This window comes from Blastococcus sp. SYSU D00695, from assembly GCF_054050555.1.
Map to the genome: position 1 here is coordinate 1 of NZ_JBJGZP010000012.1, position 55914 is coordinate 55914.

General features: G+C 76.6%; 55 protein-coding genes (1 of these 55 only partly in view). 37 read left to right on the forward strand and 18 right to left on the reverse strand.

The window, feature by feature from the left end; all coding sequences use genetic code 11:
* The first annotated feature begins 410 nt into the window (after nt 1–410).
* The 7 genes from ACI781_RS09850 (at nt 411) to ACI781_RS09880 (ending at nt 8583) form a co-directional block, all read left to right on the forward strand.
* Nucleotides 411–3086 carry a LuxR C-terminal-related transcriptional regulator gene (locus ACI781_RS09850; RefSeq protein WP_456565912.1) on the forward strand — a complete coding sequence of 892 codons (2676 nt, stop codon included), beginning with the start codon at nt 411–413 and terminating at the stop codon, nt 3084–3086.
* 127 nt (nt 3087–3213) lie between these two features.
* Nucleotides 3214–3591 (forward strand): hypothetical protein, encoded by a 378-nt coding sequence (locus ACI781_RS09855; protein ID WP_456565913.1) that lies wholly within the window; start codon nt 3214–3216, stop codon nt 3589–3591.
* Between the two features lie 96 nt (nt 3592–3687).
* Entirely contained in the window at nt 3688–4125 is a 438-nt protein-coding gene (locus ACI781_RS09860; protein ID WP_456565914.1) for a DUF7144 family membrane protein, read from the forward strand.
* A gap of 336 nt (nt 4126–4461) precedes the next feature.
* Nucleotides 4462–4680, forward strand: a complete 219-nt coding sequence (locus tag ACI781_RS09865) for a hypothetical protein (RefSeq protein WP_456565915.1) — start codon at nt 4462–4464, stop codon at nt 4678–4680.
* Between the two features lie 170 nt (nt 4681–4850).
* Nucleotides 4851–5363, forward strand: a complete 513-nt coding sequence (locus tag ACI781_RS09870; protein ID WP_456565916.1) for a DUF1269 domain-containing protein — start codon at nt 4851–4853, stop codon at nt 5361–5363.
* Between the two features lie 90 nt (nt 5364–5453).
* Nucleotides 5454–6668: a cation:proton antiporter domain-containing protein gene (locus ACI781_RS09875; protein ID WP_456565917.1), complete on the forward strand. Its 1215-nt coding sequence runs from the start codon at nt 5454–5456 to the stop codon at nt 6666–6668.
* 109 nt (nt 6669–6777) lie between these two features.
* Nucleotides 6778–8583 (forward strand): SulP family inorganic anion transporter, encoded by a 1806-nt coding sequence (locus ACI781_RS09880; RefSeq protein ID WP_456565918.1) that lies wholly within the window; start codon nt 6778–6780, stop codon nt 8581–8583.
* Nucleotides 8584–8700: 117 nt separating this feature from the next.
* Here ACI781_RS09880 and ACI781_RS09885 read toward each other — a convergent pair whose 3' ends face one another.
* On the reverse strand, nt 8701–9234 hold the full coding sequence (locus ACI781_RS09885) for a hypothetical protein (protein ID WP_456565919.1): 534 nt from the start codon (nt 9232–9234) through the stop codon (nt 8701–8703).
* Between the two features lie 273 nt (nt 9235–9507).
* On the opposite strand from ACI781_RS09885, the gene ACI781_RS09890 reads away from it, so the two are divergent.
* From ACI781_RS09890 to ACI781_RS09900, 3 genes are all read left to right on the forward strand, one after another.
* Entirely contained in the window at nt 9508–10134 is a 627-nt protein-coding gene (locus ACI781_RS09890) for a hypothetical protein (RefSeq protein WP_456565920.1), read from the forward strand.
* Between the two features lie 147 nt (nt 10135–10281).
* Nucleotides 10282–11397: a hypothetical protein gene (locus tag ACI781_RS09895; protein ID WP_456565921.1), complete on the forward strand. Its 1116-nt coding sequence runs from the start codon at nt 10282–10284 to the stop codon at nt 11395–11397.
* A gap of 18 nt (nt 11398–11415) precedes the next feature.
* Nucleotides 11416–14358 carry an FtsW/RodA/SpoVE family cell cycle protein gene (locus ACI781_RS09900; RefSeq protein WP_456565922.1) on the forward strand — a complete coding sequence of 981 codons (2943 nt, stop codon included), beginning with the start codon at nt 11416–11418 and terminating at the stop codon, nt 14356–14358.
* A 12-nt stretch (nt 14359–14370) separates the two neighbouring features.
* Here ACI781_RS09900 and ACI781_RS09905 read toward each other — a convergent pair whose 3' ends face one another.
* Nucleotides 14371–15357 (reverse strand): rod shape-determining protein, encoded by a 987-nt coding sequence (locus tag ACI781_RS09905; RefSeq protein WP_456565923.1) that lies wholly within the window; start codon nt 15355–15357, stop codon nt 14371–14373.
* Between the two features lie 247 nt (nt 15358–15604).
* Between ACI781_RS09905 and ACI781_RS09910 the strand changes: the two genes are divergently transcribed.
* Nucleotides 15605–16495 carry a DMT family transporter gene (locus ACI781_RS09910; protein WP_456565924.1) on the forward strand — a complete coding sequence of 297 codons (891 nt, stop codon included), beginning with the start codon at nt 15605–15607 and terminating at the stop codon, nt 16493–16495.
* A 29-nt stretch (nt 16496–16524) separates the two neighbouring features.
* On the opposite strand, the gene ACI781_RS09915 is transcribed toward ACI781_RS09910, so the two are convergent.
* Nucleotides 16525–16797 carry an LPXTG cell wall anchor domain-containing protein gene (locus ACI781_RS09915; protein ID WP_456565925.1) on the reverse strand — a complete coding sequence of 91 codons (273 nt, stop codon included), beginning with the start codon at nt 16795–16797 and terminating at the stop codon, nt 16525–16527.
* A gap of 209 nt (nt 16798–17006) precedes the next feature.
* On the opposite strand from ACI781_RS09915, the gene ACI781_RS09920 reads away from it, so the two are divergent.
* Nucleotides 17007–17603 (forward strand): DUF6328 family protein, encoded by a 597-nt coding sequence (locus ACI781_RS09920; protein ID WP_456565926.1) that lies wholly within the window; start codon nt 17007–17009, stop codon nt 17601–17603.
* 98 nt (nt 17604–17701) lie between these two features.
* Here ACI781_RS09920 and ACI781_RS09925 read toward each other — a convergent pair whose 3' ends face one another.
* The gene (locus tag ACI781_RS09925; protein WP_456565927.1) at nt 17702–18475 is read right to left on the reverse strand and encodes a hypothetical protein; all 774 of its coding nucleotides are present in this window, start codon (nt 18473–18475) and stop codon (nt 17702–17704) included.
* A gap of 230 nt (nt 18476–18705) precedes the next feature.
* Between ACI781_RS09925 and ACI781_RS09930 the strand changes: the two genes are divergently transcribed.
* The 12 genes from ACI781_RS09930 to gcvP all read left to right on the forward strand — a co-directional run bounded on the left by ACI781_RS09930 (nt 18706) and on the right by gcvP (nt 31601).
* Nucleotides 18706–19854: an acyl-CoA dehydrogenase family protein gene (locus ACI781_RS09930; protein ID WP_456565928.1), complete on the forward strand. Its 1149-nt coding sequence runs from the start codon at nt 18706–18708 to the stop codon at nt 19852–19854.
* A 139-nt stretch (nt 19855–19993) separates the two neighbouring features.
* Nucleotides 19994–22093, forward strand: a complete 2100-nt coding sequence (locus tag ACI781_RS09935) for an elongation factor G-like protein EF-G2 (RefSeq protein WP_456565929.1) — start codon at nt 19994–19996, stop codon at nt 22091–22093.
* Between the two features lie 168 nt (nt 22094–22261).
* On the forward strand, nt 22262–22900 hold the full coding sequence (locus ACI781_RS09940) for a CDP-alcohol phosphatidyltransferase family protein (RefSeq protein ID WP_456565930.1): 639 nt from the start codon (nt 22262–22264) through the stop codon (nt 22898–22900).
* Nucleotides 22897–23892 carry a DUF881 domain-containing protein gene (locus ACI781_RS09945; RefSeq protein ID WP_456565931.1) on the forward strand — a complete coding sequence of 332 codons (996 nt, stop codon included), beginning with the start codon at nt 22897–22899 and terminating at the stop codon, nt 23890–23892. The genes ACI781_RS09940 and ACI781_RS09945 overlap by 4 nt, the downstream gene beginning before the upstream one ends.
* A gap of 3 nt (nt 23893–23895) precedes the next feature.
* Complete coding sequence (locus ACI781_RS09950; protein ID WP_456565932.1) at nt 23896–24228, forward strand: small basic family protein; 333 nt, start codon at nt 23896–23898, stop codon at nt 24226–24228.
* Nucleotides 24225–25028 carry a DUF881 domain-containing protein gene (locus ACI781_RS09955; RefSeq protein WP_456565933.1) on the forward strand — a complete coding sequence of 268 codons (804 nt, stop codon included), beginning with the start codon at nt 24225–24227 and terminating at the stop codon, nt 25026–25028. The genes ACI781_RS09950 and ACI781_RS09955 overlap by 4 nt, the downstream gene beginning before the upstream one ends.
* A gap of 82 nt (nt 25029–25110) precedes the next feature.
* Entirely contained in the window at nt 25111–25509 is a 399-nt protein-coding gene (gene gcvH, locus ACI781_RS09960; RefSeq protein ID WP_456565934.1) for a glycine cleavage system protein GcvH, read from the forward strand.
* Between the two features lie 287 nt (nt 25510–25796).
* Entirely contained in the window at nt 25797–26318 is a 522-nt protein-coding gene (odhI, locus tag ACI781_RS09965; RefSeq protein WP_456565935.1) for an oxoglutarate dehydrogenase inhibitor Odhl, read from the forward strand.
* Nucleotides 26319–26394: 76 nt separating this feature from the next.
* Nucleotides 26395–27063, forward strand: coding sequence for a transcriptional regulator FtsR (gene ftsR, locus ACI781_RS09970; protein ID WP_456565936.1), 669 nt, complete (start codon nt 26395–26397; stop codon nt 27061–27063).
* 114 nt (nt 27064–27177) lie between these two features.
* Nucleotides 27178–27660 carry a bifunctional nuclease family protein gene (locus tag ACI781_RS09975; protein ID WP_091942755.1) on the forward strand — a complete coding sequence of 161 codons (483 nt, stop codon included), beginning with the start codon at nt 27178–27180 and terminating at the stop codon, nt 27658–27660.
* A 262-nt stretch (nt 27661–27922) separates the two neighbouring features.
* On the forward strand, nt 27923–28495 hold the full coding sequence (locus tag ACI781_RS09980; protein WP_456565937.1) for a MerR family transcriptional regulator: 573 nt from the start codon (nt 27923–27925) through the stop codon (nt 28493–28495).
* Nucleotides 28496–28592: 97 nt separating this feature from the next.
* Nucleotides 28593–31601, forward strand: coding sequence for an aminomethyl-transferring glycine dehydrogenase (gene gcvP / locus ACI781_RS09985; protein WP_456565938.1), 3009 nt, complete (start codon nt 28593–28595; stop codon nt 31599–31601).
* Between the two features lie 171 nt (nt 31602–31772).
* Here the strand turns inward: gcvP and ACI781_RS09990 are convergent, their stop codons facing one another.
* Nucleotides 31773–31973: a DUF5999 family protein gene (locus ACI781_RS09990; RefSeq protein WP_456565939.1), complete on the reverse strand. Its 201-nt coding sequence runs from the start codon at nt 31971–31973 to the stop codon at nt 31773–31775.
* 275 nt (nt 31974–32248) lie between these two features.
* The gene (gene coaA, locus ACI781_RS09995; protein ID WP_456566030.1) at nt 32249–33208 is read right to left on the reverse strand and encodes a type I pantothenate kinase; all 960 of its coding nucleotides are present in this window, start codon (nt 33206–33208) and stop codon (nt 32249–32251) included.
* A 114-nt stretch (nt 33209–33322) separates the two neighbouring features.
* On the opposite strand from coaA, the gene ACI781_RS10000 reads away from it, so the two are divergent.
* Entirely contained in the window at nt 33323–34117 is a 795-nt protein-coding gene (locus ACI781_RS10000; protein WP_456565940.1) for a GNAT family N-acetyltransferase, read from the forward strand.
* A gap of 3 nt (nt 34118–34120) precedes the next feature.
* On the opposite strand, the gene ACI781_RS10005 is transcribed toward ACI781_RS10000, so the two are convergent.
* Nucleotides 34121–34666 carry a YbhB/YbcL family Raf kinase inhibitor-like protein gene (locus ACI781_RS10005; RefSeq protein ID WP_456565941.1) on the reverse strand — a complete coding sequence of 182 codons (546 nt, stop codon included), beginning with the start codon at nt 34664–34666 and terminating at the stop codon, nt 34121–34123.
* A 147-nt stretch (nt 34667–34813) separates the two neighbouring features.
* On the opposite strand from ACI781_RS10005, the gene ACI781_RS10010 reads away from it, so the two are divergent.
* Both ACI781_RS10010 and ACI781_RS10015 read left to right on the forward strand, forming a co-directional pair.
* Nucleotides 34814–35560 (forward strand): beta-phosphoglucomutase family hydrolase, encoded by a 747-nt coding sequence (locus ACI781_RS10010; protein WP_456565942.1) that lies wholly within the window; start codon nt 34814–34816, stop codon nt 35558–35560.
* Nucleotides 35557–37917, forward strand: coding sequence for a glycoside hydrolase family 65 protein (locus ACI781_RS10015; RefSeq protein ID WP_456565943.1), 2361 nt, complete (start codon nt 35557–35559; stop codon nt 37915–37917). The genes ACI781_RS10010 and ACI781_RS10015 overlap by 4 nt, the downstream gene beginning before the upstream one ends.
* Nucleotides 37918–37935: 18 nt before the next feature.
* On the opposite strand, the gene ACI781_RS10020 is transcribed toward ACI781_RS10015, so the two are convergent.
* From ACI781_RS10020 to ACI781_RS10030, 3 genes are all read right to left on the reverse strand, one after another.
* Nucleotides 37936–38637: a M50 family metallopeptidase gene (locus ACI781_RS10020; protein ID WP_456565944.1), complete on the reverse strand. Its 702-nt coding sequence runs from the start codon at nt 38635–38637 to the stop codon at nt 37936–37938.
* A gap of 135 nt (nt 38638–38772) precedes the next feature.
* Nucleotides 38773–39567, reverse strand: coding sequence for an ABC transporter permease (locus ACI781_RS10025; RefSeq protein ID WP_456565945.1), 795 nt, complete (start codon nt 39565–39567; stop codon nt 38773–38775).
* A gap of 10 nt (nt 39568–39577) precedes the next feature.
* The gene (locus ACI781_RS10030) at nt 39578–40531 is read right to left on the reverse strand and encodes an ATP-binding cassette domain-containing protein (RefSeq protein ID WP_456566031.1); all 954 of its coding nucleotides are present in this window, start codon (nt 40529–40531) and stop codon (nt 39578–39580) included.
* A 121-nt stretch (nt 40532–40652) separates the two neighbouring features.
* Between ACI781_RS10030 and ACI781_RS10035 the strand changes: the two genes are divergently transcribed.
* Nucleotides 40653–41408, forward strand: a complete 756-nt coding sequence (locus ACI781_RS10035; RefSeq protein WP_456565946.1) for a TetR/AcrR family transcriptional regulator — start codon at nt 40653–40655, stop codon at nt 41406–41408.
* 39 nt (nt 41409–41447) lie between these two features.
* Nucleotides 41448–42092 carry a LysE family translocator gene (locus tag ACI781_RS10040; protein ID WP_456565947.1) on the forward strand — a complete coding sequence of 215 codons (645 nt, stop codon included), beginning with the start codon at nt 41448–41450 and terminating at the stop codon, nt 42090–42092.
* 4 nt (nt 42093–42096) lie between these two features.
* On the opposite strand, the gene ACI781_RS10045 is transcribed toward ACI781_RS10040, so the two are convergent.
* Genes ACI781_RS10045 through ACI781_RS10055 form a run of 3 tightly spaced genes read right to left on the reverse strand, consistent with a single transcriptional unit; the run spans nt 42097 to nt 43935 of the window.
* Nucleotides 42097–42705, reverse strand: a complete 609-nt coding sequence (locus tag ACI781_RS10045) for a TIGR03086 family metal-binding protein (protein ID WP_456565948.1) — start codon at nt 42703–42705, stop codon at nt 42097–42099.
* 52 nt (nt 42706–42757) lie between these two features.
* Nucleotides 42758–43558: a DUF6597 domain-containing transcriptional factor gene (locus tag ACI781_RS10050; RefSeq protein WP_456565949.1), complete on the reverse strand. Its 801-nt coding sequence runs from the start codon at nt 43556–43558 to the stop codon at nt 42758–42760.
* Between the two features lie 17 nt (nt 43559–43575).
* Nucleotides 43576–43935, reverse strand: coding sequence for a VOC family protein (locus ACI781_RS10055; RefSeq protein ID WP_456565950.1), 360 nt, complete (start codon nt 43933–43935; stop codon nt 43576–43578).
* Between the two features lie 169 nt (nt 43936–44104).
* Between ACI781_RS10055 and ACI781_RS10060 the strand changes: the two genes are divergently transcribed.
* Nucleotides 44105–44566, forward strand: a complete 462-nt coding sequence (locus ACI781_RS10060; protein ID WP_456565951.1) for a tRNA (cytidine(34)-2'-O)-methyltransferase — start codon at nt 44105–44107, stop codon at nt 44564–44566.
* 29 nt (nt 44567–44595) lie between these two features.
* On the opposite strand, the gene ACI781_RS10065 is transcribed toward ACI781_RS10060, so the two are convergent.
* Nucleotides 44596–45309, reverse strand: coding sequence for a dienelactone hydrolase family protein (locus tag ACI781_RS10065; protein ID WP_456565952.1), 714 nt, complete (start codon nt 45307–45309; stop codon nt 44596–44598).
* 108 nt (nt 45310–45417) lie between these two features.
* On the opposite strand from ACI781_RS10065, the gene ACI781_RS10070 reads away from it, so the two are divergent.
* Nucleotides 45418–46212 carry an ArsR/SmtB family transcription factor gene (locus ACI781_RS10070; RefSeq protein ID WP_456565953.1) on the forward strand — a complete coding sequence of 265 codons (795 nt, stop codon included), beginning with the start codon at nt 45418–45420 and terminating at the stop codon, nt 46210–46212.
* 522 nt (nt 46213–46734) lie between these two features.
* Entirely contained in the window at nt 46735–46944 is a 210-nt protein-coding gene (locus tag ACI781_RS10075) for a hypothetical protein (protein ID WP_456565954.1), read from the forward strand.
* 39 nt (nt 46945–46983) lie between these two features.
* On the opposite strand, the gene ACI781_RS10080 is transcribed toward ACI781_RS10075, so the two are convergent.
* A complete protein-coding gene (locus ACI781_RS10080) occupies nt 46984–47406 on the reverse strand; it encodes a hypothetical protein (RefSeq protein WP_456565955.1) in 423 nt (140 codons plus the stop codon).
* Between the two features lie 136 nt (nt 47407–47542).
* Here ACI781_RS10080 and ACI781_RS10085 point away from each other — a divergent pair, with 136 nt between their 5' ends.
* From ACI781_RS10085 to ACI781_RS10105, 5 genes are all read left to right on the forward strand, one after another.
* A complete protein-coding gene (locus tag ACI781_RS10085; RefSeq protein ID WP_456565956.1) occupies nt 47543–48319 on the forward strand; it encodes a glycerophosphodiester phosphodiesterase in 777 nt (258 codons plus the stop codon).
* On the forward strand, nt 48316–49194 hold the full coding sequence (locus ACI781_RS10090; protein ID WP_456565957.1) for a lysophospholipid acyltransferase family protein: 879 nt from the start codon (nt 48316–48318) through the stop codon (nt 49192–49194). The genes ACI781_RS10085 and ACI781_RS10090 overlap by 4 nt, the downstream gene beginning before the upstream one ends.
* Entirely contained in the window at nt 49191–50531 is a 1341-nt protein-coding gene (locus tag ACI781_RS10095) for an MFS transporter (protein WP_456565958.1), read from the forward strand. Before ACI781_RS10090 ends, ACI781_RS10095 begins: the two co-directional genes overlap by 4 nt.
* The gene (locus ACI781_RS10100; RefSeq protein ID WP_456565959.1) at nt 50528–51301 is read left to right on the forward strand and encodes a thymidine kinase; all 774 of its coding nucleotides are present in this window, start codon (nt 50528–50530) and stop codon (nt 51299–51301) included. Before ACI781_RS10095 ends, ACI781_RS10100 begins: the two co-directional genes overlap by 4 nt.
* A 194-nt stretch (nt 51302–51495) precedes the next feature.
* Entirely contained in the window at nt 51496–51840 is a 345-nt protein-coding gene (locus tag ACI781_RS10105) for an RNA polymerase-binding protein RbpA (protein ID WP_456565960.1), read from the forward strand.
* Nucleotides 51841–51934: 94 nt separating this feature from the next.
* Here the strand turns inward: ACI781_RS10105 and ACI781_RS10110 are convergent, their stop codons facing one another.
* The 3 genes from ACI781_RS10110 to ACI781_RS10120 form a co-directional block, all read right to left on the reverse strand.
* Nucleotides 51935–52423, reverse strand: a complete 489-nt coding sequence (locus ACI781_RS10110; RefSeq protein ID WP_456565961.1) for an FxsA family protein — start codon at nt 52421–52423, stop codon at nt 51935–51937.
* A gap of 141 nt (nt 52424–52564) precedes the next feature.
* The gene (gene lnt, locus ACI781_RS10115) at nt 52565–54208 is read right to left on the reverse strand and encodes an apolipoprotein N-acyltransferase (protein ID WP_456565962.1); all 1644 of its coding nucleotides are present in this window, start codon (nt 54206–54208) and stop codon (nt 52565–52567) included.
* 493 nt (nt 54209–54701) lie between these two features.
* On the reverse strand, nt 54702–55914 hold the 3' portion of the coding sequence (locus ACI781_RS10120; protein WP_456565963.1) for an amidohydrolase. The gene runs 308 nt beyond the window's last position; the window shows 1213 of its 1521 coding nt (coding positions 309–1521); the start codon falls outside the window, past its right edge; its stop codon occupies nt 54702–54704.

Consider the following 55914-nt stretch of genomic DNA (forward strand, 5'->3'; position numbering starts at 1 on the left):
TATGTGGCAACGGGGTGTGGGGGGTTGTGGTTGATGAGTTGTGGCGTCGGGGTGAGGGGGTGCTGGGCGGCGGGGTGGCCGGCGTGCCGGGCGGCGCCCCCCCCCCCCGCCGCCGCGACCCTGGCCCGGGCCCGCGCCCGCCGCATCCCCCCCGAGGGACGAGTCACGCCGGCCCGGCCGGCGGCGCGCTCATCCGGCCGGGGTGAGAACGGCGCGACGGTGCGTCCGCCAGACTCCGGCGGCCGGTGCCGGTCGCGGCCGCCGGAGGGCGCAGGTCTCCCGGGACCTAGGACCCTGATCGTCGGGGCGGTCCGGGAGGAGTGTGGGAGCGGACCAGGGGTGGTGACACCGGCTGATCGGGGACGGGGGAGCGGTACCGATCCGCGTCTTCTTCCAGCAGGAGGTCGTCGATGACCAGGCTGTCGACCGCAGCCGTCCCGCCGCCGGCACGGCCGGCCGGTGCCCGGCACGGCGGTGCCGCCCTGCTGGCGAGCAAGCTCGCGCCGCCCGAGCCGGCCCACGCCACCGTGCCCCGCCCCCGGCTGCTCGACCGGCTGACCGCCGAGGTCCGGCGTTCCCCGCTCACGCTGGTCAGCGGCCCGGCCGGCTCCGGGAAGACGGTGCTGGCCTCCTCGTGGCGGGACAGCCAGCGGTCGACCCGTCCGATCGCCTGGCTGACCGTCGAGGAGTACGACGACGAGCCGGCCACCTTCTGGGCCTACGTCGTCGAGGCCCTGGTGCGGGCGGGCGTGCGGCTGTCCGCCGTCCCCGCCCTCGTCCCGGGAGAGCCCCCGGGGACCTCGGTCCTCCCGCGCCTGGTCGCCGACGTCGCGGCCTGCCCCCGGCCCGTGGTGCTCGTCCTCGACGACGCCGACCACCTCACCGACCGCACCATCACCGCCGGGCTGGACCTCCTCCTGCGGCACGCCGGCGGCCGGCTCCGGCTGGTCCTCTGCGGCCGCACCGACCCGCAGCTGCCGCTGCACCGGTACCGGCTGGACGGGACGCTGGCCGAGATCCGCGGCGACGAGCTGGACTTCACGCCGGAGGAGACCGGGCACCTGCTCGCCGCCATGGGCGTCCCCGTCGCGCCCGAGGTCGCGGGGGCCCTGTGCGCCGAGGCGGAGGGCTGGGCGGTCGGGCTGCGGCTGGCCGCCGCCCCGCTCAAGAGGGGGGTGCCGCCGGAGCGCCTGGTCACCTCCCTCGCCCGCGACGACGGCAGCGTGGCCCAGTACCTGTTCGCGGAGGTCCTGGCCGGGCAGCCGGCCTCCGTCCGCCGCGTCCTGGCCCGCTCGAGCGTCACCGCGCAGCTGTGGCCGGACCTGGTGGACCGCCTGTGCGGGCGGCGCAACACCCGCCGGGTGCTGGCGGGGCTGGCGCGGGCCAACGCGTTCGTGGAGGAGTCCCCGGGGGCGCCGGGCGGCTTCCGGATCCACCCGCTGTTCCGGGAGATGCTGCAGGGCCAGCTGGCCTACGAGCACCCCGGAGAACTGGCCGGCCTGCACCGGACGTGCGCGGCGTACTACGCCGACACCGGCCCGATCAACACCGCGGTGGGGCACGCCGTGGCCGCCGAGGACTGGGGGCTGGTCGGCCGCCTGCTCGTCGACGACCTGCTCGTGCCGCGCCTGCTCGCCCACGGGACCGACCCGGTGCTGCGCGACGCCCAGTCGATCCCGGCCTCGGCGCGCGGCACCGAGTCGGCCGTGCTCCGGGCCGCGGTGGCCCTGACGCGCGGCGACCGGCCCGACCCGGGGGACCTGGCGGCGACGGCGCGGGTCCCGGAGGGGGAGCGGCCGGCGCTGCGGATCTCGGGGGCCCTGGTCCGTGCGGCGGCGGTGGCGTCCACCGGCGCGCCGCCGGCCGGCGTGCTGGCCGCCCTCGACGACGCAGCGCAGCTCGTCGCGCAGCTCCCCGAGGAGTCCCACCGGGCCCGTGCGGAGAGCGCGGCGGTCCTCGGCCACCTGCGGGCCGTCACCGCGCTGCGGACCCACGCCCCCGTCCGGGAGCTGAGCTCCGTGCTGCGCTCGGCTGCGGCCGCCGCGCACACCGCCGGCGCCCGCGGGCTGCGGTGCCGGGCCGTCGGCGACCTCGCGCTGCTGGAGGCGCTCCAGGGGCACCTGACCCGGGCCGTGCAGCTGGCGCAGGAGGCCGAGACGCTCGCCGCCGAGCACGGGCTGGACGACGCCGCGCGCACGCCGGCCGCCGCCACCGCCCTGGCCTGGGTCCACCTCCGGCGGTACGCGCTCGTCGACTCGCGCGAGTGGCTGGGCCGGGCCCGCGCGCGCGAGCGCGGCGCCGTCCCCGGTGACGGGTCCGCCGCCCTGCAGGCGGTGCTGCAGGCGCAGCACTTCCGGTTGCGGCAGGAGTACGGACTGGCCGACCAGACCCTGCGCGCCTGCCTCGCGGGGCCGCCGCTGCCCCGGTGGACGTCGGAGCAGGTGGTGGCCGAGGTCGTCCGGCTCGCCGTCGCCCGGGGCCACGTGGACGAGGGGCTGGCCATCCTCCGCGACCGCGGGCGCGACGAGCCGTGGAGCCGCCGGCTGGAGGCGTCGGTGCGCCTGGTCCAGGGGACCGACGGCGACGACCTCCCGACCGGGGACGACGCGGGGCAGGCGCTGGCCGACCTCGTCGAGTCGACGGTGATCCGGGCCTGCCAGCTCCTGCAGCACGGGGACGTCACGACCGCCGCCGAGGAGCTGGCGACGGCGCTGGACCGGGCGCGCCCGGAGCTCCTCCGGTGGCCGTTCGTGGACACCCCGCCCCAGGCGCGCCGGCTGCTGCGCAGCCATCCCCGGCTGCAGGCCGCCGGTGCGTGGCTGAACCCCTCGAGCGGCGCCCGGCCGTCCGGGACCGGGAACGCCCCGGCCGCCCGCCCGGCCGAGGACGTCGTCCAGGAGCTCAGCGACCGGGAGACCGAGGTGCTCCGCCACCTGGCGGAGATGCTCTCCACGGCGGAGATCGCGGCGACCATGTTCATCTCGGTGAACACCGTCCGCACCCACATCCGGAGCATCCTGCGCAAGCTCGGCGTGAGCAGACGCAACCAGGCGGTGCGCCGGGCCCGCGAACGCGGGCTGCTCTGAGGGCACCGTCCACGTCCCGAGGGGAACGGGGACGGCGGACACGGGGACGGGGGACACGGGGACGGGGACTGCGCGGACCGGAACAGCGGACACGGGGACGGCGGGGAGCGGACGAGGGGTGGTACGCATGGGCACGGCACGTACCCGGTACGAGGTCCGGGTGGCGACGCACATGGGCAGCGCGGCGATGGCCGCCCTGCAGGTCCCGGTGCGGCTGACCGCCGTGCCGCGCCGCACCCTGTACCGGTTCCGGGTCCCGGCTGACCAGGACCTCGCGCACGCCCTCGCCCGGCTCCTCACCAGCGACGTCGAGGTGCTGGAGATCCGCCAGTGCACCGACCCGTCCGACCGGCCACGCGCCCCCCGCCCGGCGACACCGGCCGGGCCCCCCGAGGACGCCGACGGCCCGTCGTCCTCCGGCGTCGTCCTCGCCTTCCGACGCCGGCGACCGGCCCCCGCCCGGCCCGGCGACGGGTCACTCGCGGCGGACGATGCCGGGGCGTGACCGGCGGCACACGATTCCTCCGCACCCATCGGGACCGCGACGCCCGCCCTCTCCCCGAGGGCGGCGTGGCCCGCGCTGACCTCGGAGGACAGGCACATGACGGACACCTCGCACCGGCGCTCTCCGCAGACGACCCACTACACCGAACCGGTCACCGCCTGGGTCGGGTGGGTGGTGTTCGCCGGCGTCATGCTCATCACCCTGGGCGCGTTCCAGATCATCCAGGGCCTGGTCGCCCTCTTCGACGACGGCTTCTACGCGGTCACCTCCGATGGCCTCGTGGTCGACGTCGACTACAACACCTGGGGCTGGATCCACCTCGTCATCGGCATCGTCGGCGTCCTCACCGGCGTCGGTCTCCTCGCCGGCAACATGGTCGCCCGCGTCGTGGGCGTGGGGATCGCCATGCTGAGCGCGCTGGTGAACCTGCTGTTCATCTCGGCGTACCCGGTGTGGTCGGCGATCATGATCGTGCTCGACGTGATCGTGATCTTCGCGATCATCGTCCACGGACGCGAGGTCAGGGACCGCTGACGCGGCCGACCGTCTGACCTCCAGCCCCCGCCGCCGCACCGGGCCTCCCGGTGCGGCGGCGGTGGTGCGCGCCGGGGCCGCGCGGTCGACGTGCCGGGACGGCGGTGGTGCGCTCCGGCCCGGGACGCCGCGGAGGGGCCGGGGCCGCCGCGGGCTCATCTCGTCCGGGGGACGCCACCGGCGCCGCCGGGGGGTTGGCTCCCCCCATCGGAACGGACCCGCTGGGTCCTCCCGCACGGGACCCGGCGGCGGATCCGCCGCCGGCCGGTCCCCGAGGGGGACCCGCCCACCGGTGTCCGCCCGGGACAGTAGGGAGCGCGCGGAATGGGACGTCAGGTGTACGAGCTGAGAGTGCGCGGGCCGGTGCCGGCGGAGGTCCTCGAGGAGATCGGCGCGGAGGACCTCGGCGAGGAACCGGCCGTCACCGTCCTGCGGACCGAACCCACGGACCAGCCGGGTCTCCACGGCGTGCTGCAGCGGTTGCGCAGCCTCGGGCTGGACCTCATGGAGGTCCGCACGGCCGCGACCGACCCCGGTGATCCCGAGCTCCGGTGACCCGGGCCGCGGTGACCCCGGCCGCCGGGCGGGCGTCACCCCCGCCGGATGAGGCCGGGGGCCCGCGGCCGATGCAGCCTCGGCCCGACGCCGCCGCGCGCCGCGCGGCAGCGCCCAGCCCGTGGACGCCGGACCGCCCGGTGCCGGACGTGACACCCGAGGAGATGCTCATGGCCACCTTGACCGTCTGGGAGTTCCCCACCCCCGAGGGCGCGCAGAACGCGGTCGCGACCCTGAAGGACCTCCAGCGTCAGGAGCTCATCCAGATCCACGACGCGGCCACCGTCTCGTGGCCCGCCGGGAAGAAGAAGCCCAAGACGGAGCAGCTGCACAACATGGCCGGGGCGGGAGCGCTCGGCGGGGCGTTCTGGGGGATGCTGTTCGGCCTGATCTTCTTCGTCCCGCTGCTGGGCATGGCCATCGGCGCCGGCATGGGCGCGCTGACCGGCAGCATGACCGACGTCGGCATCGACGACTCGTTCATCCGGCGGATGCGCGAGGAGATCAAGCCGGGGACCTCCGCGCTGTTCCTGCTGACGTCCGGAGCGGTCGTGGACAAGGTCAAGGCCGCCTTCGAGGGCCAGGACCTCGTCCTGGTGGAGAGCAACCTCAGCGGCGAGCAGGAGGACCGCCTCCGGGAGGTCTTCGCCGAGGAGGAGCGCGCGCCGCAGCACGCCGGCTGAGCGCACACCGTCCCGGGGCCCGGCTGCCGCGTCAGCCGGGCCCCGGGTCGCGCCCGGGCCGGGCGGGGGACCCCAGCGAGGAGGTGCCGGGTGGACGAGGGGGCACTGCTGGCCGTCGCCGGCGCCGTGGTCGTCTGGGGACTGGTCGGTGCCCGGCTCCGGCGCACCGACGTGACCGGGCCGATGGTCTTCGTGGCGGTCGGCGCCCTGCTGGTCGCGACCGGGACGGTCAGCGGCTCGGCCGCGCCGGAGGCGGTCCGGCCGCTGGTGGAGCTCGCGCTCGTGTGGGTGCTGTTCTCCGACGCGGCGCGTGTGTCGCCGAAGGACCTGCGCGGGGACGCCGGCCGCTGCGTCCGGCTGCTCGCCGTCGGGCTCCCGCTCAGCGTCCTGGCCGGGTGGGGGCTCGCGGCCTGGCTGCTGCCCGGCCTGGACGTCTGGCTGGCCCTGCTGGTGGGCGCCGCCCTGGCGCCCACCGACGCCGCCCTCGGCGTCCAGGTGGTGACCGAGCCCTCCGTCCCCGCCCGCATCCGACGGCTGATCACGGTGGAGAGCGGTCTCAACGACGGCATCGTCACGCCGGTCGTCTTCGTCGCGCTGGCCGGCGCGGCGTCGGTCGAGGGGCTCGCCGCGGCTCCTGGGGTCGGGGAGGCGCTGCTGGAGCTCGCCGTCGGCGCGGTCGTCGGGGCCGCCGTGGGCGCGCTGGGCGGCCGGCTGCTGCGCGAGGCGCGCCTGCGGCAGTGGGCGGCGGAGGAGTTCGCCGGCACCGCCGTCCTGGCGCTGGCCGCGGGGGCGTACTGCGCGGCGCTGGCCACGCACGGCAACGGCTTCGTCGGCGCCTTCTGCGCCGGCCTGGCGTTCGGCGCGACCGCCGGACCGCGCGGCCCGGCCGAGCTCGCGTTCACCGAGCAGGCCGGCGGCCTGGTGGGGCTGCTGGTGTGGCTGGCCTTCGGGGCCCTCGCCGTGCCGGTGCTGCTCGACCTCGCCGACGGGGCGCTCCTGCTGTACGCGGTGCTGAGCCTGACGGTCGTCCGCCTGATCCCGGTGGCGCTGGCCTGCATCGGGACGGGCATGGCCGTCGCGACCGTGCTGTTCGTCGGGTGGTCCGGCCCCCGGGGACTGGCCTCCCTGGTGTTCGCCCTGATCACGCTCGAGGACCTGGGGGCCGCCGCCGAGCCGGCGGTCGCCGTCATCACCGGGACGGTCCTGCTCAGCGTGGTGGTGCACGGGCTGAGCGCCGGGCCGCTGGCCGCCCGCTACGGTCGCTCGGCCGCGGCGGCCGGTGAGGCCGTCATCCGACGGGGGTGAGCAGCCGGCCGCCGGCCCCCGCCAGGATGGTCCGGTCCGGACCCCTGCCCCTCGGCCGCCGCCGTCCCTGACGGAGCGGCCGGTGGCCTGCCACGCCCGGGAGGCGCGCGTGTCCCTCGTTCCGCCGGGCGTCCGGGTGCTGAGGAGCTACCGACGGGCCTGGCTGCTCAAGGACCTCACGGCCGGGGTCGTGCTGACCACGCTGCTCGTGCCGCAGGGGATGGCCTACGCCGAGCTGGCCGGGCTGCCGCCGATCACGGGCCTCTACACGTCGATCATGTGCCTGCTCGGGTACGCGCTGGTCGGCCCCTCGCGCATCCTCGTGCTCGGGCCGGACTCCTCGCTGGGGCCCATGATCGCCGCGACCGTGCTGCCGCTGGTCGCCGCGGGCGGGGACCCGGAGCGCGCCGTCGCGCTGGCGTCCCTGCTCGCCGTCATGGTCGCCGCGATCATGCTCGTGGCCGGCTGGGCGAAGCTCGGGTTCATCGCCGAGCTGATCTCCAAGCCGACGATGATCGGCTACGTCAACGGGCTGGCGGTCACCATCCTGATCGGCCAGCTGCCCAAGCTGTTCGGCTTCTCGGTGGACGGCGACGGCGCGGTGGAGGAGGTCGTGGCGTTCGGGCGGGCGCTGGCCGACGAGGCGACCGTGCCGGCGGCTGCCGCCGTCGGCATCGGCGGCATCGTCCTCGTCCTGGCGCTGCAGCGCTGGCTGCCGAAGGTGCCGGCGGTCCTGGTGATGGTCGTGCTGGCCATCGCGGTCAGCATCGCCGCCGACCTGGGGGACCGCGGGGTGAGCCTCATCGGCACGCTGCCGCAGGGGTTCCCCCCGCTGACCATCCCCACCGTCGCGTGGTCGGACGTCCTCCCGCTGGCCGCCGGGGCGCTGGCCATCGCGGTCGTGTCGCTGGCCGACACCATCTCCACCTCGTCGGCCTTCGCCGAGCGCACCGGCCAGGAGGTGCGGGGCAACCAGGAGATGCTCGGCATCGGCACGGCCAACCTCGCCGCCGGGCTCTTCCAGGGGTTCGCGGTCAGCACCAGCGCCTCGCGCACGGCCGTCGCCGAGCGGGCGGGGGCCCGGACCCAGCTGACCGGCGTCACCGGTGCGGTGCTGATCGTCGTCCTGATCGTCGCGCTGCCGGGCCTGTTCAAGGACCTGCCGCAGCCGGCGCTGGCCGCCGTCGTCATCACCGCCTCGCTCTCGCTGGCCGACCTGCCGGGCATGACCCGGCTGTGGAAGCAGCGCCGGGTGGAGTTCTCGCTGGCGCTCGTCGCGTTCGCCGGCGTCGCGCTGCTCGGCGTGCTGCCGGGCATCGCCATCGCCGTGGGGCTGTCGATCCTCAACGTGTTCCGCCGGGCCTGGCGGCCGTACCAGACCACCCTCGGGCTGGTCGAGGACCTGCGCGGCTACCACGACGTGCGCTCCTACCCGGCGGCGCGGACGCTCCCCGGCCTGGTCATCTACCGCTTCGACGCGCCGCTGTTCTTCGCGAACGCCAAGAGCTTCCGGGACGAGGTCGTGGCCCTCGCGCGCCGCGACCCGGCACCCGAGTGGATCGTGGTGGCCGCCGAGCCGATCACCGACGTCGACACCACCGCCGCCGACGTCCTGTTCGAGCTGGACCACCTGCTGGACCAGCGCGGCCAGGCGCTGGTGTTCGCGGGGTTGAAGGACCCGGTGCGCCGCAAGATCGACGGCTACGGGCTCACCGAGAAGATCGAGCCCCGGCACCTGTTCCCGACCGTCGGCTCCGCCGTCGCCGAGTTCCGGGCCCGCACGCACGCCGAGTGGACGCCGCCCGCCGACGTCCAGCCGCCGGCGCACCTCCCCGACGGCGACGGGAGCCGCGACGGCGCCGGGGGCCGCGACGCGAGCGCCGAGATCGGCGATGTCGGCGGCATCAGCCGCTGATGCCGCCGAGTCCGCCGATCTCGGCGGGCGGGGGCGGGCGCGCAGGGGCTGGGCGGGCAGGGGCTGGGCGGGCAGGGGCGGGGCGGGCAGGGGAGGGCCGAGCAGGGGAGGGCCGGCTCAGGCCGGGGCCAGGACCCGGGCCGCGGCGGCGTTCTCCAGGTCCCGGCCCAGGGCGTCCTCGAGGTCGGCCCAGCAGGTCGCGGCCGCGTGGGTGTCCCGGGCGTGCGACAGCAGCGGCAGCACGTCACCGGGCCCGCGGTTGAGCACCACGACCACGAGGGCGATGGCGTGGTCGTCGAGCAGCAGCGCCGCCGCGACCAGGTCCTCCACGGCGATCGTGCGGCGGAAGTGCCCGACGAAGGCGTCCTGCCCGGTGTGGTCCCCGACGACCGGCGGGAAGCACCCCAGGCGTGGCAGGAGCACGGTCAGGGCGGCGGCCAGCACGCCGTCGCCCCACACCAGCTGACCGGCGGTGTTGTCCGAGCGCTCGACGCGGGACGACCCCAGCCGGTCGTGCAGGACCAGGGCCAGGCAGCTGTGGTGGAACGGGCCCTCGGCGCGGGCGCGCCACACGGCGTCGTAGTCCGAGACCGCGCGGGCGAGGCTGCCGTAGCCGGCTGCCGCGAGGGTCATGGGGGAGCTGGGGTCCACGGTGCCGGCCTCCTGTCGACGGGCGGGCGCCCACGAGGGAGCGAGGACGCCGATCCTGGCCGGGGCGCCGGGGACCGGCCTCACCCCGATCGCATGGTCGGCCGGCCCCGCCGGCGCGCGGCCGCCGGCCCCGCTCAGAACAGCTCGGGCACGGTCTCCCGCCGTTCCACGAGGGTCGTCCGCCGCGGTGGTTCACAGGACCGCGCCGCGGTGGGACGCTCGCGTCCCGGCGGGGCTCCCCGCCGGCGCGCGGCTCGAACGAGGTGGTCGCCGATGTCCCTCCTGCCCTGGGGGTCCCCACCGGCGGCGTCGCGCCGCCACGCGCTGGGCGCGTTGCTCGCCGGGACGGCGGTCCTGGCGGCGGCCTGCGGGAGCGCCGACGGAGTGGCTGCCCCGCCCTCACCGGCCGCGGCCACGATCGACTGGTCGGAGACGGACTACACGCTGACCTGCGACGGCATCGTCCCCACGGGCCTGCACGTCCCGGTCGACGGCGGGCAGGCCCGCGTGCCCGCCGACGACAGCCGGCCGCCGTACTACGCCTGGTACGACGTCCGCGTCCTCGACACGGCCGACGGCGACCTGGACGGGGACGGGGCACCGGACACCGTGGTGCTGCTCAGCTGCTCGCCGCAGCCCTCCAACGGCGTCCTGCAGGAGGTCCAGGTGTTCGCCGCCACCGGCGCGCTGCTGGGCGCGCTGCCCAGCCCGCGCACGCTGCGCGAGCGCGGGATGCTGCCGCCGGAGTACGACCCGGGCGGGCTGCTCGTCGAGGACGGCGACATCGTGGCGGCGATGCACGCCTACGGGCCCGGCGACGTCCACGCGACCGGCCCGTCGGTGCCGCTGACGGTGCGCTGGCGATACGCCGGCGGGCACTTCGAGCGCGTGACGTCCTGACCGGCGTCCGTGCGTCGGGCGGCGCGCTCGTCCGCGGCGGATGAACCGTGACGATGTCCCGTGACAATCCGTTCACGGAGGGCCAGCATCGGCGTCCTCGTGACGGGATCGGTCCACCCAGCAGCGGTCGGACGGGGGTGTCTGTCGGTGACGGACCTGACGATCGGCCGGCTGCGCCGGAGCCCCTCCCGCCCGCGACCGGCTGCCCGCCCGCTGCCGCCCGAGCCGGTGGCCGCTGCCGAGGAGGGTGTCGAGCTGAGCCGGCTGCTCGCCCTCGCCCGGCTCACCGCCGCCCAGGCGCTGGAGATCGGCGCGGGCGTGCTGGCGGTCGCCGAGGCGAGCGGGGGGCCGGTCGACCCGCGGGTCACCGCCCGCGGCGAGGTCGTCGCCGGGGCGGGGGCGGGCGGGCGGCCCGTCGCGACGGTCCTGACCGACGTCGCCGCCGCCGCCCGGCTGCCCCGCCCGGCCGGCGGGGGAGCCGGGCGGGGCTCGGCCGAGCTGGACCGCGCGGTCGGGGACCTGCCGGCCGACGGGCTGCCGGTGGTGGCCCGCCGGCTGCAGGAGGCGGCCGCGACGGCCGACCGGGCGGCGGTGCAGGCGGAGCTGGCCGCGCTCGTCCGCGCGGCCGGCACCGTGCCCGGCGGGAGGGCGGCGGGGACCACCGCGGCGGGGGCCGCCGCGGGCGCGCCGCCGACCCCCGCGACCCCGCGTCCCGCCGGCCGCCGGGCCGGCCGGCGGGCCGGCGCCTGGGTGCTGTCGGTCCTGCTGCTGGCGGCGGTCGTCACGGCCGAGGTCGTCGTGCTGCGCGACGACATCGCCGCCGACATCGACCTGCTGCTGGACGCCGGCCGGGACGGTGCCGACCCGTCGTCGGGCGCACCGCAGGTGGTGGAACCGGAGCTCCCCGCGCCGGCCCCCGCCGCCGCCGGCGCCGTGGCCGCGGTCGACCTGCGCCCCCTCGCCGCGTGCTCCCCGGGCGCCCCGTGCACGCTGCGGCTGCTCGTCCGGCTGGTCCCGGACGCCGAGCCGCAGACCGTGACCTGGTCCTACCGGGTGGTCGACCGGTGCACCGGGGCCGCCTCGACCGCGCCCGGCGGGAGCGTGACCGTGCCGTCGCAGGCCGGGCGGGCCGTCGCCGTCGGCACGGTGGACCTGCCCCCGGCCGCCGCCGTCGCGGTGTTCGCGGTCACCGAGGCCCCCGCCGCCGCGGCCTCCGCCCCGGTCGTCGCCGGCTCGTGCACGCCGCCCGGACCCGGTGGGTGACCCCGAGAGGAGGAGGCCATGCCGATCGCCGGACCGACCGGGCCGGCCGCGGGCGCGGGCCCGCGGCGGACCCGGCAGCAGCGCCGCGACCGGCGCAGCGCCGCCTTCGACCTGCTCGCCGTCGTCGCCGCGGGCGCGCTCGTCGGCCTGGGCATGGCGAACCTGTACCTCATCGGGGAGCCCGCGCTCGCCGCTCGGCAGGGCCTCATCGCCGCCGGCGGCGTGCTCGTGCTCGCCCTGTCGTGGCGGGTCCGGGTCCGGTTCCTGGGCGTGCTCGCCTGGCTGGCCTACGGCCTGGCCGTCCTGTTCCTCGTCGGCGTCCTGGTCATGGGCCTGTCGGCCAACGGCGCCACCCGCTGGTTCGCGATCGGGACGCTCACCTTCCAGCCCTCGGAGCTGGCCAAGCTGGGTCTCCTGCTCGTCCTGGCCGCCGTGCTCGGCTCGTCCCGGCCCCCGGGGCGGCGGTTCGTGCTGGCCCTGCTCCTGGCCGCCGTGCCCATCGGGCTGACCCTCCTGCAGCCGGACCTGAGCACGGCGATGCTGCTCACCGTCCTCGCCGGCACCATGCTGGTCCTCGGCCGGGTCCCGGCCCGCTTCCTGCTGCCGCTGGCCGCCGCCGCCGCGGTCGTCGCGCCCCTGCTGATCAGCCTGCTGCAGCCCTACCAGGTGTCGCGGCTGGGCAGCTTCCTCGTCGGCGCCCACGAGTCCCCGACCGGCTCGGGCTGGGCCGTGCGGCAGGCCAACATCGCGGTGGGCTCCGGCGGGCTGTTCGGCCGGACCGACGACCCGCTGCGGCTGCTGCGCGCCCAGTACCTGCCCGAGCGGGACACCGACCTGGCCCCGGCCAGCCTGGTCGGCCAGTGGGGGCTGGTCGCCGGTGCCGGGCTGGTGCTCGCCGCGATCGTCCTGGTCTGGCGGCTGGCGATGGCCAGCCGGGCGGCCCGCACGCCGCACGGGGCGCTGGTGGGCGGCGGGCTGGCGGTCCTGCTGGGTGTGGAGATCGTCGTCTCGGTGGGGGCCAACCTCGGCCTGCTCCCGCTGGCCGGCGTGCCGTTCCCGCTGGTCAGCTACGGCGGCACCGCCCTGGTCGTGCACCTGGCCGCGATCGGCGTCGTCCTCGCCGTCCGCCGCGACGGCGCCCGGCGGCGCCTGTGGGCCGCACCGGGCCGGCGCAACCCCCGCCCGCGGCTGGTCCGGCTGGCGGCCGTCGCGCTGTCGGCGCTGCTGCTCGCCTTCGGCCTGCACGGCTGGGACCTGCAGCGCGAGCGCGGGGCGGAGCTGCAGGTGGTGGGCGACGAGCAGATGACCCGCTGCACCCGACTGCCCGCCCCCCGGGGCGTCATCGTCGACCGGCACGACACCCCGCTGGCCGTGGACGCCGCCGACCTCGGGACCGGCGTGGACCGGGTGCTCGTCGTCCCCGCGCTGGTGCGCGCCCGGCCGGCCGACGTCGACCGGCTCGCCGGCCTGACCGGCCGGCCGCCGGACGACCTGCGCGCCGAGCTCCTCGCGGCGGAGGACACCACGCTCACGCTGCCGGTCGCCGAGGTGCCGCGCCCGGTCGGCGACACGGTCACCGCGGCGGCGGTCCCCGGCGTGCTCGTGGTGCCCGAGCCGCGCCGCGCCTACCCGCACGGGGCGCTGCTCGGGCCGATGCTCGGGTTCGTGGGCGTGGCCACGCCCGAGGACGAGGCCCGCTGGCCGGACCTGCCGCCGGGCGCGGTCGTCGGCCGCGCCGGCCTGGAGGGGCAGTACGACCCGGTGCTGCGCGGCGTCGACGGGCGGCTGTGCCTGTACGTCGACCCGCGCGGCGTGCCCGTCGCGCTGGGCGAGTACCGCGCGCCGGTGCGGGGGGCCGACCTGCGGCTGTCGCTGGACCTCGGCCTGCAGCGCCGCCTGGACGCCGCCCTGGCCGCCGCCCTGGCCGCGCAGCCGCGGCCGGTGGGCAAGGTCGGTGCCGCCGTGGCCATGGACCCGCGCACCGGCCAGGTCCTCGCCATGGCCAGCCGCCCCTCCGCCGACGACAACGTCTACGGCCCGCCGGTGGACGTCGCCGCGCTGGAGGCGGCGGCCGCCGCGCCGGGGTCGCCGATGCTCGAGCACGCGACGCAGGCGGTGGCGCCACCGGGGTCGACGTTCAAGCTCGTGGTCGCCGCGGCCAACCAGGCCCACGGCGTGTGGGACCCGGACCTGGTCGTCCCGGGCGGCGCGGAGTTCACCTACGGCGGGCACGTGTTCCACAACTGGCGGCCGATGGGGCCGATGTCGCTGCGGCAGGCGATCGCCGTCTCCAACGACGTGTACTTCTACCGGCTCGCCCTGGCACTCGGCCCGGAGGCGATCGCCGAGACGGCCACGCAGCTCGGCGTCGGTCAGCCCACCGGCATCGACCTGCCGGGGGAGGCCGCCGGCCACCTGGGCACCCCGGAGTCCGTCGAGGCCGCCGGCGGCACCTGGTACGGCGGTTCGACGGTCATCCTCGGCATCGGGCAGGGCGAGATCCAGGTGTCGCCGCTGCAGAACGCCCGGTGGACCGCGGCCCTGGCCACCGGCGCGCTGGTGACGCCTCGGCTGGGCAGCGAGCTCGGCGCGGACGGCACGTACGCGCCGCTGCCGGCGCCCGCCGCCACGCCGCTGCCCTTCCCCGCGGACCTCGGGCCCGTGCGGGACGGGATGACCCAGGTGGTGTCCGCCGGGACGGGCGGCCGCGTCCGCGTCCCGGGCCTGACGGTCGGGGCCAAGACCGGCACCGCGCAGGACGGCGGCCTGCGCGCCGACGAGTACGACAACTGGATGTCCCTCGTCGCGCCGATGGAGGCCCCCGAGATCGTGATCACCGCCTGGACGCAGGGGCCGGGGCAGGGCGCCAACAGTGCGTCCGGCGTCGCCGCCGACGGGCTGCACTACTACCTGGACCACCGGGCCGAGGTGCTGGCGACCGGTCCGGCGCCCGCCTCCTGAGCGCCGGGTGGCTCAGCCGCGCCCGTAGGCGGCCAGCAGCGGCCGGTTCCGCACCGCCCGGGCGGCGCCCTCGGCCACGCAGGTGAGCGGCTCCTCGGCGGCCTTCACGGGCAGGCCGAGCTCCCGCTCGAGGAACGGCACGAACCCGGCGACCAGCGACCCCCCGCCGAAGGCGAGCACCCCCTCGGCGAGCACGTCGGCCAGGGCCTGCGGCGGGAGGTCGTCGAGGCACGCGGTGAGCGTGCGCACGATCTCGCCGACGACGGGGCGCACCGCGTCGGTCACCTCGGCCGCCTGCAGGGTGGCCAGCCGCGGCCGGCCCGTGGCTCCGTCGCGGCCCTGCACGACGAGCGGGCCGTCCGCCTCCGCGGCGGAGGAGACCTTCACGCGCTCGGCCTCGAGCTCCCCGACGTGCAGCTGGTGCTGCTCGCGCAGGTACCGGGAGACGGCGGCGGTCATGGCGTCCCCACCGGTCTTGCCGGTCCGCTGGGCCAGCACACCGCCGTAGCAGAAGGCCACCGCCTCCGCGGTGCCGCCGCCCACGTCGACGACCATGTGCACGCGCCGCTCCAGCGGGTCGACGCCGCAGCCGATCGCGCCGGCGACCGAGTCGTCCAGGGCCGTCGCCGGCCGGATGCCGGCCTCCTCCGCGGCCTCCAGCAGCGCCCGCGTCTCCAGGGCGGTGGAGTCGGCGGGCACCCCGATGACGGCGCGGACCGGGCTCCACACCCGCCGGCCCGACCGCGCGAGGACCGCGCGCAGGTACTGGCGCGCGGTCTCCAGGTCGGTCACCACCCCGTCGTGCAGCGGCCGGACGGCGGCGAACCGGGCCGGGCTGCGGCCCTGCAGGTCGGCCGCCTCCCGCCCGACCGCGAGGACCCGGGACCGGCGCCGGACACCGCGGTCCAGCAGCATCACGCTGGGTTCGTCGAAGAGCAGACCCCGCCGCGCCTCGCTGACCACGGTGTTCGCGGTGCCCAGGTCGATGCCGAGGTCCATGCCGGTCTCCTGACGCGCGGGCGGCCCAGTCTGGACGGCGCCCCACCGCCGGGTCCAGACTCCCGCGCACCGCGACCGTTCCCGCCGGCCGGGAGGACGGGCCCCGCGGCGCCCCGGGCGGGACGTGCGACCCGGGCGGGGAGGTCGTCGGGGCGGCACGCTGTTCCCGGGCGGCCCGGCCGCCCGCAGACCGGTGCCCGCCGGGTCCAGCGCCGGGTCCGGGCGGCTCGCAGAGACGGACCCCGACATGGAGACAGGCGCCCCCGCCGCGGCCGGGAACCCCCTGCTCGGCATGGTGATCGCGACGCTGGCCGCGGTGCTGTTCGCGGTCGGTGCCGTCCTCCAGCACGAGGCCGCGGAGCTGAGCACCACGGACCGCGGCCTCAGCCTGCGCCGGCTGCTGCGGCGCCGCCGGTGGATGATCGGGCAGTTCGCCACCGTGCTCGGGACCGGGGCGCAGGTGGCGGCGCTGGGGGTCGCGCCCGTGGCGGTCGTCCAGCCGACCCTGGCCGTCACGCTGGTGTTCGGGCTGGGTCTGCGCGCGGTCCGGACGCGGCAGGTCCCGGTGCGGCAGGAGCTCCTGGGCGTCGCGCTGACCACCGGCGGGCTGGCGGTCTTCCTCCTCGCGGCGCGCCCGGCCGGGGCGCACGAGCCGCCGCAGCCGTCGGTGCTGGCGATCGTGCTGACCGTCGCCCTCTCGGTCCTCCTGGTCGCGGCGGCGACCCTGGTCGGGCACGGGCCCCACGGGGCGCTCGCCTGCGGCAGCGCGGCCGGCATCGCGGCCGGGGTCGCCGCCGTCCTCATCTCGGTCGGCATCCACGGCCTGCGGGAGGACGGCTGGGCCCACGCGCTGGCCGGCATGACGGTCTGGGGGGCGGCGGTCGTGGCGGGGGTGGCGATCCTGGCGGGGCAGCAGGCGTACGCCCGCGGCTCCCTGGCCTGGTCGCTGCCGGCGGTCATCCTGCTCGACCCGCTGGCGGCGGTGCCCGCGGCCCGGCTGCTGCTGGACGAGCGGCTGGCTCCGGGGCGGGTCGCGATCTGGCTGCCCGCCGCCCTGGTCGCGGCGGTCGGGGTGGTCCTGCTCGCCCGCACCGGCGCGGCGCCGGCGGCCGAGGAACAGCCCGGCCGCACCGCCTGACCGGCGCCCGGGACCCGCTCGGCGCCGGCTCAGCGCCGGTGGTCGCGCCGGGAGCCCTGCCGGGCGCCCCGCGGGGGGCGCTGCCGGCCGCTCCCCGGGGCGGCGGCCCGGCGACGGCGCCGCCGGCGGTCGACGAGACCGGCGACGACCAGGAGCACCGGCAGGACCAGGCCCCACACCAGCCAGCCGTTCATCGACGTCTCCCCGCGCTCGGCCACCGGTCGCCGGGCGCCACCCCGGCGCCGGCCGGCCTGCGCCGCGGCCACCGGCCGCGCCCCACCCGGCAGGGACGAGCGCGCCACCGCCCGGGGGGCGTCCGGGACGGTGCCCCGGCGCCTCGTCCCGGCCGGATGAGGCTGCCCGGAGCGGGCGCGCGCAGGCTGCCGGGATGGCGACCGAGCGCGCAGCGACGGCCGCTGCCGGGCCGGGGGAGCAATCGGCTGCTGCCCCTCCTGCTGGCGACGGCGGTGTCCGCCGGGCCCGGCACACGACGAGGACCCGGGGGTCGCCGATGGACACCGAGGAGGCGCCGCCCGGTCCCGACCGGCCGGCGGCGGGCAGGCAGCGGTTCGACCCCTCGGCCGCCCTGCGGACGGCGCAGCTGCGGGGGGAGACCCTCGACCAGGTCCTGGACCGCAACCTCAACGAGCTGCTCCAGGAGCTGCGGGTCGCCTTCACCGGCGTCCAGATCCTCTTCGCGTTCCTGCTGGCCCTGGCCTTCGCCCAGCGCTTCGGCGAGGTCGACGGGTTCGGGATCACCGTCTACACGATCGCACTGCTCACCACCGCGTCGGCCACGATGCTGCTGCTGGCACCGGTCTCGTTCCACCGCATCGTCTTCCGGCGCGGGCAGAAGGCGGCCCTGGTCGCGGTGGCCGACCGGATGCTGTCCCTGGGCATCGCGCTGCTCGTGCCCGCCGTCAGCAGCTCGGTGCTGCTGGTCATGGACGTCGTCCTCGGGCGGTGGCAGGCGATCGTCTGCAGCGCCGTGACGGCCCTGACCGGCCTGGTGTCGTGGTACGTGCTGCCGCTGAGCATCCGCCGCTCCGAGCACGGCCGGCACCTGGGGTACCGGCCCGAGGGGCCACCGGGGGAGGGCGCCGGGTGAGGCCCGGGCCGGACGTCCGGCCCGGCACGGGCCCGGGTGCCGGCACCTGACCCCGCCCGGCGAGCACCGTGCACCGCGGCGAGCCCCGGGCCGCGGCGTCAGGCGCCGCGGCGGTGCAGCATGCCGAGGGCGTCGTCCACCGAGACCCGGCGGTAGGTCTCGCGGGCCTGCCCCTCGGGGCCGACGGTCGCCCGCCGGACCCGCCCCGCGGCGAGCCGGACCTCCGCGGGCGGTCCGTCCGTGCGGGGCATCTTGAGGACGCCGTCGGCAGGCCTGGTCACGTTGTCGCGCAGCCGCTGCACGAGCCGGTCCTGCAGGTCCTTCGTGCCGTCGGGGTCCACGATGACCGAGGTGTTCTCCTCCACCACCGGGGAGACCCCGGTGATCTCGACGTCCGCGCCCGGCACCCGCCCCGTCGGCGAGTAGGCGAACACCGACAGCAGCGTGTTCAGCGCCTGGCCCGGCTCCTGCAGGTGGTGGCGGGACTCCTCGACCGGCCCGTCGACGACCGCGAGCCGGGTGATCCCCCGGTCGTTGACCGCCTCGAGGATCAGCGCCGGGTCGTCGGGCACCACGACCTCCTTGCGCGGCGGGAAGCAGTCGAACTGGGCGTGCGTGCCCTGGAACTCGCCGACGTGGAAGGTGTAGATCTCGGGATAGGCCAGCCCCACGCGCGTCGGGTCGGTCGTGAAGTGCGCGACGACGGCCAGCTGGATGAGCAGGGACGCGCCGATCCCGCCGATCGGGCTGTCCACCACGATCCCGAACCGGTCGCGCTGCCCCCATCCCGGGAAGACGTCGTGCAGCGTGGCCGGGGCCCCGTCGACGGTGGGCGCGAACATCTCCTCGCGCAGCTGGTAACCGGTGTGCATGCCGGACACCTTCGCCGGGCTCCCCGCCTCGCCGGACGGTCGGAGCGCCCCCTGGCACCGTCCCGGAACCGGAGGGCACCGGCCCGCAATCGGCCGGCCGTCGCCCGTTGTGACCCTTCGGAGGGCCGGGGAACGGGGTCGACCGCCTCCCCCCGGCCGTCCGCGCCGGCGCCCGCCCGACTGCGGGCGGGCCTCCCACCGGCCCCCTGGAACGAGAGGACCTCGGCCCCATGAGCACGACGAGCACGCTCGGTCGCACGGATCGGGACGACCTGCTGGAGCGGGCCCGGAAGGTGGCCCCGCTGGTCCGCGCGGCCGCCGACGACGTGGACGCCAACGGCGGCCTCACCGACGAGGTGGTCGCCGCGCTCGGCGAGAGCGGGCTGTTCTGGCTGGGTCTGCCCGCCGAGCTCGGCGGCGGCGACGGCACGCTCGTGGACGTGGTCCGCGTCATCGAGGAGGTGGCGGCCGCCGACCCCTCCACCGGGTGGAGCCTCATGGTCAACATGGACCTGACCGGGTTCGTCGTGGCGCACTGCCCCGAGGAGGCGCTGGCCGACCTGTTCGCCGACGGCCGGCCGATCCTCGCCGGCTCCCTCGCCCGCGTCGGTGGCGGCGCGCTCACGCAGGAGGACGGCGGCTGGCGACTGACCGGCGAGTACCAGTTCGCCTCCGGCAGCGCGTACGCCACCTGGTTCCTCGCCAGCGCCGCGACGGAGGACGGCACGCCGAAGTCGGTGCTGGTGCCGCGGTCGCACGTCGAGCAGCGGGGGAACTGGGACGTCCTCGGGCTGCGCGGCACCGGCAGCCAGAACCTGCGGATCTCGGACTACGTCGCCGGCCCGGAGCGGGTCCTCGACCCGCTCGGCCCCCACCTGCGCGGGCCCTCGATGCAGCGGATGTCGATCATGCACGCGGGGCCGATCTACCACGGCGGCATCGCGCTGGGCGTCGGCCGGCGGGCGTTCGAGCTGCTGCACGCCACGGTGGAGCTCGAGGCGGCCAGGCCGGGGAGGACGCCGCTGACCGAGCAGTCGCACTTCATGGTCGAGTTCACCCGGCAGGAGGCCGCCCACCGCGCCGCGCGCGCCTACTGCCTGGAGCTCGCCGCGGAGGCGCAGGCGGTCGTCGACCGCGACGGGGAGGTCACCGACCTGCTGGTCGCCCGCCTGCACCAGGCGACCGCGCACGCGACCGGGGTCGCCCGGGACGCCGTGGAGCTCGCCTACTCCTGGTCCGGCACCCGTGCGCTGCGCGAGCCCAACCCCCTGGCCAAGCTGCTGCGCGACGTCCACGGCGTCACCCAGCACATGATCGTCGGCCCCGGGGTCGTGCTGGAGGCCTCCGGGCCGATCCTGGCGTCGTACGCCGCCGTCTGACCCGTGCCCGCGGCCGGCCCCGACGGCCGGCCGCGGCGCCGCGGCGGACCGACGGGTGCGGGGGCTTGTCCGCCGCCGCCCCGCCCGGCAGGGTGTGACGCACACCACCACCCGACGCCGGCCGAGCGCGGAGGTCACCGTGGGAGCAGCCCGGGACACCACCCCTGCACCGGCGCCGCGCGCCGCCGACCGGGTGCGCAACGTCGCCCTCGTCGGCCATGCCGGCGCCGGCAAGACCACCCTCGCCGAGGCACTCCTCGTCGCGGCCGGCGCCCTGACCCGCGCCGGCCGCGTCGAGGACGGCACCACGTGCCTGGACAGCGAGGAGGTCGAGGTCCGCCTGCAGCGCTCGGTCGGCCTGGGCGTCGCCACCGTCGAGCACGACGGCTGCCGGGTCACCCTGCTGGACACCCCCGGCTCCCCGGACTCGGTGGGGGAGCTGCGGGCCGGGCTCCGGGCGGCCGACGCGGCCCTGTTCGTGGTCTCCGCCGCCGGCGCCGTCGACGCCGCCACCGTCGCGCTGTGGGAGGAGTGCGCCGCGGTCGGGCTGCCCCGCGCCGTCGTCCTCACCCAGCTGGACCGCTCCCGCGCCGACGTCGACGACACCGTGCGCGCCTGCCAGGCGATGCTGGGGGAGGGGGTGTACCCGCTGCACCTGGTGCGCCGCGGTGCCGACGGCGGGGTCGCCGGGCTGGTCTCCCTGCTCGAGCCGCACCCGGAGGCGACCGGGGTCGCCGAGGCCGACCGGCTGCGCGCCGAGCTGATCGAGGCGGTGATCGGCGAGAGCGAGGACGAGACGCTGATGGACCGCTACCTCGCCGGCGAGGAGCTCGTCGTCGCCGACCTCGTGGCCGACCTGGAGACCGCCGTGGCCCGCGGGTCCTTCCACCCGGTGCTGTGCGTCGCGCCGCTGACCGGCGTCGGCGTGCCCGAGCTGCTGGACCTGCTGGTCAGCGCGTTCCCCTCCCCGGCCGAGCACGGCTGCCCGCCGGTCACCCGCCCCGACGGCCGGCCCGCACCCGCCCTGGACTGCGACCCCGACGGGCCGCTCGTCGCGGAGGTCGTGAAGACGACGACGGACCCCTACCTCGGCCGCGTCTCGCTGGTCCGCGTCTTCTCCGGCACGCTGCGCCCCGACACCCCGGTGCACGTCTCCGGCCACGGCCTCGCCGACCGCGGCCACCCCGACCACGACGTCGACGAGCGCATCGGCGCGCTGTCCAGCCCGCTGGGCACCGCGCTGCGGCCGGTCCCCGCCTGCCCCGCCGGCGACGTGTGCGCCGTCGCCCGCCTGACGTCGGCCGAGACCGGGGACACGCTGTCCGCCCCGGAGGACCCGTACCTGATGGCGCCGTGGGAGCTGCCGGTGCCGCAGCTGCCGGTCGCGGTCGAGGCGGCCTCCCGCAGCGACGAGGACCGGCTGGCCACGGCCCTGTCGCGCCTCGCCGCCGAGGACGTGACCGTCCGCGTCGAGCGTCGTCCCGACACCGGCCAGCTGCTGCTGTGGTGCGTGGGGGAGGGGCACGCGGAGGTCCTGCTCGACCGGCTGCGCACCCGGCACGGCGTCGCCGTCACCGCCGTGCCGGTCCGGGTGCCGCTGGTGGAGACCCTCGCCGGGCCCGCGCGGGTCACCGGCCGGCTGGTCAAGCAGTCCGGCGGGCACGGCCAGTACGCCGTCGTGGTGGTCGACGTCGAACCCGGCCCGCCCGGCTCGGGGATCGTGTTCGAGCAGCGCATCGTCGGGGGCACCGTGCCCGGACAGTTCCACGCCAGCGTCGAGAAGGGCGTGCGCACCCAGGCGGCCCGGGGGATCGACGGCGACCGGCCGCTGGTCGACGTCCGCGTCACCCTGGTCGACGGGAAGGCCCACTCGGTCGACTCCTCCGACGCCTCCTTCCAGGCCGCCGGGGCGCTCGCGCTGCGCGAGGCGGCCGCCGCGGCCGGCACCCGCGTCCTGGAGCCCTGGTGCGAGGTGGCGGTCGCCGTGCCGGGCGAGTACGTGGGCGCGGTGATGAGCGACCTGTCGGCCCGGCGGGCCCGGGTGACCGGCACCGAGGCCGACCCCCACCGGGACCGGACGACGGTGCGCGCCGAGGTGCCGGAGGTCTCGCTGCTCACCTACGCCGGGGCGCTGCGCTCGGTCTCCCACGGCACCGGCTCCTTCACCCGCGCGCCGCTGGGTCACGAGCCCGCGCCGGCCAACGTGGTCGCCTCCGCCCCGGTGGGGGTGCCGGCGTAGCCCCGGTGCCCGCCCGCCGGCGCGCGCCGGCCGGCCCGCGTGGCGCCCCGTGCCGGGCCGGGCGCGGGGGACACTAGCCTCGGGGTACGGAGTTCCGGGCCCGGTGTCCGGAGGGTGCGCGGTCGGGTGGGGGGATCGGTGACGTCGTCGAGCGGGTCGCCCGTGCCCGTGTCCCGGCCCGTGCCGCCGGCCGGCCCCGGGGTCGCGGTGCCCGACCGGGTGACCGACCGCAACGAGCTGCCCGAGCGGGTCTGGACCCTGCCCAACGCCCTGTCGGTGCTGCGGCTGCTCGGCGTGCCGCTGTTCCTCTGGCTGCTGCTCGGCCCGCAGGCCGACGGCTGGGCCGTCGTCGTGCTCATGCTCTCCGGCGTCACCGACTGGGCCGACGGCGCGCTCGCCCGGGAGCTGGGCCAGTACAGCCGGCTCGGGGCCCTGCTGGACCCCGCCGCCGACCGGCTCTACATCGTCGCCACGCTCGTCGCGTTCGTCCTGCGCGACGTCGTGCCGCTGTGGGTGGTCGCCGTGCTGGTCGGCCGGGAGGTCGTGCTCGGCGTGATGCTGCTGGTGCTGCGCCGGTACGGCTACCCGCCGCTGCAGGTGCACTACCTGGGCAAGGCCGCGACCTTCATCCTGCTCTACGCCTTCCCGCTGCTGCTGCTGGCCGACGGGGAGGGCACCCTCGCCGCGGTGTGCCAGCCGGTCGCCTGGGCGCTGACCATCTGGGGTGGCGCCCTCTACGTCCTCGCCGGGCTGTTCTACGTCGTGCAGGTCCTCGGCCTGGTCGCCGCCGAGCGGCGGGCGGCGTGACCGCGCCCCCCGGGGGAGGCACGGCGGCGCCCGCGCGCGGGGGCGGGCTGCGCTCGGCGGGCGCCTCCCTGCTCGACCAGGTGCTGGCCGAGACCCTCGACCCCGCCTACCCGCAGGCCGCGCGCGCCCGGGAGGGCCGTCCCGACCCCGGACCGGCGCGCCGCGCCCGGGGCCGGCTGGCCGTCGCGCTGGTGATGGTCGCCGCCGGGGTGCTGGCGGCGGTCACCTACCACCAGACGGCCGCCGGGGCCGAGGGCCGCCAGGAGATCCGGAACGCGCTGATCGCCGACATCGACGACGCCCAGCAGGTGACCGACGGCCTGGTGACGGACCTGGAGCAGGCCCGCGCCGACGTCGCGACCGCCCGCGAGGACGCCCTGGCCGCCTCCGACGAGGGCCAGCAGGTGCTCGACGACCTCGACGCGGCCGAGCGGATGGCCGGCACCGTGCCCGTCACCGGGCCCGGGCTGCTGGTCACCCTCGCCGACGCCGAGCCCGACGCCGAGGACGACCCGGTCGGCGGTGACGCCGAGGCCGACCCGCGGGGGCGCATCCGCGACGACGACATCCAGGTCGTGGTCAACGCGCTGTGGGCCGCCGGCGCGGAGGCGGTCAGCGTCAACGGCCAGCGGCTGGCCCCCACGACGGCGATCCGCTTCGCCGGCGAGGCCGTGCTGGTCGACTTCCGCCCGGTGACCAACCCCTACGAGATCAGCGCGATCGGCCCGGAGACGCTGCGCTCGCGCTTCCTCACCGTGCCCGAGGTGATCGCGCTGGCGAGCACCTCGGCGTCGTTCGGGCTGCGGTTCGACTTCGCCGAGCGGGACCAGTTGACCCTGCCCGTCGGGCGCACGCCGGGCCTCCGCTGGGCCACCCCCGTACCCGCCGGCGGCGACCCCGGCGGCGCGCCGCCCCCCGGCGGGACGGCCCCGTCGTCCGTCCCCGGTGCCACCGACCCCGGCGGCACCCCCGCCCCGACCCCCGGAGGCTGACCCGTGGTCCCCGTCCTCGGGCTCGCCGTCGGCGTCGTCCTCGGCCTCGTGCTCGACCCGACCGTCCCGTTGTGGCTGCAGCCCTACCTGCCGATCGCCGTCGTCGCCGCGCTCGACGCGGTCTTCGGCGGCGTCCGGGCCCGCCTCGACGGCGTGTTCGACGCGAAGGTGTTCGTCGTCTCCTTCGTCTCCAACGTCGTCGTCGCGGCCCTGATCGTCTTCCTCGGCGACCAGCTCGGCGTCGGGGCGCAGCTGTCCACCGCGGTCGTCGTCGTCCTCGGCATCCGGATCTTCGGCAACGCCGCGGCCATCCGCCGGCACGTGTTCCGGGCATGAGCGACGACCCGCGCCCCGAGGCGGTGCCCGAGGAGCCGGGCGGGACCGCGCCCGCCGGGGACGCGCCGGTCGCCGCCAACGCGGCCGCGGGGGAGGGCGCGCCGGCGCCCCGCCCCCGGCGCCGCCGCGACCCGATGGCCGCCGCGCTCATCGGCGTCCTCACGCTGCTGCTCGGCTTCGCCTTCGCCGTGCAGGTGCGGGCCAACGACGAGGACCAGGCGCTGGCCGGGGCGCGCGAGGAGGACCTCGTCCGCATCCTCGACGAGCTCGAGGCCGAGGAGCAGCGGCTGCGCGGCCAGCTGGCCGACCAGCGCGGTGCCCTGCGCGAGCTCAACGACTCCGACAGCCAGGCGGCCGCGGCCCTCGAGGAGGCCCAGCAGCGCGCCGACGCCCTGGCGATCCTCAACGGCACCGTCGCCGCCGAGGGGGCCGGGCTGCGAATGACCATCCGCGACCCCGACGGCGAGGTCCGCGTGGCCGACCTGCTGGGCGCGATCCAGGAGCTGCGGGGCGCCGGCGCCGAGACCATGCAGGTGGACGGCGTCCGCATCGGCGCCAGCTCCGCCGTCACCGGGGACCCGGGCGACCTGCGGGTCGACGGGGAGCCGATCAGCACCCCGTACGAGATCGTGGTCATCGGCTCCCCGCAGGACCTGGAGACGGCGATGAACATCCCCGGCGGCGTCGTCGACACGGTCAACCGGCGCGGCGGCAGCGTCGTCATCGCCCAGTCCGACCGGGTCCTGGTGGACGCGTTGCGGCCGCTGGAGACGCCTCAATACGCTGAACCCGACGACTGACGGACCACCCCCTCCTCCCGCCGCCGCGCCCCGCGCGGCGCGGGCCGGCGGAGGGGGCCGCACCCCTGGGGAGCCCTGCCGCATGAGCGTGCCCGACGACCGCCGCTACACCGACCAGCACGAGTGGACGCTCGTGCGGGACGGCGAGGACGGCGCCGTCGTCCGCGTGGGCATCACCGACCACGCCCAGGACGCGCTCGGGGACATCGTGTTCGTCCAGCTCCCCGAGGTCGGCACCGAGCTGGCCGCCGGCGACCCCATGGGCGAGGTGGAGTCCACCAAGTCCGTCTCCGACGTGTACGCGCCGGTGGCCGGCGTCGTCGTCGCCGTGAACGGCGCGCTGGACGCCACGCCCGAGACCGTCAACGCCGACCCCTACGGCGAGGGCTGGCTGGTCGAGCTGCGTCCCCGGGACGCCGGCGACCCCACCGGGGCCCTGCTCGACGCCCCCGCGTACCAGGCGCTGGTCGACGCGGGCTGACCCGCCGGCGGCGCGCCGGGGACGGCCCGCACCTCGCCTGCGCGGGTCCCTGCCGCCGCTCACTATGCTCGTCCGCACGACCGGTGCCCCGGGCCTCCCGGGGCGCGGATCGCGACCCTGGACCTCCGGTTGACCCTCGGGTCCACCGCTGGTTCCATGACCAACGGCCCGCCGTGCCCCGCACGGCGGCCGACCCACGACGGCACCGACCGGACCGTCGTCCGCCGGCCGCCCGCGGCCAACTCCCCAGGACCGCGGCGGTGCCCCCTGCACCGGAGGAGACAGACGTGCACTGCACTCGTTGTGGACACAACAACCCCGAGGGCAGTCGCTTCTGCGCGCAGTGCGGCTCGGCCCTCGCGCCCGAGCGCATCGGCGAGTCGACCAGCGTGATCCCCAAGGTGGGCGGGGAGGACTCCGGCGAGGTCGCGGAGGTCGCCGCCGAGACCGCGGCCGACGCGCACGCCGGTGCGGTGGAGTCGCTGCCCGCGGGGTCGGCCCTGCTGGTCGTCAAGCGTGGCCCCAACGCCGGCAGCCGCTTCCTGCTCGACCAGGACGTGACGACGGCCGGGCGCCACCCCGACAGCGACATCTTCCTCGACGACGTCACCGTCAGCCGCCGGCACGTCGAGTTCCACCGCGAGGGCGGCGGCTTCTCCGTGCACGACGTCGGCAGCCTCAACGGCACCTACGTCAACCGCGAGCCGGTCGACGTCGCCACCCTGGCCGGCGGCGACGAGGTGCAGATCGGCAAGTTCCGGCTGGTCTACCTCACGGGCCCGCGGACCGGCGAGCCCGCCGCCCGCTGAGCCGGTGCCCGGAGCGCGAGCACGCGCGTCCGGGGACGGCGCCGACGAGCACACCCCCCGGTTCACCATCGGGGAGGTGCTGAGCGTCCTCCGCGACGACTTCCCCGACGTGACGATCAGCAAGATCCGTTACCTCGAGTCCGAGGACCTGGTGCACCCGGAGCGGACGCCGTCGGGGTACCGCAAGTTCTCCCCGGCCGACGTCGCGCGGCTGCGGTACGTGCTGGCCGCGCAGCGCGACCACTACCTGCCGCTGCGGGTCATCAAGGAGCACCTGGAGGCGCTCGACCGCGGCCTGCCCCTGCCGGGGGCCGGCGGCCCGGCCGCGGAGGCGGCCGAGGCGGCCCGCGCCGCGGCCGACGCCGCCCAGGGCGACGGGGCGCTGCCGGCGGCGGTCTTCGCGGAGGCCGCCGGGATGGAGCTGGACCAGCTCGCCGACTGCGTGCAGTTCGGCCTGCTGACCACCGACGCCGACGGCCGGCACCCCGCCGCCGACCTGCCGGTGGCGCGGGCGGCCGCGGCGCTGGCCCGGCACGGCCTGGAACCCCGCCACCTGCGGGTCTACCGCACCGGCGCGGAGCGCGAGGCGGACCTGGTCGAACAGCTGGTCACGCCGGTGCTGCGGGCCCGGTCCGAGGACGCGCGGGCCCGGGCCACGGAGAAGCTGCGGGAGCTCGCGGGCCTGTCCGCGCAGCTGCACACCGCGCTGCTGGAGGCGCGACTCCGGGACCTCCTGCGCTCCTAGGGCGGGCGTAACGTGGACGCCACCGGGATCCCCGGGGCGCGGCCGGGTCACGCCGACCGAGCGTCGTCCCCGGGGCCGCCGTCCAGCCGCACCGCCGCACCCTGAGGAGCCTCCGTGCAGGAACTGCGTGTCGTCGGGGTCCGGGTCGAGCTGCCCGGCAACCAGCCGATCCTGCTGCTGAAGGAGACGCAGGGGGAGCGGTACCTCCCCATCTGGATCGGGGCGGTCGAGGCCGCCGCGATCGCCTTCGAGCAGCAGGGCGTGCGGCCCGCCCGGCCGATGACCCACGACCTGCTGCGGGACGTGGTGCGGGCCCTGGGGGCGACCCTGGAGGCGGTCAACATCACCGAGATGCGCGACGGCATCTACATCGCCGAGCTGGTCCTCGGGGAGGACCGCGTGGTGAGCGCCCGCCCGTCCGACGCGGTGGCCCTGGCCGTCCGCACCGGCGCACCGATCTTCGGCGCGGAGTCGCTGCTCGACGAGGTCGGGATCGAGATCCCCGACGAGCAGGAGGACGAGGTGGAGAAGTTCCGCGAGTTCCTCGACCAGATCTCGCCGGAGGACTTCGGCGCGGGCTCCGGCTCGGGCGGCTGAGCCGCCCGGGGCCGGTGGGACCCCACCGGTCACCGCCGTCCCGTCCGTCACATCCGTCCCGCGACGGCTTGAGTCCCGCGGCCCGCGCGCCGATACCCTCCGTTCGGGTCACGCCCCGGCGACACGCCGCCGCGCTCAGTTGACCGACCCCTGGGCCCGGCTTACGTTGCTGGAACAACACCGGTGGAACACCCGCGGGCCAGGGGTGGGGCACCGGGGTCGCGCCCCGACCGGGGGCGGGACACGGAGGAGGGACGCCGACGTGAGCGACCAGAGCAACGGCTCCCAGGGTCAGCTCTTCAGTGACGCCGCCGTCGGTGCGCCCTCGTACGACGAGGTGGACACCGACCTCGTCGGCTACCGCGGCCCGACCGCGTGCGCCGCCGCCGGCATCACCTACCGCCAGCTCGACTACTGGGCCCGTACCGGCCTGGTCGCCCCCTCGGTGCGCAGCGCCACCGGCTCGGGCACGCAGCGGCTGTACTCCTTCCGCGACATCCTGGTGCTCAAGGTCGTCAAGCGGCTGCTGGACACCGGCGTCTCCCTGCAGAACATCCGCAAGGCCGTGGACCACCTGCGCAACCGCGGGATCAAGGACCTGGCCAACGTCACGCTCTTCTCCGACGGCGCCACCGTGTACGAGTGCACCTCCGCCGAGGAGGTCGTCGACCTGCTCGCCGGCGGGCAGGGCGTGTTCGGCATCGCGGTGTCCGGCGCGCTGCGCGAGCTGTCCGGCGAGCTCGCCGAGCTCCCGGCCGAGCGCCTCGACGGCGCCCCGGTGCACGCCGCCGACGACGAGCTGGCCGCCCGCCGCCGTCGCCGCGCCGCCGGCTGACCCGGGACCGACCCCCGGCCGACCCCCGCCCCCGGGCGCCCGTCGTGCCCGCGCACGGTGGGGGAGGACGCCGTCGCGCGCTGGTAGCGTCGTGGCAATGGCGGACGCTGCCCGAAGCCCCCTCCCGAGCCCCCTCCCGTCGCTGCGTTCCCTGAGCCCGGCAGGCTCCTTCGCGGCCCGGCACATCGGGCCCCGCCCGGCCGAGACCGCGCAGATGCTGGCCGCGGTGGGCCACGACTCGCTGCGGTCCCTGGTCGACGCGACCGTGCCCGAGTCGGTGCGCGACCGGCGCCCCCTGGACCTCCCGGCCGCCGAGGACGAGAGCGCCGTGCTGGCCGCGCTGCGCGAGCGGGCCGCCGCCAACGAGGTCGTCACCTCGATGATCGGCCTGGGCTACTCCGGCACGGTGACCCCCGCGGTCATCCAGCGCGTCATCCTGGAGAACCCGGCCTGGTACACCGCCTACACCCCCTACCAGCCCGAGATCAGCCAGGGCCGGCTCGAGGCGCTGCTGAACTTCCAGACGATGGTCGCCGACCTCACCGGCCTGCCGGTGGCCGGCGCCTCGATGCTCGACGAGGCCACGGCCGCCGCCGAGGCGATGACGCTGGTCCGGCGCGCCGGCCGCGCGAGGCCGGACACCGTGTTCGTGGTCGACGCCGACACGCTGCCCCAGACCCTCGCCGTGCTGCGGACCCGGGCCGAGCCGCTGGGCATCCGGCTGCACGTCGCCGACCTGTCGGCCGGCTGGCCGACCGACCTGCCGGAGGCGGGGGCGTTCGGCGTCCTGCTGTCCCTGCCCGGCGCCGGCGGCGCGGTCCGCGACCACCGCGCGCTCGCCGCGGCCGCGCACGAGGCCGGCGCCGCCGTCGTCGTCGCCGCCGACCTGCTGGCGCTGACGCTGCTGGAGGCGCCGGGGGAGTGGGGCGCCGACGTCGCCTGCGGCAGCAGCCAGCGCTTCGGTGTCCCGATGGGCTTCGGCGGCCCGCACGCCGGCTACCTGTCCGTGCGCGAGGGCCTGGCCCGCCAGCTGCCCGGCCGGCTGGTCGGGGTCTCGGTGGACGCCGACGGGGACGTCGCCTACCGGCTGGCGCTGCAGACCCGCGAGCAGCACATCCGCCGCGAGAAGGCGACCAGCAACATCTGCACCGCGCAGGTGCTGCTCGCCGTGATGGCCGGCGCGTACGCCGTCTACCACGGCCCCGAGGGGCTGACCGCGATCGCGGCCCGGGTGCACCGCAGCGCGGTCGCGCTCGCCGGCCGGCTGCGCGCCGGCGGCCTGCGCGTCGTGCACGAGCAGTTCTTCGACACCGTCACCGTCGCCGTCCCCGGCCGGGCCGGCGAGGTGGTGCGCGCCGCCGCGCAGCGGCGGGTCAACCTGCGCCTGGTGGACCCCGACACCGTGGCCGTCGCCTGCGACGAGACCACCACGCCGGCGGTGCTGGCGCTGGTGGCCGAGGCGTTCGGGGTGCCGGCCGACGAGGCGGCGTTCCTGGACGACGACGGGCCGGACGCGCTGCCGGAGCCGCTGCGCCGCCGGACCCCGTTCCTCACCCACCCGGTCTTCTCCGCGCACCGCTCCGAGACCGCCCTGCTGCGGTACCTGCGCTCGCTCAGCGACAAGGACCTCGCGCTGGACCGCACGATGATCCCGCTGGGCTCGTGCACCATGAAGCTCAACTCGGCCGTCGAGATGGCCGCGATCACCTGGCCCGGGTTCGCCGGCATCCACCCCTTCGCGCCGGCCGAGCAGACCCGCGGCTACCGGCAGCTGATCGACGAGCTGTGCACCGGCCTGGCCGAGATCACCGGGTACGCCGCGGTCAGCGTGCAGCCCAACGCCGGCTCGCAGGGCGAGTTCGCCGGGCTCCTGGCGATCCGCGAGTACCACCGCTCGCGGGGGGAGCAGCACCGCGACGTCTGCCTCATCCCCAGCTCCGCGCACGGCACCAACGCCGCGAGCGCGGTCATGGCCGGCATGCGCGTGGTCGTCGTGGCCTGCGACGAGGCCGGCAACGTCGACCTCGCGGACCTGCGCGCCAAGGTGGACCAGCACGCCGAGCGGCTGGCCGCGATCATGATCACCTATCCGTCGACGCACGGGGTGTTCGAGACCGAGGTGCGCGACATCTGCGCCGCGGTGCACGACGCGGGCGGCCAGGTCTACGTCGACGGTGCGAACCTCAACGCGATGGTCGGCCTCGCCCGGCCCGGCCGCTTCGGCTCCGACGTCAGCCACCTGAACCTGCACAAGACGTTCTGCATCCCGCACGGCGGCGGCGGGCCCGGCGTCGGCCCGATCGGCGTGGCCGAGCACCTGGTGCCGTTCCTGCCCGGGCACCCGCTGGTCGACACCGGCGGGCGGGGCCCGGCGGTGTCGGCGGCGCCGTGGGGGTCGGCGGGCATCCTGCCGATCTCGTGGGCCTACCTGCGGCTGATGGGCCCCGACGGCCTGCAGCGGGCGACCGAGCACGCCATCCTCGGCGCCAACTACCTCGCCGCCCGGCTGCGCGAGCACTTCCCGGTGCTCTACACCGGCCGCGACGGGCTCGTCGCCCACGAGTGCATCCTCGACATCCGGCCGCTCACCAAGGCCACCGGGATCACCAACGACGACATCGCCAAGCGGCTGGTCGACTTCGGGTTCCACGCCCCGACGATGAGCTTCCCCGTCGCCGGGACGCTCATGGTCGAGCCGACCGAGAGCGAGGACAAGGCCGAGCTCGACCGGTTCGTCGACGCGATGGTCGCCATCCGCGCGGAGATCGAGAAGGTCGCCACCGGCGAGTACGACCGCGCGGACAACCCGCTGCGCAACGCGCCGCACACGCTGGCGATGCTGGCGGGGGAGTGGGACCGGCCCTACCCGCGGGCGGCGGCGGTGTACCCGGTGCCGGGGCTCGCCGGGCGCGGCTACCTCAGCCCGGTGCGCCGGATCGACCAGGCCCACGGCGACCGCAACCTGGTCTGCTCCTGCCCGCCGCCGGAGGCCTTCGCCGACGCCGACGGCGCGCAGGACCCGGACGGCCGCGTGCCGGCACGCGCCGAGGGCGCGCCCGACGACCTGGGCACCACCGCGGACGTCGTCGGCGCCGGTCGCGGGTGAGCCTCCCCGTCCCCGCCGCCCGGCGGGGACGGGACTCGGGCCCGGCGTCGCGGGAACGTGGGGGGACGGCGCGCTCCGGCGCCGGGACCCGCGACCACCGCACGGCACCGCCGTGTGACGTGCCCTCCGGCCGCGCCTCGCTGCCGGACCGGGTGGTGACCCGTCGGTGGCTCAGGCGGTGGCGAGGACCGGCACGAAGTCGCGGTGGTGGGCGACGGCGCGGCCGTCGGGGAGCAGCTCCCCGTCGTCGTCGAACAGGACGACGCCGTTGCACAGCAGACTCCACCCCTGCTCGGGGTGGCTGCTCACCACCGCGGCGAGGTCACGGGCGTCGCTGGTGGCGTCGGGGCAGGGGGATACGTGGTGGCACATCGGAGCACTCCCGATCGGCGGCCGCGGAAGGCCAGTGGTGACGTTTCGTGTCCGGTCGGTGACCGGACAACGTCGAGTGTGCGCCGGGTCACGTCCGGCTGTCAGGTGTCCGACCGACGGAGTCACCCCTCCGGGTCGTCGAGACCTGACATGGCGCGCCACGCCCCCGTCGGCGGACCATGCGCCGACCGGCCGAACTGTCGACCGTTATCCCCAACAATGTCGCGGCCGGAGGCCGCCGGGCGCGCGCCGAGGGGGAGGAGCGCCGACCGCGGTCAGATCTTGCGCAGCAGGACCCGCCGCACCGAGTGGTCGGCGGCCTTCTGCAGCACGGCCCGCGCCCGGGACCGCGTCGGGACGATGTTCTCCCGCAGGTTCGGCAGGTTGACCGACCGCCAGATCTCCAGCGCCGTCTGCCGCGCCTGCTCGTCGCTGAGGTCGGCGAAACGGTGGAAGTAGGCGCCGGTGTCGGCGAACGCCGTCCGCCGCAGCGCCAGGAAGCGCTCGACGTACCACTGCTGGATGTCGGCCTCGGCGGCGTCGACGTAGACGGAGAAGTCGAAGAAGTCCGAGAGGAACACCTCCGGGGCCCGGCCGTCGGTCCGCCGGCCGGCCTGCAGCACGTTCAACCCCTCGAGCACGAGGATGTCCGGCCGGTCGACCTCCTGGGTGGCGCCCGGCACGACGTCGTAGGACTGGTGGGAGTACAGCGGCGCGCTCACCCGCCCGCGGCCGCTCTTGACGTCGGCGAGGAAGCGCAGGAGCGCCCGCCGGTCGTAGCTCTCCGGGAAGCCCTTGCGCCCGAGCAGCCCGCGCGCCTCCAGGTCGGCGTTGGACAGCAGGAAGCCGTCGGTGGTCACGAGGTCCACGCGCGGGGAGTCCGGTCCCGCCGCGAGCAGCGTCTGCAGCAGTCGGGCGGTCGTGCTCTTGCCGACGGCGACGCTGCCGGCCACGGCCACGACGTAGGGGACCTTCGCGCTGGTGTCGCCGAGGAAGCGGTTCTGTGCGGCCCACAGGCGGCGGCCGGCCTCGACGTGCAACCGCAGCAGCCCGGCCAGGGGCAGGTAGACGGTGGCGACCTCGTCGAGGTCGATCCGGTCGCCGAGGCTCTTGAGGGCCGCCAGCTCGCCCTCGTCGAGGGGGAGCGCCGACCCGGCGGCCAGCGCCCGCCAGGAGTCGCGGTCGAACGCCGCGTAGGGCGAGATCGCCCGCGTTGCTGCCGTCACGCCGCACATGGTGCCGTCCGCCCCGGCGCGGCCCGCGCGCCGGGTCACCCGACCGGGGGTGCGGCCACCGCCCGGCGGGCCGGGCCGGGGGCCCGCGGGGACCCCGGCGTCTACTGTCGGCGCGTGTCGAACTCCGGGCTGCTCGACTGCATCGAGCGGTACCACGCCGCCGCCCCGCTGCCGGACGGGCGGATCGAGACCGTGGGCGGCCTCGACGTCCCCGTCGTGACGCCGACGTGGCCCCACCCGGCCCGGCCGCGCCCGGGTGCGGCCGTCACCGTGGAGGACGTGCGCGGGGCCGTCGCACTGCAGCAGGCCGCGGGGCTGCCCGTCGCCCTGGAGTGGATCTGGGAGCGCTCCACCGGGACCTCCGCCGCCGCCCGTGGCGCCGGGCTGCGGGTGGACCACCTGCCGCTGCTGGTCCTCGACACCCCGCTGGAGCTCCTCCTGCCGCACGGGGTGCGGCTGTACCTCGTGGGGGCCGAGGACCCCCAGCTGCCGCGGTACCAGCGCCTGGTCGAGCTGGCCTTCGCCACCCCCCGGGGCGCCGACGGCGGCGCCGGCTCGGTGGAGGAGGAGGTCGAGGCGGGCCCGCGCACCGAGGTCCTGCGCGAGCGGATCGCCACCGGGCGGACGGTGATGATGGTGGCGGTGGAGGACGGCGAGCCGGTCGCGGTCGGCTCGCACCAGCCGCTGCAGGTCGACGGCCGCGAGCTCAGCGAGGTCACCGGCGTGGCCACCCTGCCCCGGCTGCGGGGGCGCGGTCTCGGGGCGGGCCTGGCCTCGGCGCTGGCCGCGCACGCCCGCGAGACCGCGGACCTGGTGTTCCTCACCGCCGGCGACGACGACGTCGCCCGGGTCTACGAGCGCGTCGGCTTCGCCTGGGTCGGCACGACGGGCGTGGCCGACCTCCCCTGAGGGCTACCGCTGCTCGTGGGTGACCACCAGGGTGGCCCGGGCCAGCGTGTGACCGAAGAGGTTGAACCCGTGGAAGGCCGGGGAGGCGTCGGCGGGCACCCCCATGTCCTCGGTGTCGAGGGCGTGCACCACGACGAGGTAGCGGTGCGGCCCGTGCCCGGCCGGGGGAGCGGCGCCGACGTACCCGGCGAACCCCGCGTCGTTGCGCAGCTGGACGGCGCCCTCGGGCAGGCCCGAGCCGTCCCGGCTGCCCGCGCCCGACGGCAGCGACGTCACCGAGGCGGGGATCGCGGTGACCAGCCAGTGCCAGAAGCCGCTCGCGGTGGGCGCGTCCGGGTCGTAGACGGTGACGGCGTAGCCGCGGGTCCCCTCGGGGGCGCCCGACCACGACAGCTGGGGGGAGCGGTCCTCGCCGCCGGCGCCCATGACGCCGCTGACCTGCGGCAGGGGCATGGCCCCGCCGTCGCGCAGCTCGGTGCTCGTCACCTCGAACGACGGGACGGGCGGCAGGAAGTCGTAGGGGCTGGGCGGCACCGGGCGTTCGGCCATGGCGGTCCTCTCCTCGCAGGTGGGGTGGGGCGTCCCGCCCGACCCTGTCCCGCCCGACCCTAGGGAGACCCGGGCGGGCGCGCCCCTCGTCCCCCGGTCGTGCGGCTCGGCGCGCTGACCGGCAGGGGGCGCCGGTAGCGTCGCAGCGTGCTCGGACTCCCGGACGGCATCAGGGCCTGCCTCTTCGACATGGACGGCGTCCTGACCAGGACCGCCACGGTGCACATGGCCGCGTGGAAGCGCACGTTCGACGAGTTCCTGCGCGGCCGCGACCCGCAGGCGGTCGAGTTCAGCCAGGACGACTACAACCGCTTCGTCGACGGCAAGCCCCGCGCCGACGGCGTCCGTGACTTCCTCGCCAGCCGCGGCGTGACGCTGCCCGAGGGCTCGCCCGACGACGGCCCCGACACCCCGACGGTGCACGGGGTCGGCGCCCGCAAGAACGTGCTGCTGCTGCGCGAGCTCGACGAGCACGGGGTCGAGGTGTACCCCGGGTCGATGCGCTTCCTCGAGGCCGCCCGCGCCGCCGGGTTGGCGACCGCGGTGGTGACGGCGTCGGCCAACGGCGAGCAGGTCGTCGGCGCCGGCGGGTTCGGGCACCTGGTCGACGCGCGGGTCGACGGCGTCGTCGCCGCGCGCGAGGGCCTGCGCGGCAAGCCGGCGCCGGACACCTTCCTGGCGGGCGCGCGGGCGCTGGGGGTGGAGCCCGCGCAGGCCGTCGTCTTCGAGGACGCGCTGGCCGGCGTCGCCGCGGGCCGGGCGGGTGGGTTCGGGTACGTCGTCGGGGTGGACCGGGTCGGCCAGGCCGACGCGCTGCGCGAGCACGGCGCCGACGTCGTCGTCGACGACCTCGCCGACCTGCTCGGCGCGCAGGCGGGGGAGGAGCGGGCGTGACCGAGGGACGCGCGACCTTCCCGGTCGAGCCGTGGGCGCTGACCGAGATCGGCCTGGACCACGCCTCGCTGGGCACCCACGAGTCGGTGTTCGCCCTGGCCAACGGGCACATCGGGATGCGTGGCTCGTTCGAGGAGGGCGAGCCGGTCGTCGTCCCGGGCACCTATCTGAACGGCTTCTTCGAGGAGCGGCCGCTGCCGTACGCCGAGGCCGGCTACGGGTTCCCGGAGCAGGGGCAGACGGTCGTCAACGTCACCGACGGCAAGCTCATCCGGCTGCTGGTCGGGGACACCCCGCTCGACCTGGACTACGGGCAGGTCGTCGAGCACCGCCGCACCCTGGACCTGCGCCGCGGCGTGCTGCGCCGCAGCACGGAGTGGCGCTCGCCGGCCGGCCGCACGGTCACGGTGACCAGCACCCGGCTGGTGTCGCTGAGCCGCCGCTCGATCGCGGCGATCGAGTACTCCGTCGAGTGCAACGACGGCCGGGGCGACCTCTACGTCGCGCTGCAGTCGGACCTGCTGGCCAACGAGCCCGTCGACAGCGGGATGGAGGCCGACGACCCGCGGGCGGCCGCGGCGCTGCGCCGCCCCCTGGTCAGCGAGCTGGCCGTCGGCCGGGGGCAGCGCGCCGTCCTGGTGCACCGCACGGCCCGCAGCGGCCTGCGGCTGGCCGCCGGCATGGACCACGTCGTCGACGTCCCCGACACCGCCACCGAGGACATGGAGACCGGCGAGGACCTCGCCCGCTTCACCCTCGCCGCGCGGCTGCCGCAGGGCCGCGGTCTGAAGCTGGTCAAGTACCTGGCCTACGGCTGGTCCTCGCGGCGCTCGGCCCCGGCGCTGCGCGACCAGGTCGAGGGCGCGCTGGCGACGGCGAAGCTGGCCGGTTTCCAGCGGCTGCTCAGCGAGCAGCGGTCGGTCCTGGAGGAGTTCTGGGCGCAGGCCGACGTCGAGCTCGAGGGCGACGACGAGCTGCAGCAGGCGGTCCGCGTCGGCCTCTTCCACGTGCTGCAGGCGGGCCTGCGTGCCGAGCGCCAGCCCATCCCGGCCAAGGGGCTGACCGGCCCGGGCTACGACGGGCACACGTTCTGGGACACCGAGACCTACGTGCTGCCGGTGCTCACCTACACGGCCCCGCACGCCGCCCGCGACGCGCTGCGCTGGCGGCACTCCACGCTGGACCTCGCCCGCGCCCGCGCCCAGGAGCTCGGCCGCCGCGGGGCGGCGTTCCCGTGGCGCACCATCCGCGGCGAGGAGACCTCCGGCTACTGGCCGGCCGGGACGGCGGCCTTCCACATCAACGCCGACATCGCCGACGCCGTGGTCCGCTACTGGCACGCCACCGGGGACGACGAGTTCGACCGGGACTTCGGCGCCGAGCTGCTGGTGGAGACGGCCCGCCTGTGGGCCTCGCTGGGGCACTTCGACAGCGAGGACGGCTTCCGCATCGACGGGGTCACCGGCCCCGACGAGTACACGGCCGTCGTGGACAACAACGTCTACACCAACCTGATGGCGCAGCGGAACCTGCGCGAGGCGGCCAAGGCGGTGGCCCGGCAGCCGGACGTCGCCGGCCGCCTGCAGGTCACCGACGAGGAGGTCGCCTGCTGGGAGCGGGCCGCGCGCCTGATGCGGGTGCCGTTCGACAGCCGGCTGGGCGTGCACATGCAGTCCGACGCCTTCACCCACCACGAGGAGTGGGACTTCGAGAGCACCCCGGCGTCCTGCTACCCGCTGCTGCTGCACTACCCGTACTTCGAGATCTACCGCAAGCAGGTGATCAAGCAGGCCGACCTGGTGATGGCGCTGCACCTGCGCGGTGACGCCTTCACGCCGGAGGAGAAGGCCGCGGACTTCGCGTACTACGAGGCGCGGACGGTGCGCGACTCCTCGCTGTCGGCGGCGCAGCAGGCAGTCGTCGCCGCCGAGACCGGCCACCTGGAGCTCGCCTACGACTACTGGGCCGAGGCCACCCTCACCGACCTGCAGAACCTGCACGGCAACTCCGGGCACGGCCTGCACATCGCCTCGATGGCCGGCGGCTGGACCGTCGCCGTCGCCGGGTTCGGCGGGATGCGCGACCACGACGGGCGGCTGCTGTTCGCCCCCCGGCTGCCGCCCCGGCTGACGCGGCTGCGGTTCCGGGTCGTCTACCAGAGCCGCGTCCTCGAGGTGGAGATCGGCACCCGGCAGGCCACCTACCGGCTCGTCGAGGGAGAACCGCTCGACGTCCACCACCACGGGCGGCGGACGACGGTCGACGGCGAGGTCACCCTCGACATCCCGCCCGCCCCGGAGGTCTCGCCGGTGCGCCAGCCGCACGGAGCCGCCCCGCGCCGCCGCGCCCGCGGGTAGCGCGCGGCCGGGCGCGGCTCAGCCGAGCAGCCACCAGCCGCCCAGCGCCAGGCAGCCGAGGTCCACGGCGAGCAGCACGCCCACCCACAGCAGCGCCGGCAGCCCGGTGAGCCGGGCGAGCTGGTCGGCGTCGGAGTCGCGGGCGCCGCGCCGCCGGGCCCGCTGCAGCTCGACGACGGCCTTGGGCGCGGCCAGCAGCAGGAACCAGGTCAGCCCCGCAGCGAACACCGCCTGACCGGCGGGCGGCAGCCACCACGTCGCGGCGAACACCGCGGCGCCGGTGACCAGCACCGACCACAGCCCGTACCAGTTGCGGATCTGCACCAGCAGCAGCACCAGCAGCGCGAGCAGCGCCCACAGCAGCCCGACCGCGTGCCCGCCGGCCAGCAGGGCGGCGGCGCCGAGGCCGAAGAGGGCCGGGCCGGTGTAGCCGGCGGCGCAGGTGGCGACCATCCCGGGCCCGGTCGGCCGCCCCGCGGAGACGGTCAGCCCGGAGGTGTCCGAGTGCAGCCGGATGCCGGCCAGCCGCCGACCGGCCGCGAGGGCGGCCAGGCCGTGGGCGCCCTCATGGGCGATGGTCACCACGCCGCGGGCGGGCCGCCACAGGGCGGGGGAGAGGACGACGAGCAGCGCTGCCGCCGCGGCGGCGAGCAGCCACGACACCGGCAGCGCGTCCACCGGGGTGGTGACCCGGGCCCAGAACCGGCCGAGGGCGTCCACGGTCGGCTCCTCCCTGGCGCGGACGGGAGCCCCCAGCCTGGCAGACGCGGCTGGGACCTCCCTGGACGTTCGACCGTTATCCCCAACAATGTCGGGCCAACGCAGGGAAGACCGACAACCCGGCGACGACCGCCGTCACCCGCGCGCGGCCCGGCGGCGGAACGCCCACGACGCCGCCGCGGCCGAGACGACGAGGAGCCCGGCGCACCAGGCGAGGGCCACCGCTCCGGACGAGCCGATGGGCGTCCCGGTGAGCAGCCCCCGCACGGTGTCGACCACCGGCGTGATCGGCTGGTTCTCGGCGACGGGACGCAGCGCCGCCGGCAGGGTGGCCGGGTCGACGAAGGCACTGCTCAGGTAGGGCAGGAAGAGCATCGCGAAGCTCAGCGCGCTGGCCGCCTCCACGCTCCCGGCCAGCACGCCGAGGAGGGCGGCCAGCCAGGAGAGCGCCAGGACGTACAGCAGCAGCAGCCCGGCGGTCAGCAGCCACTCGAGCGGGCCGGCGTCCGGGCGGAACCCCATGGGCACGGCCGCGGCGACCACCACGGCGGTGGACACGGTGTTGCGCGCGACGCTGGCCACGACGTGGCCGGTGAGGACGGCGGAGCTGCGGACCGGCATCGAGCGCAGCCGGTCGACCATCCCGCTGGCGGAGTCGGCGGCCACCGACATCGCCGTCGACGCGGCGCCGTACCCGGCGCAGAGCAGGACGATGCCGGGGACGACGTAGTCCAGGTAGTCGGGGCGGGAGCTGATGGCGCCGCCGAAGACGTAGACGAACAGCGCCATGAGCACCAGCGGCAGGACGACCGACATGACCATGGTGTCGACGTCGCGGCGGCTCAGCCGGACGCTGCGGCCGATCATGGTCGCCGCGTCGGAGAGGGCGGCGCGGACGCCGTCGTGCACGGGGGTGGTGGGTGCGGACATCGGGGGCTCCTCAGGCGGGGACGGGGGAGGGGGCGGGAGCGGGGGCGCCCCGCCGGCCGGTCAGGGCGAGGAAGACGTCGTCGAGCGTGGGCCGGCCGGAGGCCACCCGGTCCGGGCGCGCCCCGGCGGCGGCCAGCCGGTCCAGGACGTCGTGCAGGTGGGCCGCCGTGCCGTCCGAGGGCAGCACCAGGCGCAGGCCGGACCGGTCGGCGGGGGCGGCGGGGGAGCCGAGCGCGACCTCGGCGGCGGCGAGGTCCGCCGCGGTGGCGAAGAGCAGCTCCAGCCGCTCGCCACCGACCCGGGCCTTGAGCTCACCGGGGGTGCCCTCGGCGGCGACCCTGCCGGCGTCGACCAGCACGACCCGGTCGGCGAGACGGTCGGCCTCCTCCAGGTACTGCGTGGTGAGCAGGACGGTGGTGCCGGCGCCGACGAGCTCGCCGATCGCGCTCCACATCGTGCCGCGGCTGGCCGGGTCCAGCCCCGTCGTCGGCTCGTCGAGGAACAGCACCCGGGGCCGGGCGACGAGGCTCATCGCCAGGTCGAGCCGGCGCCGCATCCCCCCGGACCAGGTGCCGGCCTGCCGGTCGGCGGCCGCGACCAGGTCGAACCGCTCCAGCAGCTCGGCCGCCCGGGCGCGGGCGCCCCGTCGGCCCAGGTGGGCCAGCCGGCCCACCATCACCAGGTTCTCCCGGCCGGTCTGCCGGTCGTCGACCGCTGCCGCCTGGCCGGTCAGCCCGAGGGCGGCACGAGCCCGCGCGGGCTCCCGGACGACGTCGTGGCCGGCGATCCGCGCCGAACCGCGGTCGGGCCGGGTGAGGGTGGTGAGCACGCGGACCGTCGTCGTCTTCCCCGCCCCGTTGGGGCCGAGCAGGGCCAGCACCTCGCCCTTTGCGGCGTGGAGGGTGACGCCGTCGAGCGCGCGGTGCCCTCCGTAGGACTTGCCCAGGCCGGTGGCCTCGATCATCACGGCTGCCCCCTCGGGGTGATCGTCAGTGCGTAGATCGTACGCAAAACAGCGTATGGCGTACGCTGAACGGGGCGCAAGCCCCTGCCTACGGTGGGCGGGTCGACCCGAGGAGGCATCGGTGGACCAGCAGGACCTGCCGCCGGACGTCGCCCTGCTCTGGGGTCGCCGGCCGGCGCCGCGCCGCGGACGGGCCCCCGGCCTGACCGTCGAGGCGATCACCCGCGCCGCGATCCGGGTGGCCGACGCCGAGGGACTCGCCGCGGTCTCCATGGCCCGCGTGGCCGCCGAGGTCGGCAGCGCACCCATGTCGCTGTACCGCTACGTGGCCAGCAAGGACGAACTCCTGCTGCTGATGTCCGACGTCGCCCTCGACGACCCGCCCGCGGTCCTGCCGGGGGAGGACTGGCGCGAGCGGCTGACCGCCTGGGCCCACGCCGTCCTGGGGATGATGCGGGCCCACCCCTGGTACCGCGAGGTGCCGCTGACGGGACCGCCGGTGGGCCCGCGCAACCTCGCCTGGTTCGACCGGGCGCTGGGCGCGCTGCGCGACGTGCCGCTGGCCGAGGAGGACAAGGTCGTCGTCGTCACGGGCCTGCTGCCGATCGTGCACGGCCAGGCCCGGCTGGCGATCGACCTGGCGGCCGGCTACCGGGCCGACCCCGCGTCGTTCGGCGCCGGGTACGCGACGTCGCTGGCGGCGCTCGTCGACCCGGTCGGCTACCCGGCCCTCAGCCAGGTGGTCGCGGCGGGCGTCTTCGGCGCGGGCGGGCCCGGGGGCGCGCCGTACGACGACTTCGCGCCGGAGTTCGCCTTCGCCCTCGGCTGCTACTTCGACGGGGTGGCGGGCTTCATCGCCGCCCGCACCGCCGGTTAGTCGGTCGACGTCCGCGCCGGGGCCGGTCACCCTGTCGCCGTGGACCTCGCCGGCGCGCTGCCCGCCTTCCTGGCCGCGGTGCTGCTCGTCGCCGCGTCCCCGGGGCCGGCGATGGCGCTGGTCGTGCGGCGGGCCGCGCTGCGCGGGCTGCCCGGTGCGGTGCCCACGGTGCTCGGCGTCGAGGCCGGCCTGTTCGTCTGGGCGCTGCTCGCCGGAGCGGGCCTGGCGGCGCTCGTCGCCGCCTCCGAGGTCGCCTACCTGGTGCTGCGGCTCGCCGGTGCAGCGGTGCTGCTCTGGCTGGGGAGCCGGGCGCTGCTCGGGGTCTGGCGGGAGCGGCGGACCGGCCTCCCTGCGGCGGAGGGAACGGCTCCCGGACCGGGGTCCCGTCCCTGGACGGCGTTCGGCGAGGGCCTCGTCGTGCAGCTGGCCAACCCCAAGCTGGCCGTCTTCATGGTCGCCTTCTACCCGCAGTTCGTGCCCGCCACCGGGTCACCGTTCGCGGCCACCGTGGTGCTGGCGACGGTGCAGGTGGCGGTCGAGGTCGTCCTGTACCTGGGGCTGGCCGCCGGCGTGGCGCGGGCGGGGGCGTGGTTCCGCCGCCCGCGGGTCCGGCGGCGGCTGGAGGCGGCGAGCGGGACGGTGCTGGTCGCGCTGGGCCTCCGGGTCGCCGCCGCCGGCCGCTGACCCGTCAGGGGCGCCAGTGCGGGTCCCGCCCGGAGATCCGCAGGGCCCGCTCGAGCGGCGGCTGGGCGTCGTCCACCGGGAGCGGGGCGGCGAACCCGTCGTACTGGCGCATCATCTCGGCGCTCTCCTCGACGGCGGCGAGCGTCGCGCGGGCGGTGGCGTCCTCGACCTCGAGGGTCTGGCCGGTGGCGGCGGCGACGTCCCAGCCGTGCAGCACCAGCTCGGCCAGGTTCATCCCCGCCACGGCCTCGGCGGGCATGACCGAGCCGCCGCCGAAGTCGACGTCGCCCTGCCAGGCGGTCGGCTCGCCCCAGGCGGCGACGGCCCGGCCGAGCTGGTCGGCGTAGTGCTGCGGCCAGTCGGCGTCGGCGGCGAAGTCGCGCCCGGTGAGGTCCTCGGGCAGGTCGGTGCGGCGTGCCCGGCACTCGAGCCCGTGGCCGGTGTAGAGCACCCAGTGGTCGACCAGGGTCCGCAGGTCCCAGCCGGTGGCGGGGGTGGGGGAGTCCAGCGGCGCGCCGGCCGCTCCCCGGGCCACCGCGGCGGCGGCCCGCGCGGCGTCGGCGAGGCAGTCGTACAGGGCGGGCAGCGTCGGACGGGTGCTCGGTGCGGTCATGCCGCCATCGTCGACGTCGCACGGTCCCGCCGTCTTGGAGGAACGCGACGCCTCAGCGGGCGTCCCGGCCGTAGCGCGCCGGAGGGGTGCCGACGGCGGCGGTGAAGTCGCGCACCAGGTGCGCCTGGTCGGCGTAGCCGAGGTCGGCGGCGACCCGCGCCCAGTCGACGGCGCCGTCGAGCGCCCGCTCCGCGACCTCGCGCAGCCGGGCCATCCGGATGACCTGCTTCACCGGCAGCCCGACCGCGTCGGCGAAGGCCCGCTGCACCCAGCGCACGGAGCGGCCGCACCGCTCGGCCAGCTGGTCCACGCGGGTCACCGTCCGGTCGCGCTCCACCAGGTCCACGGCGGCGTCGAGCTCGTCCTGCGCGGGGACGGGGTGGCGGGGGAGCGACCGCAGCCAGTCCTCGACGAGCAGCCGGGCCCCGGCGAGGTCCGGGCAGGCGCGCACGGCCTCCTCGGTGGCCTCGTCGAGGCGGAGCAGCTCCCGGGCCGGGACGACGCGGTCCCGCAGCGACGCCATCGGCCGGTCGACCAGTGAGCGGAACCCCGCGGGGCGGAAGCGGACGGCCGTGACACCCGCCCGGCCGGTCAGCGACCGCCGGTAGACGCGCGACACCGGGCCGGTCACCCGCGTCCCGTCGGGCTCGAAGGACACGTTGACGGCGGGGTAGGAGAGCACCAGCGACTCGTGCGCCCGCCCCGGTGGCAGGTCCCAGGCGACCCGCCAGTGGACGGCGACCAGGTCGGCCAGGTCGGCCGAGGGCGCCAGCCGTTCGACGGCGAAGACGTCGGGGATCGCACCGGGGGAGAGGATGCCCCGCGTCCCGCCCGCGCCCGCGCTCCCGCCCACGGCGGGCAGGGTACGGGTCAGCGCGTCGTCGTCAGGTTCACCGCGTTGCCGTCGGGGTCGCGGACGTGCGCGACCCGCTGGCCCCACGGCATGTCGTTCGCCGGCCCGGACGCGGTGCCGCCCAGCTCCACGACCCGGGCGAGGGCCGCGTCGACATCGGGTACCTCGATGCCCAGCAGGACGCGGCCCGCGTCCACCGGCGTCTCCGCCTCGGCGACCACGCCGAGGTCGCTGTCGCCGATCCGCAGTCCCTGGTAGAAGACCGGGCCCTCCGGTGGCTGCCGGTCGGTGAGCCGGGCCCCCGCCACGCCGGTGTAGAAGGCGACGAGGCGCTCGAGGTCACGGGTCAGCAGGACGGGCTGGACGGTGCTGGGCACGGACTTCCTCCACGGGTCGACGTCCCTGCTGTGACCGGTCGGCGCGACGGTTCTCATCGACCACCGGGGCCACCACCTGTGGCCGAAGCCGTCGAGCGGGGCGGGACCCGGACCGGACGGTGACATGGGCGACCGCGGCGGGGCCGACCCCTCGGCGCAGACTGGTCCGGTGTTCCGGATCGCCTTCTTCCAGCCGCGGATTCCGCCCAACACCGGCAACGCCATACGGCTGGTCGCGGCGACCGGGGCGCAGCTGCACCTCGTCGGCCCCCTGGGGTTCGACCTGTCCGACGCCAAGCTGCGCCGGGCGGGCCTGGACTACCACGACCTGGCCTCGGTGACGGTGCACGAGGACCTGCCCGCCCTGTGGACCGCGGTGCCGGACGCGCGGGTGCTCGCCTTCACCGCGGGCGCCGAGCTCCGGCACACCGACGTCGACTACCGGCCGGGCGACGTGCTGATGTTCGGACCCGAGCCGACCGGGCTGCCTCCCGAGGTGCTGGCCGATCCGCGGGTCGGGGAGCGGGTGCGCATCCCGATGCTGCCGGGCCGACGGTCGCTCAACCTCTCCAACGCCGCCGCCGTCGCCGCGTACGAGGCCTGGCGGCAGCACGGGTTCGAGGGCGCCTGAGCGGCGTCCCGCCCTGGTCGCGCTGTTCGTCAGGCCCCGCGCAGCCGCTCGTCCAGGAACCGGTCGGTCTCCGCCCACGCGGTCGTGGCCGCGGCCTCGTCGTACATGGACGGCGCATCCCAGTTGGAGAAGGCGTGGCCGGCGTCGTAGCGGCGGACGGTGACGTCCGAGCGGCCGGCGAACGCGTGCTCCACCTCGTCGATGCGCTCGACGGGGATCCACGGGTCGCGGGTGCCGTAGTGGAACAACACGGGGCACTGCACCCGGTCGGCGAGGCCGAGCACCCCGTTGGTGCCCGACCCGTAGTAGGAGACGACGGCGTCGGGCCCGCGCCCGTCCACCCGGGTGGTGGCGAGCAGGTAGGCGAGCGTGCCCCCGAGGCAGAACCCGACGGCACCGACTCGCCCGTCGCACTCCGGCAGCGCCAGCGCGTGCGCCATGGTCGCGGCGAGGTCGCCGGGCACGAGGTCGAAGTCAAGCCGGCCGACCATGGACATGCCCTCGGCGAGCCCGGACTCGTCCTTGCGCTCGAAACCGGGCTGGATGCGCCAGAACACGTCCGGGGCCAGCGCCAGGTAGCCCGCCGCGGCCAGCCGCTCGGCGAGACCGCGGATGTTGTCGTTGATCCCGAAGACCTCCTGCAGCACCAGGACCGCCGGAGCGCGGGGCACGTCCGGCACCGCGCAGAAGGCGTCGAAGGTGCCGTCCGGGGTGGAGATCGTCTCGGTGCGGGTGGTGACCACGGGAGCATCCAAGCAGAGCTCCGGCCCGGCAGGCCGCGGCACGGGGCATTCGCCGACCAGCGCTGAGCGTCCTTGCATCAGGCAGGTGAACACCTGCATGATGTGTGCGTGACCGGGGGAGCAGGCGACCTCGACGCGGTCTTCAAGGCGCTGGCGGATCCGACCCGCCGGCTGCTGCTGGACCGGCTGCGGGAGCGGAACGGGCAGACGCTGGGGGAGCTGTGCGCCGAGCTCTCCATGGCGCGGCAGTCGGCCACCCAGCACCTGGACCTGCTCCAGCGGGCCGGCCTGGTCGCGGTGGTCCGGCGGGGACGCGAGCGGCTGCACTACCTGGACCCGGGTCCGATCCACGAGATCGAGCGGCGCTGGGTCTCGGCGTTCGACCGGCCACGGCTGGACGCCATCCGAGCCATCACCGAGAGGGCAGAGGAGCACGCGATGACCGAGCAGGTGCCGACCTACGTCTACGTCACCTACATCAGGGCGTCGGCCGAGCAGGTGTGGCGGGCCCTGACCGACGCCGACCTGACGGCGAGCTACTGGGGCCACGCCAACGTCTCGGACTGGGAACCCGGCTCTCTCTGGGAGCACCGGCGGACCGACGGGTCGGGCGTCGCCGACGCCGGTGGCCGGGTGCTGGAGGTCGAGCCGCCGCACCGGCTCGTCATGACCTTCGGGGATCCCGGGGAGGCGCCGGCGACGACGTCGCGGGTCACCTTCACCGTGGAGCCGCACGAGGGCATCGTGCGGCTGACCGTGACGCACGAGGAACTCGCCGACGCGCGAGCGCTGAGCGACGTCTCCCAGGGGTGGCCGGCGGTCTTCGCCAACCTCAAGTCGCTGCTGGAGACCGGGCAGGTGCTGCCGGTCGCCCCGTGGGAGGTCCCGGCGACCGCCGACTGACCCGCCGATCGGTCGCCGGCGGGCCCGAGAGGGGCTCCTCCCGCCGATGAGTTGACATAATGTGCATTATCGGCGGACGGGATCCGGGCGCGGAGAGGGCGGATCGGCCGGGATGCACGTCCGGCAACCGCGAACCGGGATGACGAATCGGGACGACGACCCGACGACACCCGGTGGCCGTCCGACGGCTGCCGTGTCGACCGGGCGACGACGCGGGCGCCCGGCCCGCCACGGGTCCGCGCCGGGCTGGGATGCTGCGCCGGCCGTCGCCGCCCCATCATGATCACCGGCGCACCGGCGGCTGACCGGTCGCCGGCTCCCCTTTCATGATCAACTCCTGGACCCGGCGTCCGGACGGCCGCTCGCGACAGCCGATCGCCACGAGGAGACGTCGTCCGGTCGCTCGGGCGCCCCTTCCCCGGGATCCTGGGACATCACCCGCATTCCGTCACCGTGACGGAACTACGCCGGTCTGCCGGGTCCCGACGGGCGCCGCGTCGGCGATCTCTCTAGGGTCGGGTCATGCACCTCCGCCGACCAGTCGCCACCGTCCTGACCGCCCTCGCGTTGTTCGGCGGCGGCGCCACGCTGACCGCCTGCGACGCCGCTGGGACAGACCAGCGCGACGGGACGACCGACGACGAGGTGAACCAGGGCCCCGGGCCCGGACCGAACTACTCGGACCCGGAGCGCGAGGTCGAGGAGGGCGAGGACCAGCAGGACCCGGACTGAGGCGGCCTGCCGGCTGGGCGACCCGGTGCGCCGGCTCGCTCAGCCCGCCCGCTCGGTGACCCAGAGCCGGTCGAGCCGGCCGGTGGAGCGCACGAGCTCGGCCAGCGACTGCTCCAGCTCGGCCTTGGTGGGGCGCTCGGTGAGCAGCGTCTGCACGTCCTCCAGCGCGCAGCGCAGCTGGTACAGCCGGTCCTGCAGGCCGTCGAGCTCGGCGCGGGTCACCAGCACGACGTCACCGGACAGGCCGGCCTTGGCCGTGGCGGCACGCTGCTCGTAGGCCCGCTGCCGGCAGGCCTGGCCGCAGTACAGCCGGGGCCGGCCGACCGAGCCCTGCTGGGGCAGCACCCGCCGGCACCACCCGCACCGACGCTCGCCTGCGTTCCCCCGGGACCCGACCGTTCTCGCGCCCGACCCCCGGTCCTCGTCGTCGAGGACGACGGCGGACCCCTGCTGCTCTGCCACGGGAGGCACGCTAGACGGCGGGACCGACAGGATCCGGGGACACGCCCGACACACCGCAGGCTCCGTGCCCGGCGTCGCAGTGGCGCCCGCCGAGGGCCTGACCAGCGCGTCGGCGGGCCGCACTAGCGTGTCGAGGGTGCCCCCCGCCCGCTTCCCGTTCCTCGACGCGCCGACCCCGCTGGCCATGGCCCACCGGGGCGGGTCGATCGAGCACGTGGAGAACACCCTGGCGGCGTTCCAGGCCTGCGTGGACATGGGGTACCGGTACCTGGAGACCGACGTCCGGGTGACCAACGACGGCGTGCCCGTCGTCTTCCACGACGCCACGCTGGACCGCGTCACCGACCGCACCGGACGGCTGGACCAGCTCCCCTGGTCGGAGGTCTCCACGGCGCTGATCGGCGGCCGTGAGCCCGTGCTGCGGCTGGAGGACCTGCTGGGCGCCTGGCCCGACGTCCGCTTCAACCTCGACATCAAGGCCGCCGGCGTCCTCGCCCCGCTGATCCGCCTGGTCCGGCAGCTGGGGATGAGCGACCGGATCTGCCTCGGGTCGTTCTCCGACGCGCGCATCGCCGCGGCCCGGCGCCTCTTCGGCCCCACCGTGTGCACCTCGCTCGGCCCCCGCGGCGTGGCGGCGCTGCGGCTGTCCTCCTACTCCCCCCGGGCGGCCGGCCTGGTCCGCATCGACGCCGGCTGCGCCCAGGTCCCGCTCCGGCTGGGTGGGCGCGCCCTGGTCGACGAGCGTTTCGTCACGGCCGCGCACGACCGGGGCCTGCAGGTGCACGTCTGGACGGTGGACACCGAGGAGGAGGCCCACGCGATGCTCGACCTCGGCGTCGACGGGATCATGACCGACCGGCCGGCGATGCTGCGCGGCGTCCTCGAGCAGCGCGGGCAGTGGGTGCCGCGGTGAGCCTGCGCGACTGGCGGCCGCGGCCCCCCGCGCTGCCCGGGCACCTGCGCCCCCTCGTGGAGCCCGACGACCCCGAGTGGTTCGCCCGGGAGCTGGCCATCGCCGCGGCCCCGCCGTGGTGGTTCTGGCGCTTCATGCTCCGCCGGTTCTCCTGGCTGGTGAGCCTGTTCGGCCGGGTGGAGGTCACCGGCGGCGTCCCCGAGGAGCTGCGCCGGGGGCCGCTGCTGCTGGCGGCCAACCACATCGGCGACTTCGACCCCTTCGTCGTCGCGGTCGCCCTGCACCGGATCGGGGTGATGCCGCGGATCATGGCCACCGGCGGCATCATGGCCGCCCCGGTCGCCGGGCCGCTGCTCGAGCGGACGGGCGCCATCCGGGTCGAGCGCGGCACCGAGCTGGCCCGACACGCGGTCCGCGTCACCGAGGTGGCCCTGGACCACGGCGGGCACGTCGTCGCCTACCCGGAGGGCCGGGTCGGCCTGGCCGCGGACGGCTGGCCCGAGCGCGGCCGCACCGGCATGGCCCGCCTGGCGCTGGGCATGGGCGTACCCGTGATCCCGGTCAGCCAGTGGGGCGCGCACGAGGTGCTGCAGTACGGCAACGACTGGGGGAAGCTGCGCACCCTCGCCCGCGCCGCGGTCCGGCGCCCGGCGCTGCGCGTGCACGTCGGGCCCCCGGTGCAGCTGGACGACCTCCGGATGGGCCGGGTCGGGGACGCCAACCGGGCGCGGTACCGGATCGCGGCCGCGATCACGCGCGGCCTGGTGCCGCTGCGCGCGGACGAGCCCGACCGGCCGGCGTTCGTCGACCCGACCCGACCCACGACGGCGGTCTCCGCCTACCCCGGCGGTCACGTGCCCGACGACGTCCCGTGACGCGGGCCGCGCGCGCCGCCCGGACGGTCGACCCGGCGCTGCGCCGGGAGCGCTTCGGTTGGTACTCCTACGACTGGGCGATGTCGGTCTTCAACACCTCGGTGACGACCGTCTTCTTCGGCCCCTACCTCAAGCAGGTCGCCGACGACGCCGTCGGTGAGGACGGCGACCTGCGCCTGCTCGGGCTGAGCATCCCCACCGGCAGCTGGTTCTCCTACGTGCTGTCGCTGTCGGTCGTGCTGCAGGTGCTGGTCCTCCCGCTGACCGGCGCCGTCGCCGACCGGACCGGGCGCAAGCGGGAGATGCTCGGCGGGTTCGCGCTGCTGGGCGCGCTGTCGACGACCGGGATGTTCTTCGTCGCCGACGGGCGCTGGCTGCTGGGCGCGCTGCTGTTCGTGCTGGCCAACATCAGCTTCGGCGCGGCGACCGTCGTCTACTACTCGTGGCTGCCCGACCTGGGCAGCCCCGACGAGCGCGACGCCGTCTCCAGCCGGGGCTGGGCGTTCGGCTACGTCGGTGGCGCGCTGCTGCTCGCCGTCCACCTGGGGCTGTTCCTCGGCGCGGAGTCGCTCGGGCTGACCCAGGGCCAGGCGGTGCGCATCTGCCTGGCCACGGCCGGGCTGTGGTGGGGCACCTTCGCGGTGTTCGCGGTGATGCGGCTGCGCGACCGGCCCGTGCGCGAGGCCGCCGCCGCGCGCAGCGGTTTCCGGCAGCTCGCCGCGACCCTGCGCGGCATGCGCGCCTTCCCGCTGACGCTGTGGTTCCTCGGCGCCTACCTGCTGTTCAACGACGGCGTCCAGACGGTGATCTCGCTGTCGGCGACCTACGCCAGCGAGGAGCTGGACCTGGGGCAGGAGGTGCTCACCGGCGCGATCCTCATGGTCCAGGTCGTGGCGATCGCCGGCGCGCTGGGGCTCGGCCGGCTGGCCGGGCGGTACGGCGCCAAGCGGGTGGTGCTGGGCGCGCTGGTGGCCTGGATCGGGGTCCTGCTCGCCGCCTTCTGGCTGCAGACCGGCGCGGTCGCCCAGTTCTACGCCCTGGCCGCCGTCATCGGGCTCGTGCAGGGCGGCACGCAGGCGCTCTCGCGCTCGCTGTTCAGCCAGCTGATCCCCGCCGGGCGCGAGGCCGAGTACTACGGCTTCTACGAGATCAGCGACCGCGGCACGAGCTGGCTGGGTCCGCTGGCGTTCGGCCTGACCTACCAGCTGACCGGCTCCTACCGGTACGCGATCGTGAGCCTCGTGGTGTTCTTCGTGGCCGGCTTCGTGGCCCTGGCCCTGCTGCCCATGCGCCGCGCCGTCCTCGCCGCGGGCAACACCCCGCCGGAGCGGCTGTGAGCGCCTCCCCCGACCCCGCCCGGGCCGACGCCGCCGACCCGCGCCGCCGGCGGCGGCCGGCCGCGGTCCCGGCGGCCGGCGACCGGCGCAGCCACCCGGCCCCGGCGCACCTGCGCTTCTTCCACGGCCCGATGGACTGCGGCAAGTCCACCCTCGCGCTGCAGGTGGACTTCAACCAGGCGCGCCAGGGCCGGTCCGGGCTGCTGCTCACCCAGGGCGACCGGTCCGGCAGCCCGCGGATCAGCTCCCGCGTCGGGCTGGCCCGCGAGGCCGTCGAGGTCGACGCCGGGACCGACCTGCGGCTGCTCGTGCGCACCCACTGGGCCGAGGGGCGGCGGGTGGACTACCTGATCGTCGACGAGGCCCAGTTCCTCACCCCCGAGCAGGTCGACCAGCTCGCCGAGCTCGTCGACGAGTCGCACGTCGACGTCTGGGCGTTCGGTCTCACCACCGACTTCCGCACGCGGCTGTTCCCGGGCACGCAGCGGCTGCTCGAGGTGGCCGACGACGTCCAGCGCGTGCAGGTCGAGGTGCTGTGCTGGTGCGGGCTGCCCGGGCTGCTCAACGCCCGGGTGGTGGACGGCGCGATGGTGCGGTCCGGGGAGACCGTCGTGGTCGCCGACACCGCGCCCACCCCGGCCCCCGGCGAGCCGTCGACGGCCTCGCCGCGGGACGCCGACGTCCACTACCAGGTGCTCTGCCGGCGCCACCACGTGCTGGGGCAGCTCGGCCCGACCGCCGCGGGCCCGGGGCAGCTGGCCCTGCCCTGATCCCCCGTCCGGGGTGGGCCGGGGGCCGCCGGAGGGCCGCATCTCCCCCCATGCGATGATGAGCGGCCGACTGAGGCGGAATCTCTCCGAGAGTTCTGCCGTTGGTCCTTTCGATTCCTCCGTCCCGTGGGTATCCCCCGGGCGACGGATCGGGTCGTGACCGAGACACCACCAGCACGAGAGGACGGTGTGCCATGGGCGAGCGTTCCCTGAGGGGTAGCCGACTGGGCAGCGTGAGCTACGAGACCGAGCGGAACACCGCGCCGATCGAGCGTCAGTACGTCGAGTACAGGTGCGCCGCCGGCCACCTGTTCTCCGTGCCCTTCGCGGACGACGCCGAGGTCCCCGAGACCTGGGAGTGCAAGTTCGACGGCAGCGCCGCGAAGCTGGTCGGCGGTGCCGAGCCGGCTCCCAAGAAGGTGAAGCCGCCGCGCACGCACTGGGACATGCTGCTCGAGCGCCGCTCCGTCGAGGACCTCGAGGAGGTCCTGGCCGAGCGTCTCGAGGTGCTCCGCGGGCGCCGCACGCGCGCCAGCTGAGCGACCCCGCTCACGGAACGGCCCCGGTGGGATCCCCCACCGGGGCCGTTCCGCGTCTCCGGGGCCCGGCGCGAGCCCGGGTCCCGCGCGCCGCTCAGCGCAGCGGCTCGTCCCGCAGCACCTCGCCCTCGATCACCAGTGGCCGCCCGCGGGGCGGGACCGGGCCGCCGACGCCCTCGGCGCGGGCGCTGCGCACGTGCACCGGCCCGCGCAGGGAGCCGGGCAGCCGGGAGGCGAGCAGCCGCCCGAGCAGCCCGCGCAGCAGCGGCCGGGTGGGCGGCAGCAGGCACAGCAGGCCGACCACGTCACCGAGGAACCCGGGCAGCAGCATCAGCAGGCCGCCGACGGCGATGAGCCCGGCGTCCCCGAGCGCCCGGCCGGCGGGGCGGCGCTCGGACGCCCGCTCGCGCAGCTCGGTGAGGGCGCGGGTGCCCTGCCGGCCGAGCAGCAGCATCCCCAGCGCGCTGGTGAGCAGGGTCAGCAGGATGGTCGCGCCCAGCCCGATCCAGTTCGCGACGACGACGAAGACGACGACCTCGGCCAGCGCCAGCACGCCGGCCGCGAGGCGCACACGACGGCCCACGGCACTCCTCGTCCGCTGCGCGGGCCGCCCGCGGTCCGCCGTCCGGACCGCGCCCGACCGCCCGCCGTCGCGGACTCCTCGGTGCGGGCCCACCGGACCCGCACCCCGTGCAACGCGCGAGCGCCCCGTCTTGCTCCTGGGTCAGCCGCGCCGGGCCCGGCGACGGCGCACCAGCGCCGGGACGACGACCGCGGCCAGCGCGCCGACGCCGAGCACGGTCAGCAGCAGCTCGGGGCCGGCGCCGACCCGCTCGGCGACGGTGGTGGAGTCCCGCTGGGCGATGTCCTCGACGAACGTCGCCGCGGTGAACAGCTGCGACCGGCGGGCCAGCGAGCCGTCGGGCGCCACGATCGCGGAGATGCCGCTGGTGGCGGCCACGACCACCGTCCGCCCGTACTCCACGGCGCGCAGCCGGCTGGCGGCCAGCTGCTGCTCGCTCTCGTCGGTGAAGCCGAAGGTGGCGTTGTTGGTCTGGACGACGAGCATGCCGGCGCCGGCCTCGACCGTCTCGTGCACGAGCCCGTCGTAGACGACCTCGAAGCAGATGACGTCGCCGACCCGGGCGCCGGCCATGTCGAGCACCCCGACCTCGTCGCCGGCGCGGAAGTCCCGCCGCACGAGGTCGACCTTGTCGGTGAAGAAGCGGAAGAACGCGCGGGCGGGCACGTACTCGGCCAGCGGCACGGGGTGCCGCTTGACGTAGGTCTCCCCCGGGCCGGTCTCGGGGTCCCAGACGATGCCGGTGTTGCTCAGGTACCGGCCGGGGCCGTCGACGACGGCACCGACGAGGAGGGGCGCGTCGATCGCCTCGGCGGCGCGGCTGATCGCCCGGGCGGCGTCGGCGTTGGTGTACGGGTCGATGTCGGAGCTGTTCTCCGGCCAGATGACCAGGTCGGGCTGACGCTGCTCCCCGCGGTCGACGGCGGCGGCCAGCTCCAGCGTCTGCCGGACGTGGTTGTCCAGCACCGCCCGCCGCTGCGCGTTGAAGTCCAGGCCCGCCCGCGGCACGTTGCCCTGGACGACCGCCACGGTCCGGGTCGGGCCGCCGTCGGTGAGCGAGCCGCCGGGCAGCGGCAGCCAGGCAACGGCGCCGGCCAGCGGGACGGCGAGCACCGCGACCACGGCCAGGGCCGCGGCGCGCACCGCCGGCCGGCGCTCGCCCGCCCCGTTCCGCCGCACCCGGTGCAGCGCCAGCACGGCGGCGGCCAGCAGCGTGCCGGTGAGGGCGACGGCGAAGCTGACCAGCGGCACCCCGCCGTAGGCCGCCAGTGACAGGAAGGGGCCGTCGGTCTGGCTCAGGCCCAGGCGCGCCCAGGGGAAGCCGCCGAGCAGCCCGCGGCCGCGCAGCGCCTCGTCGGCCACCCACAGCGCGGCCGTCCACAGCGGCCAGGCCCGCAGCCGCGACGTGACCGCGGTGGCCGCGCCGAGGAGGGCCAGGTGCGCGGCCTGGTAGACGGCCAGTGCCAGCCACGGGAACGGGCCGACGTAGACGCCGGTCCACGACAGCAGCGGCACGAACGAGGCCAGCCCCAGGACCAGGCCCAGCCAGGCGCCCGAGCGGGCGCGCTGGCCGCGCACGGCCAGGGCGAGCGCCATGGGGCCCAGCACCGCCAGCGGCGGCAGGGACCACCCGGGGAAGGCCAGCAGCAGCGCCAGGCCGCCGGCCGCGGCCAGCGCCGTGCGCCACGGCCGGCCGGCCCGCCGCGGGCGCCGGCGGGGCGCGGCGGACGCCGGTGCGGGCGGCTCGTGCTGCGCGGCCACGGTGCCGGTCGTCGCTGCCGACACCGTCGCCTCCAGGAGGTCGGGGCCCGGGGGTCCGGGCGTGGGGCGCCGGCGCACTGCCGGCCGGACCGCGGCGGAGCGCCGCGGTCCTCCGGCCAGCATCCCACTCCGCACGAGGGTCCCGGGTCCCGCGATCAGGGGTGTCCGGGCGCGCGCGGCTCCCCGTCCCGGAGCGCGCCGGCGGGGACGGCGGCCGGTCCCCGCCTCCCCGGGGCCGACCCGGCCGGCCGCGGGCGGCGGTCGTCGGGTCGTTGTCCAGGCGGTGCGGGTCGGGCCGGTCCTCGCCGGGGAGCCGGGGCGGGCGGTCCTCCCCCGGGCACGGCCCCCTCCGCGGCCCGGCTGCGGGGGGCGGAGGGCCCACGCGACCGGGAGGGTGCGTGCCGTCGGGAGAGGGCGCACGGCCGGTGCCCCCGGGACGGAACTGCAGGGACTGTAGGAACTGCGGCACCGCTCGGGGAGCGGTCCCGGAAGGACGGGACGGACCGTGACCCGATCGTTACGGTGCGTTGGCGCCGGTGACGGGGGTGCCCGCGACGACGAGCAGGCGGCAGGCGGGCCGCGCCCGGTCGGCCAGCACCTGCGAGAGGGTCGCACCGGTCGCCCACAACGCCAGGTCGGCGGGGGCGCCGACGGCCAGCGGGCCCGCGGCGTGCTCGGCGCGGGCGGCGTACCAGCCGCCGTGGGTGGCCGCGTCGAAGGCGTCGAAGGGGCGCAGTCCCGAGGCCGGGGTGCGGTGGTCGACGGCGGCGTGCACCCCACCCCAGGGGTCCATCGGCGTGACCGGCGCGTCGCTGCCGAGCGCGAGGGCGACGCCGGCGTCGGCCAGGTCGGCGAACGGGTTGCACGCCAGGGCGCGCTCGGTGCCCAGCCGTTCGGCGTACATCCCCTGGTCCCCGCCCCAGGCGGCGTCGAAGGCCGGCTGCACGCTGGCGACGACGCCCCAGGCCCGCATGCGCTCGACGAGGTCCGGTCCCAGCATCTCGACGTGCTCGAGCCGGTGGCGGCAGGACCGCACCGCCGTGGCGCCGAGCTCGTCGACGACGGCGCCGACGGCGTCGAGGACCTGGGCGACCGCCGCGTCACCGATGCAGTGGAACCCGGCCTGGACGCCGGCCAGCGTGCAGGCCCGGACGTGCTCGACCAGGGACGCCGTCTCGAACCGCAGGGCACCGGCGGTGTCCGGGCGGTCGCGGTAGGGGCGGGTGAGGGCGGCGGTGTGCGACCCGAGGGCGCCGTCGCAGAACAGGTCGCCGCCGGCGCCGGCCAGCCCGAGCTCGCGCACGACGTCCAGGCCGCCGCGTTCGGACAGCTCGCCCCACCAGCCGAGCACCCGCGGTCCGGGCGCCTCTCCGGCGAGGGCCAGCAGGCCGGCCAGGTCGTCGGCGCCGGACACCTCGGGACCGGCCATCTCGTGCAGGCTGCCGATGCCCAGCGCCGCCGCCTCGGCGAGCGTGGCCCGCTGCGCGGCGCGGCGCTGGACCCTGGGGACGGCACCGTGGGCGGCCTGCCGCGCGGCGTGGTGGGCCTCCAGCCGCAGGCGCCCGTCGGCGCCGAACCCGGGCAGGCGGTCGATGCCGGGGACCCGTTCCAGCAGCGCGGTCGACACGGTCGCGGAGTGGACGTCGACGCGGGCCAGGTAGACCGGGCGGTCCCCGGCCACGGCGTCGAGGTCGGCGCGGGTGAGGCCGCGCCCCTCCGGCCAGCCGGTC

Coding starts and splice junctions, on each gene's coding strand:
- ACI781_RS09900 (WP_456565922.1), top strand. CDS start 11,416: ATGCCGATCGCCGGACCGACCGGGCCGGCCGCGGGCGCGGGCCCGCGG.
- ACI781_RS09910 (WP_456565924.1), top strand. CDS start 15,605: ATGGAGACAGGCGCCCCCGCCGCGGCCGGGAACCCCCTGCTCGGCATG.
- ACI781_RS09870 (WP_456565916.1), top strand. CDS start 4,851: ATGGCCACCTTGACCGTCTGGGAGTTCCCCACCCCCGAGGGCGCGCAG.
- ACI781_RS09925 (WP_456565927.1), bottom strand. CDS start 18,475: ATGCACACCGGTTACCAGCTGCGCGAGGAGATGTTCGCGCCCACCGTC.
- ACI781_RS09905 (WP_456565923.1), bottom strand. CDS start 15,357: ATGGACCTCGGCATCGACCTGGGCACCGCGAACACCGTGGTCAGCGAG.
- ACI781_RS10045 (WP_456565948.1), bottom strand. CDS start 42,705: ATGACCGCACCGAGCACCCGTCCGACGCTGCCCGCCCTGTACGACTGC.
- ACI781_RS09955 (WP_456565933.1), top strand. CDS start 24,225: ATGAGCGACGACCCGCGCCCCGAGGCGGTGCCCGAGGAGCCGGGCGGG.
- ACI781_RS10075 (WP_456565954.1), top strand. CDS start 46,735: ATGCACCTCCGCCGACCAGTCGCCACCGTCCTGACCGCCCTCGCGTTG.
- ACI781_RS10005 (WP_456565941.1), bottom strand. CDS start 34,666: ATGGCCGAACGCCCGGTGCCGCCCAGCCCCTACGACTTCCTGCCGCCC.
- ACI781_RS09855 (WP_456565913.1), top strand. CDS start 3,214: ATGGGCACGGCACGTACCCGGTACGAGGTCCGGGTGGCGACGCACATG.
- ACI781_RS10025 (WP_456565945.1), bottom strand. CDS start 39,567: ATGTCCGCACCCACCACCCCCGTGCACGACGGCGTCCGCGCCGCCCTC.
- ACI781_RS09990 (WP_456565939.1), bottom strand. CDS start 31,973: ATGTGCCACCACGTATCCCCCTGCCCCGACGCCACCAGCGACGCCCGT.
- gcvH (WP_456565934.1), top strand. CDS start 25,111: ATGAGCGTGCCCGACGACCGCCGCTACACCGACCAGCACGAGTGGACG.
- ACI781_RS09920 (WP_456565926.1), top strand. CDS start 17,007: ATGGACACCGAGGAGGCGCCGCCCGGTCCCGACCGGCCGGCGGCGGGC.
- gcvP (WP_456565938.1), top strand. CDS start 28,593: ATGGCGGACGCTGCCCGAAGCCCCCTCCCGAGCCCCCTCCCGTCGCTG.
- ACI781_RS09890 (WP_456565920.1), top strand. CDS start 9,508: ATGTCCCTCCTGCCCTGGGGGTCCCCACCGGCGGCGTCGCGCCGCCAC.
- ACI781_RS09860 (WP_456565914.1), top strand. CDS start 3,688: ATGACGGACACCTCGCACCGGCGCTCTCCGCAGACGACCCACTACACC.
- ACI781_RS09850 (WP_456565912.1), top strand. CDS start 411: ATGACCAGGCTGTCGACCGCAGCCGTCCCGCCGCCGGCACGGCCGGCC.
- coaA (WP_456566030.1), bottom strand. CDS start 33,208: ATGTGCGGCGTGACGGCAGCAACGCGGGCGATCTCGCCCTACGCGGCG.
- ACI781_RS10030 (WP_456566031.1), bottom strand. CDS start 40,531: ATGATCGAGGCCACCGGCCTGGGCAAGTCCTACGGAGGGCACCGCGCG.
- ACI781_RS09930 (WP_456565928.1), top strand. CDS start 18,706: ATGAGCACGACGAGCACGCTCGGTCGCACGGATCGGGACGACCTGCTG.
- ACI781_RS10105 (WP_456565960.1), top strand. CDS start 51,496: ATGGGCGAGCGTTCCCTGAGGGGTAGCCGACTGGGCAGCGTGAGCTAC.